The 55,734-nt window shown below is 70.0% G+C and carries 57 protein-coding genes, 1 tRNA gene and 1 riboswitch (2 of these 59 running past the window's edge); of the genes, 39 read left to right on the forward strand and 19 right to left on the reverse strand.

Annotated elements, in window-relative coordinates; all coding sequences use genetic code 11:
• From ACIOEW_RS23565 to ACIOEW_RS23645, 17 genes are all read left to right on the forward strand, one after another.
• Positions 1-1,024, forward strand: partial view of a protein kinase gene (locus tag ACIOEW_RS23565; protein WP_401965687.1) — the 3' portion only. It extends 509 nt beyond the left edge of the window; only the last 1,024 of its 1,533 coding nucleotides appear in the window; the start codon falls outside the window, past its left edge; the stop codon is at positions 1,022-1,024.
• A 40-nt stretch (positions 1,025-1,064) separates the two neighbouring features.
• Positions 1,065-1,514 carry an SUKH-3 domain-containing protein gene (locus ACIOEW_RS23570; RefSeq protein WP_362542779.1) on the forward strand — a complete coding sequence of 150 codons (450 nt, stop codon included), beginning with the start codon at positions 1,065-1,067 and terminating at the stop codon, positions 1,512-1,514.
• A gap of 76 nt (positions 1,515-1,590) precedes the next feature.
• Complete coding sequence (locus ACIOEW_RS23575; protein ID WP_401965690.1) at positions 1,591-1,773, forward strand: hypothetical protein; 183 nt, start codon at positions 1,591-1,593, stop codon at positions 1,771-1,773.
• Positions 1,774-1,927: 154 nt separating this feature from the next.
• Entirely contained in the window at positions 1,928-2,896 is a 969-nt protein-coding gene (locus ACIOEW_RS23580; RefSeq protein WP_362542782.1) for a glycosyltransferase family 2 protein, read from the forward strand.
• The gene (locus ACIOEW_RS23585) at positions 2,893-3,294 is read left to right on the forward strand and encodes a GtrA family protein (RefSeq protein WP_362542785.1); all 402 of its coding nucleotides are present in this window, start codon (positions 2,893-2,895) and stop codon (positions 3,292-3,294) included. The genes ACIOEW_RS23580 and ACIOEW_RS23585 overlap by 4 nt, the downstream gene beginning before the upstream one ends.
• Before the next feature lie 167 nt (positions 3,295-3,461).
• On the forward strand, positions 3,462-3,905 hold the full coding sequence (locus ACIOEW_RS23590) for a hypothetical protein (RefSeq protein WP_401965693.1): 444 nt from the start codon (positions 3,462-3,464) through the stop codon (positions 3,903-3,905).
• A 403-nt stretch (positions 3,906-4,308) separates the two neighbouring features.
• The gene (locus ACIOEW_RS23595) at positions 4,309-4,965 is read left to right on the forward strand and encodes a SurA N-terminal domain-containing protein (protein WP_401965694.1); all 657 of its coding nucleotides are present in this window, start codon (positions 4,309-4,311) and stop codon (positions 4,963-4,965) included.
• Positions 4,966-4,998: 33 nt separating this feature from the next.
• Positions 4,999-5,973 (forward strand): nucleoside triphosphate pyrophosphohydrolase, encoded by a 975-nt coding sequence (locus tag ACIOEW_RS23600; RefSeq protein ID WP_362542794.1) that lies wholly within the window; start codon positions 4,999-5,001, stop codon positions 5,971-5,973.
• 49 nt (positions 5,974-6,022) lie between these two features.
• Positions 6,023-7,336, forward strand: coding sequence for a cytochrome P450 (locus tag ACIOEW_RS23605; protein ID WP_401965696.1), 1,314 nt, complete (start codon positions 6,023-6,025; stop codon positions 7,334-7,336).
• A 105-nt stretch (positions 7,337-7,441) separates the two neighbouring features.
• Positions 7,442-8,395 carry a transglycosylase family protein gene (locus ACIOEW_RS23610; RefSeq protein WP_401965698.1) on the forward strand — a complete coding sequence of 318 codons (954 nt, stop codon included), beginning with the start codon at positions 7,442-7,444 and terminating at the stop codon, positions 8,393-8,395.
• 301 nt (positions 8,396-8,696) lie between these two features.
• Positions 8,697-8,868: riboswitch (cyclic di-AMP (ydaO/yuaA leader) on the forward strand.
• 4 nt (positions 8,869-8,872) lie between these two features.
• Positions 8,873-9,634, forward strand: coding sequence for a transglycosylase family protein (locus ACIOEW_RS23615; RefSeq protein WP_362542803.1), 762 nt, complete (start codon positions 8,873-8,875; stop codon positions 9,632-9,634).
• 286 nt (positions 9,635-9,920) lie between these two features.
• On the forward strand, positions 9,921-11,201 hold the full coding sequence (gene eno, locus ACIOEW_RS23620) for a phosphopyruvate hydratase (protein WP_073738482.1): 1,281 nt from the start codon (positions 9,921-9,923) through the stop codon (positions 11,199-11,201).
• A gap of 118 nt (positions 11,202-11,319) precedes the next feature.
• Positions 11,320-11,790, forward strand: coding sequence for a septum formation initiator family protein (locus tag ACIOEW_RS23625; protein WP_362542806.1), 471 nt, complete (start codon positions 11,320-11,322; stop codon positions 11,788-11,790).
• Positions 11,791-11,858: 68 nt separating this feature from the next.
• Positions 11,859-12,398, forward strand: a complete 540-nt coding sequence (locus ACIOEW_RS23630) for a DUF501 domain-containing protein (protein WP_401965702.1) — start codon at positions 11,859-11,861, stop codon at positions 12,396-12,398.
• 133 nt (positions 12,399-12,531) lie between these two features.
• Entirely contained in the window at positions 12,532-13,476 is a 945-nt protein-coding gene (locus ACIOEW_RS23635) for a Ppx/GppA phosphatase family protein (RefSeq protein ID WP_362542812.1), read from the forward strand.
• 434 nt (positions 13,477-13,910) lie between these two features.
• Positions 13,911-15,296 carry an NAD(P)/FAD-dependent oxidoreductase gene (locus ACIOEW_RS23640; protein ID WP_362542815.1) on the forward strand — a complete coding sequence of 462 codons (1,386 nt, stop codon included), beginning with the start codon at positions 13,911-13,913 and terminating at the stop codon, positions 15,294-15,296.
• 364 nt (positions 15,297-15,660) lie between these two features.
• Complete coding sequence (locus ACIOEW_RS23645) at positions 15,661-16,965, forward strand: class I SAM-dependent methyltransferase (protein ID WP_401965705.1); 1,305 nt, start codon at positions 15,661-15,663, stop codon at positions 16,963-16,965.
• Between the two features lie 82 nt (positions 16,966-17,047).
• On the opposite strand, the gene ACIOEW_RS23650 is transcribed toward ACIOEW_RS23645, so the two are convergent.
• From ACIOEW_RS23650 to ACIOEW_RS23665, 4 genes are all read right to left on the reverse strand, one after another.
• Complete coding sequence (locus tag ACIOEW_RS23650) at positions 17,048-19,576, reverse strand: ABC transporter permease (protein ID WP_401965707.1); 2,529 nt, start codon at positions 19,574-19,576, stop codon at positions 17,048-17,050.
• Between the two features lie 57 nt (positions 19,577-19,633).
• Entirely contained in the window at positions 19,634-20,404 is a 771-nt protein-coding gene (locus tag ACIOEW_RS23655; RefSeq protein ID WP_362542824.1) for an ABC transporter ATP-binding protein, read from the reverse strand.
• 262 nt (positions 20,405-20,666) lie between these two features.
• Positions 20,667-21,500, reverse strand: a complete 834-nt coding sequence (locus ACIOEW_RS23660) for an NAD(P)H-binding protein (RefSeq protein ID WP_401965710.1) — start codon at positions 21,498-21,500, stop codon at positions 20,667-20,669.
• Between the two features lie 130 nt (positions 21,501-21,630).
• The gene (locus ACIOEW_RS23665) at positions 21,631-22,650 is read right to left on the reverse strand and encodes a LacI family DNA-binding transcriptional regulator (RefSeq protein ID WP_362542830.1); all 1,020 of its coding nucleotides are present in this window, start codon (positions 22,648-22,650) and stop codon (positions 21,631-21,633) included.
• A 223-nt stretch (positions 22,651-22,873) separates the two neighbouring features.
• Here ACIOEW_RS23665 and ACIOEW_RS23670 point away from each other — a divergent pair, with 223 nt between their 5' ends.
• The 13 genes from ACIOEW_RS23670 (at position 22,874) to ACIOEW_RS23730 (ending at position 35,566) form a co-directional block, all read left to right on the forward strand.
• A complete protein-coding gene (locus tag ACIOEW_RS23670) occupies positions 22,874-24,610 on the forward strand; it encodes an ABC transporter substrate-binding protein (protein ID WP_401965712.1) in 1,737 nt (578 codons plus the stop codon).
• 186 nt (positions 24,611-24,796) lie between these two features.
• The gene (locus ACIOEW_RS23675) at positions 24,797-25,792 is read left to right on the forward strand and encodes an ABC transporter permease (protein ID WP_350999929.1); all 996 of its coding nucleotides are present in this window, start codon (positions 24,797-24,799) and stop codon (positions 25,790-25,792) included.
• Complete coding sequence (locus tag ACIOEW_RS23680; protein WP_401965715.1) at positions 25,789-26,703, forward strand: ABC transporter permease; 915 nt, start codon at positions 25,789-25,791, stop codon at positions 26,701-26,703. The genes ACIOEW_RS23675 and ACIOEW_RS23680 overlap by 4 nt, the downstream gene beginning before the upstream one ends.
• Before the next feature lie 44 nt (positions 26,704-26,747).
• Positions 26,748-27,689 (forward strand): ABC transporter ATP-binding protein, encoded by a 942-nt coding sequence (locus ACIOEW_RS23685; RefSeq protein WP_401965717.1) that lies wholly within the window; start codon positions 26,748-26,750, stop codon positions 27,687-27,689.
• Positions 27,674-28,582 carry an ATP-binding cassette domain-containing protein gene (locus tag ACIOEW_RS23690; protein WP_362542842.1) on the forward strand — a complete coding sequence of 303 codons (909 nt, stop codon included), beginning with the start codon at positions 27,674-27,676 and terminating at the stop codon, positions 28,580-28,582. The genes ACIOEW_RS23685 and ACIOEW_RS23690 overlap by 16 nt, the downstream gene beginning before the upstream one ends.
• Positions 28,579-30,987: a glycosyl hydrolase 2 galactose-binding domain-containing protein gene (locus tag ACIOEW_RS23695; RefSeq protein ID WP_401965719.1), complete on the forward strand. Its 2,409-nt coding sequence runs from the start codon at positions 28,579-28,581 to the stop codon at positions 30,985-30,987. The genes ACIOEW_RS23690 and ACIOEW_RS23695 overlap by 4 nt, the downstream gene beginning before the upstream one ends.
• A gap of 248 nt (positions 30,988-31,235) precedes the next feature.
• Positions 31,236-31,321, forward strand: a tRNA-Leu gene (locus ACIOEW_RS23700).
• Positions 31,322-31,530: 209 nt separating this feature from the next.
• Entirely contained in the window at positions 31,531-31,719 is a 189-nt protein-coding gene (locus ACIOEW_RS23705) for a superinfection immunity protein (protein WP_362542847.1), read from the forward strand.
• Positions 31,720-32,013: 294 nt separating this feature from the next.
• Positions 32,014-33,570, forward strand: a complete 1,557-nt coding sequence (locus ACIOEW_RS23710) for a hypothetical protein (protein ID WP_401965722.1) — start codon at positions 32,014-32,016, stop codon at positions 33,568-33,570.
• A 25-nt stretch (positions 33,571-33,595) separates the two neighbouring features.
• Positions 33,596-34,186 carry a hypothetical protein gene (locus tag ACIOEW_RS23715; protein ID WP_362542853.1) on the forward strand — a complete coding sequence of 197 codons (591 nt, stop codon included), beginning with the start codon at positions 33,596-33,598 and terminating at the stop codon, positions 34,184-34,186.
• A 36-nt stretch (positions 34,187-34,222) separates the two neighbouring features.
• Positions 34,223-34,678, forward strand: a complete 456-nt coding sequence (locus ACIOEW_RS23720; RefSeq protein WP_362542856.1) for a hypothetical protein — start codon at positions 34,223-34,225, stop codon at positions 34,676-34,678.
• Between the two features lie 10 nt (positions 34,679-34,688).
• Positions 34,689-35,102, forward strand: coding sequence for a DUF3592 domain-containing protein (locus ACIOEW_RS23725; RefSeq protein ID WP_401965725.1), 414 nt, complete (start codon positions 34,689-34,691; stop codon positions 35,100-35,102).
• Between the two features lie 89 nt (positions 35,103-35,191).
• Positions 35,192-35,566, forward strand: a complete 375-nt coding sequence (locus ACIOEW_RS23730) for a DUF4259 domain-containing protein (RefSeq protein WP_401965726.1) — start codon at positions 35,192-35,194, stop codon at positions 35,564-35,566.
• Positions 35,567-35,640: 74 nt separating this feature from the next.
• On the opposite strand, the gene ACIOEW_RS23735 is transcribed toward ACIOEW_RS23730, so the two are convergent.
• From ACIOEW_RS23735 to ACIOEW_RS23765, 7 genes are all read right to left on the reverse strand, one after another.
• Entirely contained in the window at positions 35,641-35,988 is a 348-nt protein-coding gene (locus ACIOEW_RS23735) for a MerR family transcriptional regulator (protein WP_401965729.1), read from the reverse strand.
• 22 nt (positions 35,989-36,010) lie between these two features.
• A complete protein-coding gene (locus ACIOEW_RS23740; protein ID WP_401965731.1) occupies positions 36,011-36,955 on the reverse strand; it encodes an aldo/keto reductase in 945 nt (314 codons plus the stop codon).
• A gap of 64 nt (positions 36,956-37,019) precedes the next feature.
• Positions 37,020-37,229 carry a nuclear transport factor 2 family protein gene (locus tag ACIOEW_RS23745; RefSeq protein ID WP_362542868.1) on the reverse strand — a complete coding sequence of 70 codons (210 nt, stop codon included), beginning with the start codon at positions 37,227-37,229 and terminating at the stop codon, positions 37,020-37,022.
• Positions 37,230-37,377: 148 nt separating this feature from the next.
• A complete protein-coding gene (locus ACIOEW_RS23750) occupies positions 37,378-37,566 on the reverse strand; it encodes a hypothetical protein (RefSeq protein ID WP_362542871.1) in 189 nt (62 codons plus the stop codon).
• Between the two features lie 8 nt (positions 37,567-37,574).
• A complete protein-coding gene (locus ACIOEW_RS23755) occupies positions 37,575-37,736 on the reverse strand; it encodes a hypothetical protein (protein WP_362542874.1) in 162 nt (53 codons plus the stop codon).
• Positions 37,737-37,823: 87 nt separating this feature from the next.
• Positions 37,824-38,660, reverse strand: coding sequence for a helix-turn-helix transcriptional regulator (locus tag ACIOEW_RS23760; protein WP_362542877.1), 837 nt, complete (start codon positions 38,658-38,660; stop codon positions 37,824-37,826).
• Positions 38,661-38,669: 9 nt separating this feature from the next.
• Positions 38,670-39,404 carry a DUF6879 family protein gene (locus tag ACIOEW_RS23765; RefSeq protein ID WP_401965736.1) on the reverse strand — a complete coding sequence of 245 codons (735 nt, stop codon included), beginning with the start codon at positions 39,402-39,404 and terminating at the stop codon, positions 38,670-38,672.
• A 387-nt stretch (positions 39,405-39,791) separates the two neighbouring features.
• Here ACIOEW_RS23765 and ACIOEW_RS23770 point away from each other — a divergent pair, with 387 nt between their 5' ends.
• Together ACIOEW_RS23770 and ACIOEW_RS23775 are read left to right on the forward strand one after the other, a co-directional pair.
• Positions 39,792-40,106: a hypothetical protein gene (locus ACIOEW_RS23770; RefSeq protein ID WP_362542880.1), complete on the forward strand. Its 315-nt coding sequence runs from the start codon at positions 39,792-39,794 to the stop codon at positions 40,104-40,106.
• A 983-nt stretch (positions 40,107-41,089) separates the two neighbouring features.
• Positions 41,090-41,605, forward strand: a complete 516-nt coding sequence (locus ACIOEW_RS23775; protein ID WP_401965739.1) for a hypothetical protein — start codon at positions 41,090-41,092, stop codon at positions 41,603-41,605.
• A 75-nt stretch (positions 41,606-41,680) separates the two neighbouring features.
• On the opposite strand, the gene ACIOEW_RS23780 is transcribed toward ACIOEW_RS23775, so the two are convergent.
• Positions 41,681-42,223 (reverse strand): GNAT family protein, encoded by a 543-nt coding sequence (locus tag ACIOEW_RS23780; RefSeq protein ID WP_362542885.1) that lies wholly within the window; start codon positions 42,221-42,223, stop codon positions 41,681-41,683.
• Positions 42,224-42,354: 131 nt separating this feature from the next.
• On the opposite strand from ACIOEW_RS23780, the gene ACIOEW_RS23785 reads away from it, so the two are divergent.
• Positions 42,355-42,963: a DinB family protein gene (locus tag ACIOEW_RS23785; RefSeq protein WP_362542888.1), complete on the forward strand. Its 609-nt coding sequence runs from the start codon at positions 42,355-42,357 to the stop codon at positions 42,961-42,963.
• A gap of 19 nt (positions 42,964-42,982) precedes the next feature.
• On the opposite strand, the gene ACIOEW_RS23790 is transcribed toward ACIOEW_RS23785, so the two are convergent.
• Complete coding sequence (locus ACIOEW_RS23790) at positions 42,983-44,248, reverse strand: MFS transporter (protein ID WP_401965741.1); 1,266 nt, start codon at positions 44,246-44,248, stop codon at positions 42,983-42,985.
• Between the two features lie 59 nt (positions 44,249-44,307).
• Between ACIOEW_RS23790 and ACIOEW_RS23795 the strand changes: the two genes are divergently transcribed.
• Positions 44,308-45,291, forward strand: a complete 984-nt coding sequence (locus ACIOEW_RS23795; protein WP_362542894.1) for a transcriptional regulator — start codon at positions 44,308-44,310, stop codon at positions 45,289-45,291.
• 60 nt (positions 45,292-45,351) lie between these two features.
• Here ACIOEW_RS23795 and ACIOEW_RS23800 read toward each other — a convergent pair whose 3' ends face one another.
• Positions 45,352-45,492, reverse strand: a complete 141-nt coding sequence (locus ACIOEW_RS23800; RefSeq protein WP_362542897.1) for a hypothetical protein — start codon at positions 45,490-45,492, stop codon at positions 45,352-45,354.
• Positions 45,493-45,729: 237 nt separating this feature from the next.
• On the opposite strand from ACIOEW_RS23800, the gene ACIOEW_RS23805 reads away from it, so the two are divergent.
• Both ACIOEW_RS23805 and ACIOEW_RS23810 read left to right on the forward strand, forming a co-directional pair.
• Positions 45,730-46,617 carry a Bax inhibitor-1/YccA family protein gene (locus ACIOEW_RS23805; protein ID WP_401965744.1) on the forward strand — a complete coding sequence of 296 codons (888 nt, stop codon included), beginning with the start codon at positions 45,730-45,732 and terminating at the stop codon, positions 46,615-46,617.
• A 174-nt stretch (positions 46,618-46,791) separates the two neighbouring features.
• Positions 46,792-47,109 (forward strand): hypothetical protein, encoded by a 318-nt coding sequence (locus ACIOEW_RS23810; RefSeq protein ID WP_362542903.1) that lies wholly within the window; start codon positions 46,792-46,794, stop codon positions 47,107-47,109.
• 247 nt (positions 47,110-47,356) lie between these two features.
• On the opposite strand, the gene ACIOEW_RS23815 is transcribed toward ACIOEW_RS23810, so the two are convergent.
• From ACIOEW_RS23815 to ACIOEW_RS23825, 3 genes are all read right to left on the reverse strand, one after another.
• The gene (locus ACIOEW_RS23815; RefSeq protein WP_362542907.1) at positions 47,357-48,226 is read right to left on the reverse strand and encodes a hypothetical protein; all 870 of its coding nucleotides are present in this window, start codon (positions 48,224-48,226) and stop codon (positions 47,357-47,359) included.
• 397 nt (positions 48,227-48,623) lie between these two features.
• Positions 48,624-49,844 (reverse strand): acetyl-CoA C-acetyltransferase, encoded by a 1,221-nt coding sequence (locus ACIOEW_RS23820; protein ID WP_362542910.1) that lies wholly within the window; start codon positions 49,842-49,844, stop codon positions 48,624-48,626.
• 241 nt (positions 49,845-50,085) lie between these two features.
• On the reverse strand, positions 50,086-51,141 hold the full coding sequence (locus ACIOEW_RS23825) for an SGNH/GDSL hydrolase family protein (protein WP_362542976.1): 1,056 nt from the start codon (positions 51,139-51,141) through the stop codon (positions 50,086-50,088).
• Between the two features lie 210 nt (positions 51,142-51,351).
• On the opposite strand from ACIOEW_RS23825, the gene ACIOEW_RS23830 reads away from it, so the two are divergent.
• Positions 51,352-52,764, forward strand: coding sequence for a cystathionine beta-synthase (locus ACIOEW_RS23830; protein ID WP_362542913.1), 1,413 nt, complete (start codon positions 51,352-51,354; stop codon positions 52,762-52,764).
• 272 nt (positions 52,765-53,036) lie between these two features.
• Here ACIOEW_RS23830 and ACIOEW_RS23835 read toward each other — a convergent pair whose 3' ends face one another.
• Positions 53,037-53,906: a helix-turn-helix transcriptional regulator gene (locus tag ACIOEW_RS23835; RefSeq protein ID WP_401965746.1), complete on the reverse strand. Its 870-nt coding sequence runs from the start codon at positions 53,904-53,906 to the stop codon at positions 53,037-53,039.
• Between the two features lie 147 nt (positions 53,907-54,053).
• On the opposite strand from ACIOEW_RS23835, the gene ACIOEW_RS23840 reads away from it, so the two are divergent.
• On the forward strand, positions 54,054-54,815 hold the full coding sequence (locus ACIOEW_RS23840; RefSeq protein WP_401965747.1) for an SDR family oxidoreductase: 762 nt from the start codon (positions 54,054-54,056) through the stop codon (positions 54,813-54,815).
• 21 nt (positions 54,816-54,836) lie between these two features.
• Here the strand turns inward: ACIOEW_RS23840 and ACIOEW_RS23845 are convergent, their stop codons facing one another.
• Positions 54,837-55,265, reverse strand: a complete 429-nt coding sequence (locus tag ACIOEW_RS23845) for a hypothetical protein (protein ID WP_362542922.1) — start codon at positions 55,263-55,265, stop codon at positions 54,837-54,839.
• A 158-nt stretch (positions 55,266-55,423) separates the two neighbouring features.
• Here ACIOEW_RS23845 and ACIOEW_RS23850 point away from each other — a divergent pair, with 158 nt between their 5' ends.
• Positions 55,424-55,734: the 5' portion of a SigE family RNA polymerase sigma factor gene (locus ACIOEW_RS23850; RefSeq protein WP_362542925.1), read on the forward strand. 217 nt of this gene lie beyond the right edge of the window; the window shows 311 of its 528 coding nt (coding positions 1-311); the start codon lies at positions 55,424-55,426; the stop codon falls past the right edge of the window.

Here is a 55,734-nt window from a genome sequence, read left to right on the forward strand (position 1 = left end):
CCGCCTCACCCACACCGGCTCGCCGATCGGCTCCCCGGCCTACATGGCCCCCGAGCAGGCCATGGGCGGCGCCGTCGGCCCGTACACCGACCTGTACGCCCTCGGCGTGCTCCTGCACGAACTCCTCAGCGGAGACGTGCCGTTCGTCGGATCCACCGCCCTCGGCGTGCTGCACCGCCACCTCTATGAGCCGCCGGTCCCCGTCCGGCAGATCCGCCCCGACATCCCCGAACCGCTCGAAGCGCTCGTCCTGCGCCTGCTCGCCAAGGACCCGCAGCACCGCCCGGCCAGCGCCCAGGAGGTGTACGAACACCTCGCCCCCCTGCTGCCCACCCGGAATTCCGGACACCCCTCGGGCCCGCTCGACCCGACCCGTCCCTTCCTGCGCCCGCACGCCCCGTGGCCCGACCGTGCCACGACCCCGCCCGCCGCTCAGCCCGCGCCGATGCCCGCCCGGCCGGATGTCGCGGCCGCCGTCGACGAGGTCAAGAGGCTGCTGGGCGAAGGCCGGATCACCCAGGCTGTCGACATGCTCGGCGGCATCCTCCCGGCCGCCGCCGAGCAGCACGGCGAGGGCTCCCCGGTCGTCCGCATCCTGCGCAAGCAGTACGCGGCGACACTGATGGACGACGGCCAGTACCGCCGCGCCCTGCCCGAGCTGCGCCGGCTGGCCGACGACCGGGCCGCGGAGGCCGGACCGGCCGACCTGCAGACCCTGCAGTTCCGGTACGACGCCGCACAGTGCCTGGAACAGCTGGGCGAACCCGCCGCCGCACTCGCCGAGTACCGCGCGGTCCTTCCGTACTACGAGAACCAGTACGCGACGAACAACGACCCGGCACGCTCGTACGAGATCCGCCACCGCATCGGCCAACTGCTGCTGGCCCTCGGCGACCACGCGGGCGCGCGCAGCCAGCTCCAGGCACTGCTGTACGACACCGAGCGGATGTACGGGCCGCACCACCCGCTGCCGGTCGAACTGCGCCGGCAACTGGAGCGCCAGCTGAAGGTCAGAGGCGGCTGAACCGCCGCCGGGCTGAGAAATGGGACGAGCGATGAGCGGTATGCCACCGAGTGAAGAGCGCCGGGCCCTCCGGGCGGCACTGGCAGGAGTGGAGAAGGCCGAGTTCGGCGAGGTCGACATCGAGGCAGCCTGCGCGGCCTACGAGAGGGCCGGCTACGAAGTCACCCCTGCACTTCGGGAGTTCCTGGGGAACTACGGCGAGATCGTCGTCGGCTGGACAGCACCGAGAACGGGCGAGGAGCTTGTCCTGACGATCTCCGTCGAGGAGGCGATGGGCGTCTATCCACTGAACGTACGCAGTTACTCCCGTCAGCTCGGAATGCCTGCGGTGCCGATCGGAATCGCCCTGGTGACCGAGGAGAACGTGCTGCTGGCAGAGAACGGCGACATCATCTTCGCCGGTGACGCCGGGATGCAGCGCATCGGAAACGGGTTCGCTGCGGCGGTGGAGGCATTCGTCACCAGCACCTGGGACAAGACCTTCTTCTGAGCAGAGTCCGTGCCCGCCATGAGCCACGCTCGTACGGACACGACCGGCTCGCATCGAAACGGCGTGAGAGGTGACCGTGGCTGTTCTGATCGACCACCTGGAGGCACGTCTGGGCCGACTGGTCGGAGCGTGGTCGGTCAGGGACGGCGCTCCGGAAGGCGCGGCGCAGGTGGGCTACTTCACCGGTGGTGTCTTCGAGGACGTCCAGTCCTGCCGGGAGGACCCCACCCATCCACCGCGGATCGGATTCCAGGGGTGACCGGCCGGGGGCATCCCGGTGGGGGGTGCGCCGAGGCACTTGCCGCTGGTCGTGCGGCCCGAATCGGGGCGCATGAGGGCCAGTTCACCCAATCGTCGCCCCCAGGCCACACCCGCCATCCGCTCCCGACACTTTGACCGGCTGATGTACATTCGTGCTGATCTCGCTGGTGGTGCCCTGCTTCAACGAGGAAGAGATCCTCGAACGCTTCCATGAACGCGTGACGGATGAGCTGACCCGCCTGGGCCATGCCTTCCAGCTCGTGTACGTGGACGACGGGAGTACGGACCGGACCCTGCCGATCCTTCAGGAGCTGGCAGCCGCCGATCCCCGGGCCCGCTACGTCTCCTTCAGCCGCAACTTCGGCAAGGAGGCCGCCATGCTCGCCGGTCTCCAGCATGCCGAGGGTGACGCCCTCGTCATCATGGACGCCGACCTCCAGCACCCGCCGGAGCTCGTCGGCCGCATGCTGCAGGAGCACGCGCAGGGCTACGACCAGGTGATCGCCCGCCGCACCCGCAAGGGCGACCGCGTCACCCGCACCCTCACCGCCCGCGCCTACTACTGGCTGATCAACCGCCTCGTGGACGTGGAACTCGTCGACGGGGTAGGCGACTTCCGGCTCCTTTCGCGGCGGGCGGCCGACGCCGTACTCGAACTCACCGAGTACAACCGCTTCTCCAAGGGCCTCTTCGCCTGGGTCGGATTCCCCACCTCGACGTTCAGCTACGAGAACGCCGTCCGGGAACAGGGGCGCTCCGCCTGGACCTTCGGCAAGCTCCTGAACTACGGCCTCGACGGACTCCTCTCCTTCAACAACAAGCCGCTGCGCGCCGCGCTCTATCTCGGCATGCTCCTGATGTCCGTGGCCCTCGCCTACGCCGCCTGGATCGTCGGCGTCGCCCTGGTGCAGGGCGTCGACACCCCCGGATACGTCACCCTGATCGTGGTGGTCACCGCCCTCGCCGGGGTCCAGATGGTGATGGTCGGGGTGGTCGGGGAGTACGTCGGCCGGATCTACTACGAGGTGAAGCGCCGCCCGCACTTCCTGGTGAAGGCCACCAACACCCAGATCCGCAGGCCGGCCCCGGAGCCGGAACCCCTGGAGTCCGTACGCCGATGACGGTCAAGGCACAGATGGCCCGGTTCGCCCTCGTGGGCGCCGTGAACACCGGCACGTACTACGGCTGTTACCTCGCCCTGCTGCACTGGCTGCCGTACCTGGCCGCGCATGCGCTGGCCTTCGCGCTCAGCATGACCGGCTCGTTCTTCCTCAACTCGTACTTCACCTACCGCACCAGACCCACCTGGCGGAAGTTCCTCCTCTTCCCGCTCACCAACGCGGCCAACTTCGTCATCACCACAGGCGGCGTCTACCTGCTGGTCGACCTGGCCGGGTTCAGCAGCCGGTACGCCCCACTGGTCGCGGCCGCGGCCGCCATCCCCATCACCTTCGTGGTCTCGCGCACGATCATGCTGCGGCCGGACACCCCGCCGAAATCCGTCGAACGGGTCGGCTGAGCCGGGCGGTGCGGAGCCGGTCCTTCCGTATGGCAAGGTATCCCGGTCATAAGCGCTGAGCTGGGCAAAGCCGTCGCGCCATGCAGTCCCGGCGAGGCGCTGCCCCGGCGTGACTCCGCACGGCCGGCTCGACGCACCGTATTCCTTGATCCATTCAGAGGTGTGTTGTGAACGCGAGAAGACGCCGGGCCCTGCTGAAAGCCGTCACGGTCATGCTGGAGCCCGGTGAGCAGGTCGAGGCGACGTCGCTGGTGAACCTCAGCGAGGTCTCCGTCAAGAAGAACATAGCCATGGGCATCGCTGCGGCGGTCCTGAGCGGCGGAACGATGATCGCTGCGGCAGCCCCCCAGCCGATGTATCTCGCGGCCAGCCGCGAACGCCTCTTCCTCTTCCAGGCCAACCCGACCTTCGCGAAGCCGGACCGGCACCTGGCCACCTTCGAGATCAAGGACGTGAAGCGGACCGAGATCAAGCGCGGATTCGTGAAGCACTCGTTCATCCTGATCGACGAGTCCGCGGGGAGCGCCCTGCGCATCTTCTTCCCGTGGTTCGGCGTCAAGGACATGGACGCCGTGGCCGGACTCGTCCCTACGGCGACGGCAACGGTGTAGCGGCCGGAAGGCCCGGGGGCGGGCCTCGCCCCACGAGAGACCCGCCGAAACCCGGCCGAACACGCCGCCCGAGCCGCGCCGCCGGACGCCCACATCCCCAACTCCTCCCGAATCGTGGGTCGAATCAGTGGCCCGGACCAGTTCCACTGCCCGAGAGCATCCGGCACTTGGGGGGCGGCGTCGCGGGTCTGGGCGCGCGCATCTGCGGCGTTGTCGTCGATCAACAACTCCCCCATAGCCCTAAAGACATGGGGGGACCCCCTTCGCGTCGCCTCAATCCTCCGCCTTGCAACTGCACGCACCCAGACCCGCTCCTTTTCCCGCCCCCCCAAGTGCCGGATGCTCTAGCATCGATCACCGCAAGGCTTTGTGCACCGCCGCACAATCTCCTCGGGAGGCTCCTTTGCACCGCCGCCGTCGCACCGCGCTCACCGTCTCCGCCGCACTGCTCGCCGCAGCGCCGCTCCTCGCCGCCTGCGGCAGCCAGGCCCACCCGGGCGCCGCGGCCGTCGTGGGCGGGGACCGGATCACGGTGGCCACCGTGCAGGGCCAGGTGGCGGACGTGCGCCAGGCGCAGGACACCTCGAAGCAGGACGCCCAGATCACCAACCAGTCCGGCCAGCTCGTCCGCGCCAAACTGCACGGCCTGATCCTCGACCGGGTCCTGGACAAGGCATCGGCGGACGCGGGAGTGACCGTCACCCGCGCCGAGATCCAGCAGATGCGGCAGTCGGCCGTCGCCCAGTACAAGGGGGAGGCCGGGCTGCGCGCCGCGGTGCTCCAGGAGCGCTGGATCGCCCCGGACCAGATCGACGCCTTCCTGCGCGAGCAGATCCAGCTGACCAAGCTCGGCCAGGCGCTCGGCGCCGACCCGACGACCCCGGCCGGCACGAAGGTCCTCGGCGACGCGCTGACGAAGGCGTCCAAGGCGTTGAAGGTCGACGTCAACCCGCGCTTCGGCACCTGGAACAACCAGCAGATCCAGCTTGCGGAGTTCAAGGCCCCCTGGATCACCCAGGTCACCAAGCCGGCCCAGTCGGCCGCGGAGGCCGGGGCCTGAGGACTGTCCGACGGCCGGGGTAGATTCGGCGGTGTGAACGCTGAAGACCCCGGCCGCATCGTCCTGCTCACCGCCAGCCACCGCGTCGCGCCCGGACTGCTGTCCTGGCCCGCCTGGCAGACACTGCACGCCGCCGGCCGGGTGCACTGCGGGGAACAGGACCAGCCGCAACTGCCGTATCTGCGCGAGGCGGGCATCACCGTCACGCCCGGTGTGCCCGACGCGCAGGACCTCGTGGACGCGTGCGCCGGCGGCCGGACCGTCGTCGTCCTCACGGGCGGAGAGGGCAACCAGCCGCTGACCGACGGACTGGCCCGGCTGGCCGGCTCGGGACGGGTGCAGATGCCGAACCTGGAGCTGCTGCCCGGTTCGTACGATCTTCCCGGCGCCCGGCTCCTCGATCTCGTCCAGGTCATGGACCGGATCCGGATCGAATGCCCCTGGACCTCGCAGAAGACCCACAAGGGCCTCGCCAAGTACGCCATCGAGGAGGCGTACGAACTCGTCGAGGCGATCGAGGACGGCAACCGCGAGGAACTGCGTGAGGAGCTCGGGGACGTACTGCTCCAGGTCGTCTTCCATGCGCGCATCGCGGAAGAGGATGAGGACGAGCCGTTCTCCGTCGACGACGTCGCGGCCACGCTCGTCGAGAAGCTGATCCACCGCCACCCGCACGTCTTCGGCGACGAGACCGCCGAGACGCCGGAGGACGTCCACGCGCACTGGCTGCGGACGAAGGCGATCGAGAAGCAGCGTGAGTCCGTCACCGACGGGGTGCCGCTCGGCCAGCCCGGCCTGGCGCTCGCCGCGAAGCTGGCAAGCCGGGTCCGTACCGCCGGACTCGACGTGGCGCTCCCAGGGAGCGGGAGTGAGGGCGACGACATCGGCTACCGGCTCCTCGCGCTTGCCGTACGCGCCCAGGAGGACGGCATCGACCCGGAGGCGGCTCTGCGGGCCGCGGGGCGTGCGTACCGGGACGCGATCCGGGCGGCGGAGGGCATCGCGTAGCGGTGGAGGGCCTCGGGCAGGGTCGCAGGGCAGCGGATAACGTCGGGGGGTGAACGACAGCTCCGACCGCATCCCCGCCGGCTGCCCCGCCCACGCGGCCTCCACCGCGCCCGAACTCTTCACGTGGGAGTTCGCCACCGATCCCTACCCCGCCTACGCCTGGCTGCGCGAGCACAGCCCCGTGCACCGCACCACGCTGCCCAGCGGGGTCGAGGCCTGGCTGGTGACGCGGTACGCGGACGCCAGGGCGGCTCTCGCCGACAGCAGGCTGTCCAAGAACCCGGCGCACCACGCCGAGTCCGCGCACGCCAAGGGGAAGACGGGGATCCCGGGTGAGCGCAAGGCGGAGTTGATGACGCATCTGCTGAACATCGACCCGCCCGACCACACCCGGCTGCGCCGCCTCGTGTCCAAGGCGTTCACCCCGCGTCGCATCGCGGAGTTCGCCCCGCGTGTGCAGGAGCTGACCGACCGGCTCATCGACGGTTTCATCGAGAAGGGGGAAGCGGACCTCATCCACGAGTTCGCCTTCCCGCTCCCCATCTACGCGATCTGTGACCTGCTGGGCGTTCCGAGCGAGGACCAGGACGACTTCCGGGACTGGGCGGGGATGATGATCCGCCACGGCGGCGGCCCGCGCGGCGGGGTGGCCCGCTCCGTGAAGAAGATGCGGGGCTATCTCCTCGAACTGATCCACCGCAAGCGCGAGAACCCGGGGGACGACCTGATCTCGGGGCTGATCCGGGCGAGCGACCACGGTGAGCACCTGACGGAGAACGAGGCCGCAGCGATGGCCTTTATCATCCTATTTGCCGGATTTGAGACCACGGTGAATTTGATCGGCAACGGTGTCCACACCCTGTTGGGTCACCCCGAGCAACGTGCGCAGCTCCAGCGTTCCCTGGCCGCGGGGGAGACAGGGCTGTTGGCCACGGGTGTCGAGGAACTGCTGCGGTACGACGGTCCGGTGGAGATGGCGACCTGGCGGTACGCCACCGAGCCGCTGACGATCGGCGGACAGCGGGTGGCCGAGGGCGACCCGGTACTCGTCGTGCTGGCGGCCGCCGACCGGGACCCGGAACGCTTCGGCGGACCGGACACGCTGGACCTCTCACGGCGTGACAATCAGCACCTCGGTTACGGTCACGGGATCCACTACTGCCTGGGAGCGCCGCTCGCCCGGCTGGAGGGGCAGGCCGCCCTCGCCACGCTCCTGAAACGCCTTCCGGACCTGCGACTTGCGGGAGAACCTGCCGATTTGCGGTGGCGTGGTGGGCTCATCATGCGTGGACTGCGCACGCTGCCGGTGGAGTTCACCCCGGGGCCGGTGTCCGGTGAAGGTGACACTCTGTCAACTCTGTGACTTTCACGTGATCTCTGCTGCATCGACTTGTGACACACGTTCGAGTCCCGCTAGGTTCACCGTTCGACTCACCAGTCACTCGTCAGTCACACGGAAGGCATCCCCATGGGCTCCGCGAACGGCAGACACCGTCGCCCTCGGCAGGCACCCGCGATCATCGTCGCCGCAGGCGTGACCGGCTCGGCCATCGCCATCCCGCTGCTCGGTGCGGCAGGTGCGCACGCCGCCGACGCCTCGACCTGGGACCGGGTGGCCGAGTGCGAGAGCGGCGGCATGTGGAGCGCCGACCTCGGCAACGGCTACTACGGCGGCCTGCAGTTCTCGCAGGAGGTCTGGAAGTCGTACGGCGGTGACTCGTACGCGGAGCGCGCGGACCTCGCCAGCCGCTCGCAGCAGATCGCCGTGGCGGAGAAGGTCCTGGAGGACCAGGGCCCGAAGGCATGGCCCAGCTGTGCGGTCATCTCGGGCCTCGTCGTGGACAGTGGCCTGCCGGGTGTCGACCCGGGCAGCGCCGCGTCCGACGACCCCGCCGGCAGCACGGACCCGTCCGAGGGCGGCGACCCCTCCGGGGACACCACCGCGTCGGACGACGCGTCCTCGGACGCGACGACGCCGGCGGACGGGGCCACGGACGACGCGGAGGGCGGGAGCGGGAAGCCGGACGCGTCCGCATCGCCGTCGGCCACGCCCTCCGCCACACCCTCCACGTCGCCCTCGGGTGCTGCCTCCGGCGCCGGGGAGGGCACCTCCGGGGGGCAGGAGAAGGCCGGCAAGCACCGGGGTGCTCCGGCCCCCGAGGGGACCCGGAGCGGCGGCAGCGACCGGGATGCGGGACGGCACGCCTCGCGAGGTGACGGTGACGCACGCGACACCGGTGCCCCGGCATCTGACGGCACGTACACCGTCCGTGCCGGCGACAACCTCTGGTCGATTGCTGATGCACAGAAGCTGCCCGGTGGCTGGACCGGGCTGTATGAGGCCAACAAGGCGGAGGTGGGCTCCGATCCGGACCTCATCCTGCCTGGCCAGAGCCTTGATCTCGGCGTGAAGGCCGAGTGAGAGCGGTCTGATGATCAGCTGAAAACACCCCAAAAGTTAGGGTAGTTAAGAGGCCTATGTCCCACTTTTGACCAAGTGAGACATGGGTCTCTTCGTGTGAACTGGCGTGTCTTGTCCGGGAGGTCCCGCCGCATCCGTTCCCACCTGCGCAAACGGTGCTTCTTCGGATGCAAGGAAGGGCTGTTTCTCCGGTATGTCCATCTTTGGATATGAGGGGTGGGTGTGTTTACGGTCGGAACCGCTCGCACCGCGGGCCCCGTCGACCGTCACGCCGAATCCTGCCGTCGGTCGAAGGGAACAGACGCGTAAAGCGCCGTAGGCAGGAGCGGGGGACCCAGGTAAGCGCCGGGCCCGATCGTCGCAAGACGCATCAGGACCGGCTTGGGGTGAAGTCGTGCGCTAGGACGTGCGACCGGGCAACTCACTTGGCCCGAACCCGACAGCTCACCTCGCAGGCGTCGGTGAGGAGAAGTCTCGATGCTGCTCAACAGCAAGGGCAACAAGCACCGTCGCCCGTCCAAGGCCGTCCGTATCGCCACGCTCGCCGGTGTCGCCGGTGCAGCCATCGCCGTGCCCCTGATGGGTGCCACCGGCGCCTCCGCCGCCTCCGTGTCCACGTGGGACGCCGTCGCCCAGTGCGAGTCCGGTGGCAACTGGTCCATCAACACCGGCAACGGCTACTACGGCGGCCTGCAGTTCTCGCAGTCCAGCTGGGCCGCCGCCGGCGGTACCCAGTACGCGGCCCGCGCCGACCTGGCCACCAAGGCCCAGCAGATCGCCGTCGCCGAGAAGCTCCTCGACCTGCAGGGTCCGGGTGCCTGGGCCTGCGCCGGCGCCGGCAACCTGAGCAACGACGGTGTCGACCCGGGTGTCGACACCGGCTCCTCCGCCACCAAGACCGAGACCGCCCCCAAGGCCGAAGCCGCCCCGAAGCAGGAGTCGGCGCCGGTCCAGCAGGCCGAGCCGAAGAAGGCCGAGCGCACCGAGGCCCCCTCCACCAACCGTTCGGACCGCTCGGCCGCCCCCAAGGCCAAGTCGAAGACCGTCACCACCCCGACCGGCAAGAAGGTCGAGAAGGGTGACGGCGAGTACAAGGTCGTCACCGGTGACTCCCTGAGCAAGATCGCCGCCGACCACAAGGTCAAGGGCGGCTGGGAGCAGCTCTTCAAGCTGAACAAGGACATCGTCACGGACGCCGACCTGATCTACCCGGGTCAGCAGCTCCACCTGACGAAGTAGTCGCGATCTCTCCTCGCTGAATCACTCCGGCCGCCCCGGCCCGGTGCGCATCTTCCCCCCGTGCGTGCCGGGCCGGGGTCGGCCGGTTTCGGCGTGATCGTTCAACTGTTGTAGTTACTCGTCAGTAAAATTCTGGCCCTTTGTCCCGCTGTGCTCGCTCTTGAGTCCTTTTTCGTCCCAGGGGACGGGCGGTCGGCCGGTTGAGGCGGCCCGGCCGGTTAGGCTCTTGTCGCAAGGCCAAAGCGACCCTGCACCACCAGCGTCATATCCCAGAAGGAGATGCCTCGTGCCGTCCATCGACGTCGTCGTAGCCAGGGAAATCCTCGACTCCCGCGGAAACCCCACGGTCGAGGTCGAGGTCGGCCTCGACGACGGCAGCACGGGCCGTGCTGCTGTTCCGTCCGGCGCCTCCACCGGTGCGTTCGAGGCCATTGAGCTTCGTGACGGAGACCCCAACCGCTACCACGGCAAGGGCGTCGAGAAGGCCGTCCTCGCCGTGATCGAGCAGATCGGCCCGGAGCTCGTCGGTTACGACGCGACCGAGCAGCGGCTGATCGACCAGGCGATGTTCGACCTGGACGCCACGGAGAACAAGGGCTCGCTCGGCGCCAACGCCATCCTCGGCGTCTCGCTCGCCGTGGCCCACGCCGCTTCCGAGGCATCGGACCTGCCGCTGTTCCGCTACCTCGGTGGCCCGAACGCGCACCTGCTGCCCGTCCCGATGATGAACATCCTCAACGGTGGGTCGCACGCCGACTCCAACGTGGACATCCAGGAGTTCATGATCGCCCCGATCGGCGCGGAGTCCTTCTCCGAGGCCCTGCGCTGGGGCGCCGAGGTCTACCACACGCTGAAGAAGGTCCTGAAGACCAAGGGCCTGTCCACCGGTCTCGGTGACGAGGGCGGCTTCGCGCCGAACCTGGAGTCGAACCGCGCCGCGCTCGACCTCATCGTCGAGGCCATCAAGGAAGCCGGCTACGCCCCGGGCAAGGACATCGCGCTCGCGCTCGACGTCGCCGCCTCGGAGTTCTACAAGGACGGCAAGTACGAGTTCGAGGGCAAGTCCCGCTCGGCCGCCGAGATGACCGAGTACTACGAGGAGCTCGTCTCCGCGTACCCGCTGGTCTCCATCGAGGACCCGCTGTACGAGGACGACTGGGCCGGCTGGAAGGTCATCACCGACAAGATCGGCGCCAAGGTGCAGATCGTCGGCGACGACCTCTTCGTCACCAACCCGGAGCGCCTGGCCCGCGGCATCGAGGAGGGCTCCGCCAACGCCCTGCTCGTCAAGGTCAACCAGATCGGTTCGCTGACCGAGACCCTGGACGCCGTCGAGCTGGCCCAGCGCAACGGCTTCAAGTGCATGATGTCGCACCGTTCCGGCGAGACCGAGGACGTCACCATCGCCGACCTCGCGGTCGCGGTGAACTGCGGTCAGATCAAGACCGGCGCCCCGGCCCGCTCGGACCGTGTCGCCAAGTACAACCAGCTGCTGCGCATCGAGGAGATCCTCGACGACGCCGCGGTGTACGCCGGCCGCTCGGCGTTCCCGCGCTTCAAGGGCTGACACGTACAGCAAGGGCCGGTAAAGCCCGGCGGGGTCAAGTGCCCCGGCCTCCGTCCGTCCCCGCACTCGGTCCCGTACCGTGTGCGGGGACGGACGTGCGTAATGGGGAGGCGGAGACATGGCCGCGAAGGACCGGGACCGGTTCTCCACCGCGACCCGGCTGCGATTGCTCGGCGAGCAGACCGCGGCCCGCGTCTACCGGTCCCAGAACCGTCGTCAGGCCCGCCGCTCCCGGCTCACCGGCCGGGCCGCCTTCCTGGCCCTGATCGTCTGCTCACTGGTCGTCGCCCTCGCGTACCCGATGCGGCAGTACGTGTCGCAGCGTGACGAGATCGCCGACCAGGAGCGGCTGGCGCAGGAGGCCGAGGTCCGTACCGAGGAGCTGCGCGACGAGAAGGCGCGGCTCCAGGACGATGCCTACATCAAGCGGCTGGCCCGTGAGCACCTGCACTACCTTCTTCCCGGGGAGACCGGCTACACCGTGGTCGACCCCGACGCGGTCAAGGAGCGCAACGGGCAGCCGGCGGAGACCGGCCGGCCGTGGCACTCCAACCTGTGGGACGGCGTCGACAGCGCCGACCGCGGCTGAGCCGCCGTATTCCTTTCACATCTGCAGAACCGCAGTTCGAGCAGTCCGATCAGAACCCCTAGGCAGGCATGGAAACGCCCCCTCCCCAGACCGAGTCCACCGCGCCCACCGACGCGGACATCGCCGCGTTCCAGCAGCAGCTGGGGCGCCCGCCGCGGGGGCTGCGCGCGATCGCGCACCGCTGCCCGTGCGGCAACCCGGACGTGGTCGAGACGCAGCCCCGGCTGGAGGACGGTACGCCGTTCCCGACGACGTTCTATCTGACGTGCCCGCGTGCGGCGTCCGCGATCGGCACGCTGGAGGCGAACGGGGTCATGAAGGAGATGACCGAGCGCCTCGGTACCGACCCCGAGCTGGCTGCGGCGTACCGTGCCGCGCACGAGGACTACATCGCGCGGCGTGACGCCGTCGAGGTGCTGGAGGGCTTCCCGAGTGCGGGCGGCATGCCGGACCGGGTGAAGTGCCTGCACGTGCTCGTCGGGCACTCGCTGGCCGCGGGGCCGGGTGTGAACCCGCTCGGGGACGAGGCGGTCGCGATGCTGCCGGAGTGGTGGCGCAAGGGGCCGTGCGTGTCGCCCTGCGGCGCGCCTGACGGGGACGAGGGCTGAGGTTCCCTCCTCGGGGGCTCCGCCCCCGGACCCCCGCTCCTCAATCGCCGGATGGGCTTGAGGACATGTGCCGGAGGGGCTTGGGGGCATGTGCCGGATGGGTTTGAAGACATGTGCCGGAGAGGCTGAAGACATGACACGCGTGGCCGCCATCGACTGCGGAACCAACTCGATCCGTCTGCTGGTCGCGGACGCCGACCCCGCCACCGGGGAGCTCGTCGAGCTCGACCGGCGGATGGAGATCGTCCGGCTGGGGCAGGGCGTCGACCGGACCGGCCGGCTCGCCCCCGAGGCGCTGGAGCGGACCTTCGCCGCCTGCCGGCAGTACGCGGCGGTGATCAAGGAGCTCGGAGCGGAGAAGGTCCGCTTCGTCGCCACCTCCGCCTCCCGGGACGCGGAGAACAGGGACGACTTCGTCCGCGGGGTGCTGGACATCCTGGGCGTCGAGCCCGAGGTGATCACGGGCGACCAGGAGGCCGAGTTCTCGTTCGACGGGGCCACCAAGGAGCTCGTCGGGCGCGACGACCTGGCGAAGCCGTACCTCGTCGTGGACATCGGCGGTGGCTCCACCGAGTTCGTCGTCGGCGACGACCGGGTGCGGGCGGCCCGGTCCGTGGACATCGGCTGCGTCCGGATGACCGAGCGCCACCTCGTGCGGGACGGTGTCGTCGGCGACCCGCCCGCGCCGGCCGCTTTCGACGCGATCCGGGCCGATGTCGAGGCCGCCCTGGACCTTGCCGAGGAGACCGTCCCGCTCACCTCGGCGGCCACGCTCGTCGGTCTCGCCGGAACGGTCACCACGATGGCCGCCATCGCGCTGGGGCTCGACGCGTACGACCCCGAGGCGATCCACCACTCCCGTATCTCTCTGGAGCAGGTCCGGGAGATCACCGGGCGGCTCCTCGCCTCGACCCACGCCGAGCGTGCGGCGATCGGCGCGATGCACCCGGGGCGGGTCGATGTGATCACCTCGGGGGCGCTGATCCTGCTGGCCGTGATGGAGCGGACCGGGGCGCACGAGGTCGTCGTCAGCGAACACGACATTCTCGACGGCATCGCCTTCTACGCGGCCCGCTGAGACCGGTCCAGCGACCGGCCACGAGCGCCGCTCATCAGCACCCCGGCCTGCACTTTTGAGCCGCTGGAGCCCCTCTGCGGGCACCTTCGGAGACGCGGCGCGACGAAGTTCGTGAACTTCTTCACAAGGAATTCGGCCCCTTGGTGCGGACTTCTGCTCCGAACGGGCCTGCGGGAGGGTGTGCGGGGTCGCTCGCGCCTCGTACGGGACGGTTCCGGGCGCGTTGCGGGAGTGTGAATCAGGGGGGTGGTTCACCCCGCTCGGCGGCTCAAGGGCCAGCTCACAAGCGGTGAACAACGTTCGCCAGAGTGTCGTGGTTCCCCGGCCGGGCCATGACCTGGGTCACGTGGGCGGCGAAGTGTAGCAGAGGGTGGGCCATACCTTGTGAAGGGGCTCACGAGCGTGCCCCCCGAGGGGGGTGGATACTCGATGGCATGAGCACCACGGAGCGTCCCAGGATCCTCGTAGTAGGCGGTGGGTACGTAGGCCTGTACGCAGCTCGGCGCATCCTGAAGAAGATGCGCTACGGCGAGGCGACCGTCACGGTCGTCGACCCCCGGTCGTACATGACCTACCAGCCCTTCCTCCCCGAAGCTGCTGCCGGCAGCATCTCGCCTCGGCATGTCGTCGTCCCGCTGCGACGCGTGCTGCCCAAGGCCGAGGTCCTCACCGGCCGCGTCACGACCATCGACCAGGACCGCAAGGTCGCCACGGTTGCGCCGCTCGTCGGCGAGGCCTACGAGCTGCCCTTCGACTACCTGGTCATCGCGATGGGCGCCGTCTCCCGTACCTTCCCGATCCCCGGCCTGGCCGAACAGGGCATCGGTATGAAGGGCATCGAGGAGGCCATCGGCCTGCGCAACCACGTCCTCGAGCAGCTGGACAAGGCTGACTCGACGACCGACGAGGACGTCCGCCGCAGGGCGCTGACGTTCGTCTTCGTGGGCGGCGGTTTCGCCGGTGCGGAGACCATCGGCGAGGTCGAGGACATGGCCCGCGATGCGGCGAAGTACTACACGAACGTGAAGCGCGAGGACATGCGCTTCATCCTCGTCGACGCCGCCGACAAGATCCTTCCCGAGGTCGGCCCGAAGCTGGGCACCTGGGGCCGGGAGCACCTGGAGTCCCGCGGTGTCGAGGTCTTCCTCTCGACCTCCATGGACTCCTGCGTCGACGGTCACGTGGTGCTGAAGAACGGCCTGGAGGTCGACTCCAACACCATCGTGTGGACCGCCGGTGTGAAGCCGAACCCGGCGCTGGCCCGCTTCGGTCTGCCGCTCGGCCCGCGCGGCCACGTCGACACCTCCGAGAAGCTCCAGGTGCAGGGCACCGACTACATCTGGGCCGCGGGCGACAACGCCCAGGTTCCGGACCTGGTCGGCCGCAAGGCCGGCAACCCGAACGCCTGGTGCCCGCCGAACGCCCAGCACGCGCTGCGTCAGGCCAAGGTCCTCGGTGACAACGTCATCTCCGGGATGCGCGGCTTCCCGCAGGGTGACTACAGCCACGCCAACAAGGGTGCGGTCGCCGGTCTGGGCCTGCACAAGGGCGTCGCGATGATCGTCATGGGCAAGGTGAAGATCAAGCTCAAGGGCCGTCTCGCCTGGTACATGCACCGTGGCTACCACGGCATGGCGATGCCGACCTGGAACCGCAAGATCCGGATCTTCGCCGACTGGACCCTGGCGATGTTCCTCAAGCGCGAGGTCGTCTCGCTCGGCGCCATGGAGACTCCGCGCGAGGAGTTCTACGAGGCCGCCAAGCCGGCGCCGGCCCCCGCCGCCGCCAAGCCCGTGGGCGAGAAGGCCAAGGCCTCCTAGTTCCCGCACCCGGACGGGAGGGCCCCGGCCCTCCGGTCCGGTCCGCGGATCTCCGCATCCGCGACAGACAGTCGCACGACGCCCGAAGGGGCCGTCCGCCATCCGTGGTGCGGGCGGCCCCTTCGGCGTATCGGCGTAGGCCGGCGCGGCAGCCGCCGGAGGAGCACGGGGGCCAGTAGCCCGGCGGATGCGTGTGCGGTACAGGTATTTTGCCGTTCCATTGCGCAGTAGCGGGATGGCCCGGCCGCCGGAAACTGTTGAGGGGGTGTACCTCGCCGTGGCGCCAAGGGTGCCGGGGCGTGGTCCGAGACATGTGTGGGCATGTCTGGGCACGTTGGGAAACACCATCACGGAGGTGTGCGCCATGGCAGACGCCGCGTTGCGGCTGACCGCTCTCGCCCAGGAGTTGCTGGGAGAACCCCTACCGGTCCGCATCCGGGCCTGGGACGGCAGTGAGTCCGGACCCCCCGGTGCCCCTGTCCTCGTCATCAGGAACCGCCGTGCCCTGCGCCGCCTGCTGTGGAAACCGGGCGAACTGGGCCTGGCCCGCGCCTGGGTGGCCGGCGAGCTCGACATCGAAGGCGATCTGTACGCGGCCCTGGACCTGATGGCCGGGCTGCTCTGGGAACGCGGCGGCGAAGCGAAGGACAGCGTCCACCCGGTCCGCGACCCGAAGCTGCGTGCCGCCGCCAAGGGACTGCTGCAACTGGCCGGCCCCTGGCCTCCGCCCCCGCCGCCGCCCGAGGAGGTACGCCGCCGCTCCGGCACGCTGCACACCAAGCGCCGCGACAAGGAGGCCATCAGCCACCACTACGACGTGGGCAATGACTTCTACGAACTGGTCCTCGGCCCGTCCATGGTCTACTCCTGCGCCTACTGGGAGGACGGCGGGAACCTCGAGGACGCCCAGCGCGACAAGCTCGACCTGGTCTGCCGCAAGCTCGCACTGAAGGAGGGCGACCGCCTCCTGGACGTCGGCTGCGGCTGGGGCTCCATGGCCATCCACGCCGCCCGTGAGTACGGCGCCCACGTCACCGGAGTGACCCTCTCCGTCGAACAGGCCGCCTTCGCCAGGAAGCGCATCGCCGAAGAGGGCCTGACCGACCGCATCGAGATCCGGGTCCAGGACTACCGGGACGTCAGGGACGGCCCCTACGACGCCATCTCCTCGATCGGCATGGCCGAACACGTCGGCTCGGTCCGCTACCGCGAGTACGCCGACGACCTCTACGCACTCCTCAAGCCCGGCGGGCGACTCCTCAACCACCAGATCGCCCGCCGCCCGGAGAAGGACGAGTCCGCGTACCACGTGGACGAGTTCATCGACGCCTATGTCTTCCCGGACGGCGAACTGGCCCCGGTGGGCCGGACCGTCGCGACGCTCGAAGAGGCCGGTTTCGAGACGCGCGACGTCGAGTCGCTCCGCGAGCACTACGCCCTGACCCTGCGCAGCTGGGTCGCCAACCTGGAGCGGGACTGGGACAGCGCGGTGCGGATGACCACACCCGGCCGGGCCAGGGTCTGGCGCCTCTACATGGCCGCCTCCGCGCTCTCCTTCGAGCACAACAAGATCGGCGTGAACCAGATTCTCGCGGTCCGCCCGGCCGAGGGCGGGGGCGCCCGCATGCCGCTGCGCGCCCGCGACTGGAAGGCGTCCGCGACCGGCTGATCCCGGGACACGGACGTGACGGAGGGCCGGTACCCGCTGGATGCGGGTACCGGCCCTCCGTCAGTTCTGTTGCGTACGCGTACTACTCCGTCTTGATCGCCGTCAGCATGTTCAGCTTCGCGGCGCTGCGGGCCGGCCACATCGCGGCCAGCACCCCGACCAGTCCGGCCAGCAGCAGGAAGACCGCGATCCGGCCCCACGGCACGACCAGGACGTACTGCGGGATCTCGGCCGACACGGTCCGGCCGATCGCCCAGCCGAGGAACAGCCCGAGCCCGATGCCGACCACCGCGCCGAACAGCGAGATGACGACGGCCTCCAGCCGGATCATCCGCTTGACCTTGCGCCGGTCCAGGCCGATCGCCCGCAGCATGCCGATCTCCTGCTGCCGTTCGAAGACCGACATGGCCAGGGTGTTGACGACCCCGAGCACCGCGATGATCAGGGCCATCGCCAGCAGGCCGTACATGATGTTCATCGCGAGGTTGATGGAGCCGCCGAACATGTCGCGGATGTCGTTGCGGTCCATGACGCTCATGCCGGGGTTGTCACCCAGCGCGTCCACCAGCGCCTGCTCGTTGGCCGTGCTCGCGCCGCCGTCCGTCTTCACCCAGATCTCGCGGATGTCCGCACGGCCCTCGTGCGGGGCCACGACATCGCGGGGGATCAGGACGGGCGACAGGAACTCGTTGTCCTTGTAGAGCGCGCCGATCCGCAGGCTGTCCTTCTTGTCGTCGTCGTACGTGACCGGAACGCTGTCCCCGGTCTTCCAGCCCTGTGACTTCGCGGTCTTCTCCGAGACGGCGATCTCGCCCTTGCCGAGGGAGTCCAGCGAGCCCGAGAGGGTGTCGATGGAGAGGACCTTCTGCACATCACCGGGGGTGACACCGGACGCCGAGAGCGAGGTGTCGCCGATGTCCAGCCAGACGGACTGCTGGGGCGAGACGGCGGTGACGCCGTCGGCCTTCTCCAGCGCGGTGAGCGCCGACTCGTCGAGCGCGTCGCCACTCGCCATCGAGACCATGTAGTCGGCCTTGATGTTGTCCGTCGTCATCTTGTCGACCGCCTGGCCGAGGGTGACGCCGAGCACCGAGATGCCGGTGACGAGGGTGAGCCCGATCGCCAGCGCGGAGGCGGTGGCGCCGGTACGCCGGGGGTTGCGGACCGCGTTCTGCGCGGCCAGCTTGCCGGAGACCCCGAACAGCCGCCGCAGCAGCGGGCGCACCAGGGCGATCGCCGGGCGGGACAGCAGCGGGATCAGGATGATGATGCCGATCAGCGCCAGGAAGGCGCCGGCCGCGATGGCGACCTGAGCATTCGTTCCGGACTGTGCCGCACCGGCCACGACCGCCGCCCCGCCGAGCAGGGTGATGACCGCACCGAGCGAGTTGCGGAGCACCAGGGACTTCACCGTGGCCGCCGCGTACAGGCTGTTCATCGCCGCGACCGGCGGGATCCTCGCGGCCCGGCGGGCGGGCAGCCAGGCGGCGAGCACGGTGATCAGGACACCGACGCCGAAGGCGGCGACGACGGTGAGCGGCGCGACCACGAGCGGTCCGGCCGGGATCTTCCCGCCGATCAGACTCATCGCGGAGCGCAGCCCGGTCGCGAGGCCGAGGCCCAGGGCGAAGCCGATGACGGACGCGATCAGGCCGACCACGGCCGCTTCGAGCAGCACCGAGCGCTTGACCTGGCGGCGCGAGGCGCCGACGGCGCGCAGCAGCGCCAGCTCCTTGGTGCGCTGGGCGACCAGCATGGTGAAGGTGTTGGCGATCAGGAAGATGCCGACGAAGAGAGCGATGCCCGCGAAGGCGAGCAGCAGCTTGTTGAGGCTGCTCAGGCCGGACTCGATCTGCTCGGCCTGCTCGTCGGCGAGCGCCTTGCCGGTCTTGGCCTCGGCGTCCTCGGGCAGCAGGGGCTTCACCGCGGTCAGGAGCTGCTGGTCGGAGGCGCCCGGCGCGGCGGTGACGGAGACGTTCCGGAACTCGCCGGGGCGCAGGAAGAGCTGCTGGGCGACGGGGGTGTCGAAGAGGACCAGGCTGCCGCCGGCGTTGACCGCACCGTCCTCGGTGGTGAAGACCCCGGACAGGGTGTACTCCTTCACCGGCCCGTTGGTGGCGACGCGCACCTTGTCGCCGACCTTGTACTCGCCCTTCTTCGCGGTGTCCTTGTCCAGGGCGACGCTGCCCGCCGCGGTGGGCCCGGTGCCGTCGGTGAAGGCGTACTGGGAGTCCTTGCCGTCCTTGCCGGGGGCGAAGTTGGCGCCGGTGTTGGACCAGCCGTTGCCGATCAGCTTGCCGTCGGGGTCGGCGACCCCGGCGAAGCCGTCGACGCGGCCGGCGGCGGTGCCGACACCGTCCAGCGCCTCGATCTTCTTCAGGGTGGCGGCGTCGATGCCGCGGGACTTCGGGTCGCGCTGGTCGGCATAGGTGGTGACCGCGACGGCGACGTCGTCGTAGTTCTTCGCCGACTGGTTGCGGAAGGCGTTGCCGAGGGTGTCGGTGAAGACCAGGGTGCCGGAGACGAAGGCCACGCCGAGCATCACGGCGAGGACGGTCATCAGCAGCCTGGCCTTGTGCGAGAGCACATTGCGCAGGGCGGTACGGAACATGTCTGTCAGTCCTGGGGGAGGGGGGCCGGAAGGGGGGGGCGCGGGAGGAGCCAGGGCTCAGCTGGTGCGGCCCTTGGCGTCGAACGCCTTCATCCGGTCCAGCACCCCGTCCGCGGTGGGGTGCATCATCTGGTCGACGATCGCCCCGTCCGCGAGGAAGATCACCCGGTCCGCGTAGGAGGCGGCGGCCGGGTCGTGGGTCACCATCACCACGGTCTGGCCGAGCTCGCGCACCGAGTTGCGCAGGAAGCCGAGGACCTCGGCGCCGGAGCGGGAGTCCAGGTTTCCGGTGGGCTCGTCACCGAAGATGATCTCGGGCTGCGAGGCCAGGGCGCGGGCCACCGCGACGCGCTGCTGCTGCCCGCCGGAGAGTTCGGTGGGCCGGTGCTTCAGCCGGTCGGCGAGGCCGACCATGTCGATGACCTTGTGCAGCCAGTCCTGGTCGGGCTTGCGGCCCGCGATGTCCATCGGCAGCGTGATGTTCTCCAGCGCCGTCAGCGTCGGCAGCAGGTTGAACGCCTGGAAGATGAAGCCGATCTTGTCCCGGCGCAGCTGGGTGAGCTGCTTGTCCTTGAGGGACCCCAGCTCCGTCTCGCCGATGCGCACCGAACCGCTGCTGAAGCTGTCGAGACCGGCCACGCAGTGCATCAGCGTGGACTTGCCGGATCCCGACGGGCCCATGATCGCCGTGAACTCGCCCTGCGGGAAGTCGACGGTGACCCGGTCCAGGGCGGTCACCTTGGTCTCGCCCTCTCCGTAGACCTTGGAGAGTTCCGTGGCGCGGGCGGCCACCGCGGTGGCGCGGTGAGCGGTGGACATGGTGGTCACGGGAGACTCCAGGGTCGGGTTCGTACGGGACGGGCCCTCGCCGCCCGACGGCCCCGCCGAACGGCGAGGGCCCGGGGGAGGGGCACATCTCCATCGTCTCCGCCGATCGGCCGCCGGGCGTCACTCCCGGTGCCCGTTCCGGGGGCCGCCTTGAGTCGCACCACAGGCTCTCGGCGTACTCCTGCGGTATGACACCTACCGCGCGACACCCGTTCATCCGGCCTACCGACGTACACCTGCGTGCGCGCGGGGGCCGGGCGGTTCAGCGGAACGCGGCGGCGTTCTCCGCGACCCACTGCCGGAACGGTCTGGCAGGGGAGCCGGTGACCTGTGAAACCGTGTCGCGCACCGTCAGTATCGCGTCGTTGACGTCCCCGCCCGTGATGTCGAGCACTGCGTCCGCGGCTTCGTCCCCGAAGACCGCGGCCATCCGGGCGTGGGCCTCCTGCCGGCTGATCCCGGCGAACGGCACCTGCCGCTCCAGTACCGCGGCGATGGCCTCGGCCTGCTGCCGGGCCGTCACGCGCTCCGGACCGGTCAGGGCATACGTACGCCCGTGGTGGCCGGGCTCGGTCAGCGCCACCCGGGCCACCGACGCGATGTCCGAGGGGTGGACCGTGGGGAGTCCGGTGTCCGCATAGGGTGCGCGGACCGTCTCGTGTGCACGGATCGACGCCGCCCACATCAAGGAGTTCGAAGCGAATTGCGTCGGCCGCAGGATCGTCCACTCCATGCCGCTGTCCTTGAGGAGCTGCTCGACCGCCAGGTTCTCGGCCGCGGGGCCGAGGTGCGGATGGGTCTGGACCGTAATGGACGACACGAGCACCACGTGCTCCACACCCGCCTGCCGGGCGGCCTCGAGGATGTCGGCGTCCGAGCCCAGACGCGACACGAGGAACAGCGAGCGCACCCCGTCCAACGCGCGCTCCAGCGAATCCGTGTCCGCGAAGTCGCCCTCGACGGCCTCTGCCCCTTCGGGGAACACGGCCCTCGCGGCGTCACGGGTGAGTCCTCTCAACGGCCCGGCACCGTACGCGTGCAGCTCTTCGAGCAGTGCGCTTCCGATGTTCCCGGTGGCTCCCGTTACGAGAATCATGAGTACCAACTCCTGTCGTCGGACGGTCAACTGGAGGAGACGCTAGGAGCTCAATCACGCTTCAGGTCAAGGCCGTTCCGGTCCCTCCGGCGACCACCTCGGTGACCTGTCCGCAGGACGGCTCCGCCCGCTACCGCGGCGGGGCCGTCGACCCGCGCGGGACCAGCCGGGCCGCCGCGTCCTCGAAGCCCTCCGCCGTGCCGTCGGTGACCAGGGACAGCAGGGTGCGCGCGGCATGACCTCCGTACGCCGGGATGTCGCGGCTCAGCGCGGTCAGCGGCGGGCGGACGACCCGGGAGAGCTGGGAGTCGTCCCAGGCGACGAGGGAGAGGTCGTCCGGCACGTCGAGCCCCATCTCCTGGGCGACCGAAAGGCCGGCCACGGCCATGATGTCGTTGTCGTAGATGACGGCGGTGGGGCGTTGCGGGGAGCTGATCAGCCGCCGGGTCGCATGTGCGCCGTCCTGTCCCGAGTAGTCCGTGTGGACGATGACCGGTTCGCCGAGGCCGAGTTCGGCGCAGATCTCGCGCTGGGCCCGGTCGCGCAGCTGTGTGTGGTTGAGGCCGGGCAGTCCCGCGACGCGGCCGACCGACCGGTGGCCCAGTGCGGTCAGATACGTGAGGGTGTCCCGGAGCGCCGCGTGCTCGTCCGACCATACGGAGGGGAGCGGGCCGGCCGCCGAGGGGTGGCCGATCACCACGGCCGGCAGCCCCATGCCGACGACGCCGTCGATCCGCGGGTCCGGACCGCGCAGGTCGGCGAGGAACACGCCGTCCACTCGGCCCTCGCCCCACCAGCGGCGACAGACCTCCAGCTCCTGCGCCGGATCGGTGACGACCTGGAGGAGCAGGGCGCAGCCACGCGGCGAGAGTTCGCTCTCGATCCCGCTGATCAGCTCCATGAAGAACGGCTCCATGCCGAGCAGCCGGGCAGGCCTGCACAGGGCGAGGCCGACCGCGTCGGCCCGGGCGCGGGTGAGGGCGCGGGCGGCGCTGTTGGGCTGCCAGCCGATCTCCTGCGCGATGGCCTTGATGGTGGCGCGGGTCGTGGGGGAGACGCCCGGCCGGTCGTTCAGGGCGTAGGACACCGCGACCTTGGAGACCCCGGCGCGGCGCGCTATGTCGGCGATCGTGGGTCGGTGTCTGGGCAATGCGACCTCGCTTAACCGGTTCGTATGAAATGAACGCCCTAGTCGCCGGTCCCTCTCGCGTGCGGCTTCTCTCCAGGAAGGATGATCGCTCAACTGCCCCTGAAAATAAAGAGATGGGAGCGCTCCCGCTCTCTTGACATGCCCTCCCGGCGGCCTTAACTTCACGGCACTTACCCGGTTCAGTAACTCCGCTCGGCAGGGACGGCGGGGAGAAGGAGGGACGATGGGCTCGGGATTCCGGGGACGGACCGCGGCCACGCTCGCCGTGATCGCACTCGCCGCCACCGCGTGCACGGGGGGCGGCTCCTCGGCGGGCGGCTCGGGCGGTTCCGGCGGCGGGAGCGGCGGTGCGCTTCCGCGCAACGAGACGCTCTACACCACCGGTACGCAATGGGGGCCGCCGGCCAACTACAACCCGCTGCACAACTGGGACCACGCGACCGGCACCAAGGGGCTGGTCTACGAGACGCTGTTCCACTTCGACCCCAACGCGGGCAAGCTGACGCCCTGGCTGGCGGAGTCGGGCAGCTGGACCGGCGACAAGACGTACGAGGTGAAGCTCCGTCCGGGCATCACCTGGTCGGACGGGAAGCCGCTGACCGCCAAGGACGTGGCGTACTCCTACGGGCTCGGCAAGATCGAGGCCTCGTCCTTCCACACCCTGTGGAGCTGGCTGTCGGACGCGAAGGCGGTGGACGCCACGACGGTCCGCTTCACCTTCAAGGAGGCCCGCTACCAGGAGTGGGACTTCACGCTCTACGGGCAGCCGGTCGTCCCGGAGCACATCTGGAGCAAGCGCGCCGAGAAGGAGATCCTCGACGGCGTCAACGACAAGCCGGTCGGCACCGGCGCGTACACGCTCAAGAGCCACTCCCAGGACCGGGTCGTGTGGCAGCGGCGCGACGACTGGTGGGGCGTCAAGGCGCTCGACATGAAGCCCGCGCCCCGGTACATCGTCGACGTCTCCAACCCCAGCAACGAGGTCGTCATCGGCCAGCTGGGCCAGGGCCAGCTGGACCTCAGCAACAACTTCCTGCCCGGGGCCTCCTCGCTGATCAAGAGCAAGAAGGTCGTGTCGTACTACGACAAGCCGCCCTACATGCTCTCCGCCAACACGGCCTGGCTGGTGCCGAACACCACGAAGAAGCCGATGAACGACGCGGCCTTCCGCAGGGCGCTCGCCGCCTCGGTCGACACCGGGAAGATCGTCAAGGGCGTGTACGGGGAGCTGGTCAAGCCCGCCAACCCGACCGGTCTGCTCCCGCAGTGGGACAAGTTCGTCGACCAGGACCTGGTGGCCCGCGAGGGCTTCTCCTTCGACACCGGCAAGGCCAAGCAGATCCTCGCGGACGCCGGGTACAAGGACACCGACGGCGACGGCCTCGTGGAGAACAAGGACGGCTCCAAGATCAGTCTCAAGCTGGCCGTGCCCACCGGCTGGACCGACTGGATGGAGGCCGCCAAGGTCATCGCCTCGTCCGCCAAGGACGCGGGCATCAGCATCACCACCGAGTTCCCCGACGCGAACGCCCTCAACGAGACGCGCGGCAAGGGCAACTTCGACCTGGTCGTCAACAACGAGCGCCAGCTGTCCAACACCCCGTGGACGTACTACGAGTACATGTTCCAGCTGCCCGTCCAGAAGCAGCAGAACACGGTCAACTTCGGCCGGTACGAGAACGAGGAGGCCTGGAAGCTCGTCCAGGAGCTCGGCGGGGTGAAGACGGACGACACCGAGGGCATGAAGAAGGTCATCTCGAAGATCCAGGAGATCCAGCTCAAGGAGATGCCGGTCATTCCGCTCTGGTACAACGGCCTCTGGGCCCAGTCCACCACCGGGAGCTGGACGAACTGGCCGTCGGATGCCGCGGGTGCGCCCAAGTACGCACCGGCGCTGTGGCGCAACTGGCTGGAGATGGGCGGCTTTGAAGCCCTCACCCAGATCAAGCCCGTCAAGTGACACGGCTGTTCTGAGAGAGCGGCCGGCCCCGTGCCGGCCGTTCCGAGAGGGCGGCCGACTCCGCGCCGGCCGTTCCGGGAGGGCGGCCGGCCCCGTGCCGGTCGCTCTCGATTCCATGACCGCCCCGCCGTGCGCCTGCCGCCCTGACCGCCGCCCGTACGGCGGGGCTCTCTCCGGGGAGCTCCCTTGCGCCGCTACTTCGCCCGCAAACTTCTGATCTACGCACTGACCTTCGTCGTCGCCGTCACCGTCAACTGGATGATCCCGCGCTTCATGCCCGGTGACCCCGTCGCCGCCATGGTGGCCAGGGCCCGGGTCTCGCAGCCCGAGGCCGTCGAGGCCATGCGCGCCTACTACAACAACCTCTTCGGCTTCGACGAGCCCGTCTGGCAGCAGTACCTGCACTTCTGGGGAGCCCTGCTGCAGGGCGACTTCGGGCTGTCCATCTGGGTCTTCCCCAAGCCGGTCGCCGACGTGCTGCTCGACGCACTCCCGTACACGCTGGGGCTGATGATCCCGTCCGTCCTGCTCAGCTGGTTCGTCGGCAACTGGGCCGGGGCGCTCGCCGCCCGCCGCAAGGTGCTCGACAACACCGTGCTGCCGGCCGGGTACCTGCTGACCGCGATGCCGTACATGTGGATCGCCGTCATCCTCGCCTGGGCGCTCGGCTCCAAGGCGGGCTGGTTCCCGCTCTCGGGCGGCTACAGCCTCGACATACAGCCGAACTGGTCCACCGCCTTCGCCGTGGACCTGCTCCAGCACTGGGTGCTGCCGTTCCTCTCGCTCTTCCTGGTCGCGCTCGGGGGCTGGGCCATCGGCATGCGCAACATGATCATTTACGAGCTGGAGTCCGACTACTCCTCGTATCTGTCGGCCCTCGGCGCACCGCAGCGGCTCATCCGCCGCTACGCCTTCCGCAACGCGGTCCTGCCCCAGATCACCGGACTCGCCCTCCAGCTGGGCGTCCTGGTGGCCGGGGCCCTCGTCACCGAGATCGTGTTCGCCTATCCGGGGCTCGGCTCGCTGATCCTGGCCGCTATCCAGAACCAGGACTTCTTCCTGCTCCAGGGCGCGTTCCTGTTCATCGTCATCGGCGTACTGATCGCCAACTTCCTCATCGACATCGTGTACGTCGTCGTCGACCCCCGGACCCGTACCGGCATGGCAGGAGGCCAGTCATGAGCACCGTGCCCGAACCGGCCACAGACACCGGCCCCGCTGCCGGACCCGCGGCCGCCGCGGCCAAGCCGGGCCGCGAGACGCTCCACTACGCCGTGCGCAACCCCAAACTCATCATCGGGTTCACCGTCGTCGTGCTGCTCCTGCTCACCGGCATCATCGGCCCGCCGCTGCTCGACAACGCCGACCCCAACGAGTACGTGGGCCCGCAGGCCGCGCCGCCCGACGGCACGTACTGGATGGGCACCACCACCTTCGGCCAGGACGTGTACGCCCAGTTCGTGCACGGGCTGCGCGCCACCTTCCTGGTCGGCGTCGTCGGCGGGGCCATCGCCGCCGCCATCGCCATGCTCGTCGGCTTCCTGGCCGGCTACCGGGGCGGAGCGGTCGACGAGATCCTCAACATGATCACCAACGTGGTCCTGGTGCTGCCCGCCCTCGCCGTGCTGCTGATCATCAACGCCTACCTCGGGGTCCGGTCGGTCGCCGTGCAGGGCCTGTTCATCGGGCTCACCTCATGGCCCTGGGCGGCGCGCGCCATCCGGGCGCAGACGTTCTCGCTGCGCACCCGGGAGTTCGTGGACCTGGCCCGGCTCAGCGGCAGCGGCACCTGGCGGATCGTCTTCCGCGAGATCGCGCCCAACATGAGCTCGTACCTCTTCATGATGTTCATCCTGCTCTTCGGCGGATCCGTCCTGATCGCCTCCTCCCTCGACTTCATCGGGCTCGGCCCCACCGAGGGCGTCTCGCTCGGGATGATGCTGCAGAGCGCCCAGCAGTGGAGCGCGCTCCAACTCGGCATGTGGTGGTGGTTCGTCCCGCCGGGCGCCGGGATCACCGCGATCGTCGGCGCGCTCTACGTCGCCAACGTCGGACTCGACGAGGTCTTCAACCCGAAGCTCCGGGAGGCCTGAGACATGACTTCCACCGTGACCGATCCCGGAGAGGCCCTGAGCACATGACCCTGACCGTGACCGACCTCCGGGTCCACTACCGCACCCTGCGCGGCGAGGTCCGGGCCCTGGACGGCGTCTCCTTCGACCTGGCCGACGGGGAGATCCTGGGCCTGGCGGGCGAGTCCGGCTGCGGCAAGACGACGCTCGGCAAGTCGCTGATCCGCCTCGACGGCCGGATGCGGCACGCGGGCGGCACCGTCACCCTGGACGGCGACGACGTCCCGGTCGCCGACGACCGGGCGATGAACGCCTTCCGCTTCCACCGGATCTCGCTCGTCCCGCAGTACTCCATGAGCGCCCTCAACCCGACCCGCCGCATCGGGCGCATGATCCGCGAACTGCTCGCCTCGCGCGGGGTCAGCGTGGACACCGCCGAACTGCACCGCCGCCTCGACCTGGTGGGCCTGGACCACGACGTCCTGAACCGCTACCCGATCGAGCTCTCCGGCGGCATGAAACAGCGCACCGTCATGGTGATCTCCACCCTCCTCGACCCGTCCGTCCTCATCGCGGACGAGGTCACCTCCGCCCTCGACGTCTCCACCCAGCGGGCCGTCGTCGGCGCGCTCACCGGGCTGCGCGACAAGGGCCTGGTCACCAGCATGATCTTCGTGACGCACGACCTCGGCCTCACCTCGCACATCGCCGACTCGATCATGGTGATGTACGCGGGCAAGCTCGCCGAGAAGGCGCCCACGAAGGTCCTGACGACCGCGCCCCGCCACCCGTACACCAAGCTCCTGCTCGGCTCGCTCCCCGAGGTCGGCGCCCGGTACGCCGACAAGCCGCTCAAGGGCATCGCGGGCTCCCCGCCCTCCCTCCTCGACCCCCCGGCCGGCTGCCGCTTCCGCGACCGCTGCCCCATCGCCGACGACGGGTGCGCCGAGGAACCCCCGGTCGTGGAGATCGCCCCCCGTCACTCCGTCGCATGCTGGAAGGCCTGATGCTGACCCTCGACCACGTCACCAAGACCTACCGCGCCGGAGCGTTCGGCGGCGGCTCCGTCACCGCCGTGGACCGGGTGTCCTTCACCGCCGCGCCCGGCGAGGTCGTCTCCCTCATCGGCGAGAGCGGCAGCGGGAAGTCCACCATCGGCCGGATGATCCTCGGGCTGACCGGCGTCAGCTCCGGCAGTCTCACCCTGGACGGCCGGCCGGTCCGCCCCGGAAAGGACTTCTACCGCCGCGTCCAGGGCGTCTTCCAGGACCCCTTCTCCTGCTACAACCCGGTCTTCCGGGCCGACCGCGTCTTCGACATGATCCGCCGCGCCTACCACCCGGGCGTGCCCGACAGGGAGTGGGCCGACCGCGTCGAGAAGGCCGTACGGGACGTGCGCCTGGACCCCGGACAGGTGCTGGGCCGCTACCCGCACCAGCTCAGCGGCGGCCAGCTGCAACGCCTCCTCATCGCCCGCGCCCTCCTGCTCGACCTGAGCTTCCTGGTCGCCGACGAGATCACCAGCATGCTCGACGCCTCCACCCGTATCGACGTCCTCAACCTCCTGGCCGTCCTCAAGGAACGCGGCCTCGGCGTCCTCTACATCACCCACGACCTCGCGCTCGGAACCTACCTCGCCGAGAAGACCGTGGTGCTGCGCCGAGGAAGAGTCGTCGAACGCGGCGACACCCAGAAGGTGTTCGGCAACCCGCTCCACCCCTACACCCGCACCCTGCTGGCCGCCGTGCCCCGGCTCAACACCCCGTGGGACCCGCCGGAGCCCCTGGAGAACTGCGCCTTCCACGAGGCGGGTTCGCCGGACACCGACCTCTACGAGACCGAGCCGGACCACTTCGTCGCCTGCGCCCAGCTCCCCGACTGCGGAAGGACCTCCGCGTGACCCTTCGCCACCTGCCCCTGCACGACGGCTGGACGCTCACCGCGGACGGTCCAGTGCCCGTGGGGCTCCCCACAGGGGGCGTGCCCGTCACCGTGCCCGGCTGTGTCCACACGGACCTGCTCGCGGCGGGCCTGATCGACGACCCGTACCTGGACGACAACGAGAACCGGCTGACCTGGATAGGCCGCACCGACTGGACGTACCGCACCACGTTCGACTGGACGCCGGACGGGCACGACCACGCCGACCTGTGCTTCGACGGCCTCGACACCGTCGCCACCGTCCTGCTCAACGGCATCGAGGTGGGCCGCGCCGCCAACCAGCACCGCAGCTACCGCTTCCCCGTCCGCGCCCTGCTGGCCGAGGGCGCCAACACCCTCGACGTACGGTTCACCGCCCCGTACACCTACGCCGAGGAGCTGCGCGACCGGCTCGGCGACCGGCCCGGCGCCTATGCGGAGCCGTACGCCTTCATCCGCAAGATGGCGTGCAACTTCGGCTGGGACTGGGGGCCGACGCTCGTCACCTCCGGCATCTGGCGGCCGGTCGCCCTGGAGACGTGGAGCGGTCCGCGGATCGCGGCCGTGAAGCTGCTGCCGGACCTGGACGCGGAGGGCGTGCCGCGCCTGACCGTCGAACTGGAGGTGGAGCACGACGGCCTTGCACCGCTGTCGGGCGAGGTCGGGGTGATCGGCGCGGCTGCTGTCTTCGTCGCCACGGAGGACGAGCAGCGGGTCACGGTCACCCTCTCCGTCCCCCAGGCCGAGGTCTGGTGGCCGCACAGCCACGGCGAACAGCCGCTGTACGAAGTGACGGTCCGCCTCGGCGAAGACGTCCGGCAGTTCAGGACCGGCTTCCGCGCCGTCACGCTCGAGCGCGAGGCGTTCCGCTTCGTCATCAACGGCGAGCCCGTCTTCGTACGCGGCGTCAACTGGATCCCCGAGGACTGCTTCCCCGCCCGCCTCACCCGGCAGCGGATCTCCGACCGGCTCGACCAGGCGGTCGCCGCCGGGGTCAACCTGGTCAGGATCTGGGGCGGCGGCCTCTACGAGAGCGACGACTTCTACGAACTGGCCGACGAGAAGGGCCTGCTGGTCTGGCAGGACTTCCCCTTCGCCTGCGCCGCCTATCCGGAGGAGCAGCCGCTGTGGGACGAGGTGGCGGCCGAGGCCCGGGAGAACGTCACCCGCCTCGCCCCGCATCCCTCCCTCGTCCTGTGGTGCGGCAACAACGAGAACCTGGAGGGCCACGCCGACTGGGGCTGGCAGAAGGACCTGGGCGACCGGACCTGGGGCCACGGCTACTACCACGAGCTGCTCCCCGCGATCGTCGCCGAGACGGACCCGACCCGCCCCTACTGGCCCGGCTCGCCCTACTCCGGCACCGAGGACATCCACCCGCAGGACCCGGCACACGGCACGATCCACATCTGGGACGTGTGGAACCGGGCCGACTACCGCGCCTACGCGGACCGGGTGCCGCGCTTCGTCGCCGAGTTCGGCTTCCAGGGCCCGCCCGCGTACGCCACCCTGCGCCGCGCCGTCAGCGGTCCCCTCACCCCCGACGCCCCGCTCCTGGCCCACCACCAGAAGGCCGAGGACGGCAACGCCAAGCTGCTGCGGGGCCTGGGCGACCACCTGCCGCAGCCGGGCGCGGACTTCGACGACTGGCACTGGCTCACCCAGCTCAACCAGGCCCGGGCCTTGGCGTTCGGCATCCGCCACTTCCGCTCCCACAGCCCGTACTGCATGGGCACCATCGTGTGGCAGCTCAACGACTGCTGGCCGGTCGTCTCCTGGTCGGCCGTCGACGGCGACGGTCGCCGCAAGCCCCTCTGGTACGCCCTGCGGGCCGTGTACGCGGACCGTCTGATCGCTGTACGCGACGGAGCCGTGCACCTCGTCAACGACGCCTCCACGCCCTGGGCCGGCACGCTGCGGCTGACCCGGCACGGCCTGGACGGGGCGGTGCTGGCCGAGGAGGAGGTGGTGGTGAGCACGGCCGCGCGCTCGGTCGGCCGGGTCCCGCTGCCGCCGTCGGTGGCCGAACCGGCCGACCGGACCCGCGAGGTCCTGGTCGCGCGGATCGGCGAGACCAGGGCGGTGGAGTTCTACGAGGAGGACACCCGCCTCGCGCTGCCGCCGGCCCGGTACGACGTCACGGTGACGGAGAGCGGGAGCGAGGCGCCCGGCTACCGCGTGGAGGTGACCGCCCGCACCCTTCTGCGGGACCTCGCGCTCTTCCCCGACCGGCTGGACCCGACGGCAGAGGTGGACGAGATGCTCGTCACGCTGCTGCCCGGGGAGAGCACGGTGTTCATGATCACAGGGGCGGTCCTGGCGGACCCGCAGGCCCTGGGCGCGCACCCGGTCCTGCGCTGCGTGAACGACTCCGTCAACCGGTAGGGGTGGCGCGGCCCTGGCGATCCATGGCGCGCGCCTGGCGAATCGGCTGTGTGGGTGCGGCGACTTTCCGTCAATTCGAATACGGTGCCGCCGCACCCGCCATCCCGCCCAGGCGTGTGACTATGCCGTCTGCCTGTGCTGACGGGCACTCAAGAGATCAATAAAATAGGACAACATCGAGCCACTGTCCGTCTGGTCGGGGCAAGCCCCCGGATAGGGTCATGTGCCAACGCGGAGCCGCGCGCCAAGCCCGGATGGTGGAATGCAGACACGGCGAGCTTAAACCTCGCTGCCCCTCGGGGGCGTGCCGGTTCGAGTCCGGCTCCGGGCACCATTGCGCGCACGGGGGCGCATGTGCAAGAGGGGCCCGCACGGTGCCTGACGGAGGCCTGGGCGGAGCCGACCGGCTGCCACCTCGGCACACATCCGGTCACCGTCAGGTGATCATGGTTCAACGCGCTGTGGACATCCGTGGCCGGGTATGGAGAATGAATCCTCCTGTCCGGTCGTTGCGGGGGTCATATGAACGTCAACCTGTTAGTTGTGGCGGTAGGGCTGATAGTTGGCCTGCTGGCCTACTTCGTGCCGACGGTGGTCGCCTTCTCGCGAGGTGTGCCGAACAAGGGCTCCGTACTCGTGGTGAACCTGTTCCTCGGGTGGACCCTGGTGGGCTGGGTCGTGGCGATGGCGATGGCGGCGCGCAGCGCGCAGCCGCAGGGGCCCCGCTACTGAGGTGCCCGGCCCGGCCGTGCCGTGAGCGCCCGCGCCGGCCCTTCGGGGACCGTGTCCGGCAGTTGGGGCCGGGCCCGGATGCCCCCGTGCCCCACCACACCTGATCCGCGGTCCGCCGTGCGCTGGGCCCTCCGCCGACGGAGTGGGCCCTGCCGGGCGGTCGTGCGCGGCTGTCTTTGGGACCTGGATTGGGCCCACGGGCCCGTGCCCGAACATACGCACCCCTCGTAACCTCCGACCCCTAAGGCCATCGGGGAGGACACAAACATGCCACGGACGAGGTGTCGGGGGGCCATGTCCTCGCGCGGTGCATGGGACGACCGGGGTGGAACCGCCCTGGAGTACGTCGGCATGGTCCTGGTCGCCGTGGCCATCGTGGGCGCCCTGTTGGTGACCGGCCTCGCCGGGCAGATCAGTGAGCGGTTCTCGTGCGCCATCTCCTCCGTCACGGGCGGCGGCGGATGCACCGGCGGTGGCGGGAACGAGGCGGGCGGCGATCCCAACGCCGAGTTCGAGCCCCTCACCTGCGCCACGGTGACCAAGTCCGGAACCCAGGGCGGCAAGTTCGGGGTCTCGTTCGAGACGCTCGGCGTCGAGTTCGGCGGCGAGTTCGGTTTCGAGGAGACGACGACCAAGGCGAAGACGGACGTCAACAAAGACGGCAAGATCGACGACAACGACGAGCAGGTCTCGCTCACCTTCACCGACGCCGGCTCGATCAAGGGCACGGAGAAGCCCAAGGGCCGTATCAAGATCGGCGACGTGGGCAAGGACAAGGTGGAGATCGCCGCCGGTCTCACCGTCACCACGGGCGACACCTGGGTCTTCGACAGCCAGGAGGAGGCGGACCAGTTCCGCAAGGACCTCCAGGAGTACAAGAAGCTCAGCCGGCTGAACAAGCTCTCCAACCTCAGCCCGATCGTGGGCGGTTCCACCGAGATAGCCAGCTGGTTCGGCAAGGGGCCCAAGGCCGAGGAGAGCCGCCTCAAGCAGAACATCGAGGACAAGCTCGGCAACAAGCACATCACCACGCAGAAGATCAGCCTCGAAGTCGCCGCCCAGGCCGGGTTCCAGTTCGGCGCGGGCATGAACGCCCCCGACACGACGAACGCCGACGGCACGACCACCCCGGCTCCCAAGCCCGGCGCCACCGTCGAGGCCGGCCTCAAGATCTCCGAGGCCCAGGAAGTCACGCTGACGCAGAACCACATCAACAACACCGATGCGTACACCTACCAGGCCAAGGCCACCGGCGGTGCGTACGCGAAGGGCGAGGCCGGTCCGGCCAAGGCGGGGGCGGAGGCCGCCGGTTCGGCGGCCGGTGCCATCACCGTCACGGTCGACAGCAAGACCGGCAAGGTGAAGAGCATCACGATGACGCGGACCCTGGAGGGCAAGGCTGAGGCCGGCGCAGGCCTCAAGGGCGACGTCAACGGCAACGCGAAGGGCGGCGGGACCACCACCCAGGTCATCACCACCACCGTCCCCCTGGACGACAAGAACATGTCCAAGGCCGAGTCCGACGCCATCAAGGCCCAGATGTTCTCCGGCCAGGGCATGAACAGCGCCTTCAACTACCTGTTCACGGGAACACCGGTGCCGACCTCGGACCCCGGTCCGGGCGACCCGTTCGGCCACTACGCGTTCAACCACGGCCAGGTCAGCAAGCAGGAGTACGACGGTTCGTCCTCGTCCGAGGAGATCGGCCTCGACGTCAACCTGGAAATCGCCGGCATCAACGGCGCCTACACCAGCTCCGAGTCGCAGAAGAGCCTGACGAAGGCCGAATTCCTGGGGGCTCCCTCAGGTGGCCAGCGCTCGTTCTTCCCGTACAGCTACTGTGCCAAATGATCCACAGGTACAAGGAGACGTGATCATGACCAAGCTTTCCGTCCGGCGGACGGTGCGGGCTGTCGCCGTCACCACCGCTGTACTCACCGCCGGTCTGATGCTCACCGCGTGCGGCGGCGAGGAGGGCTCGGACAAGGCCGCGCCCGCCACGCCGAGCGGCTGGAAGAAGCTCGCAGGACCGACGGTGTCCCTCGTCTACCCGGCCGGCCTCACCGAGCAGAGCAAGGCGGAGCGCGGCAAGCTCAACGACGCCGCGGCCCTGCAGAGCGAGGGGGACCGCCCGACGGTGAAGGTATCCATCCAGAGCGGCTTCGCCGAAGCCTCGACCGGGGACGACGCGGCCTCGGTCGGCAGGGCCCTCCTCATGGCGAGCACCGAGGTGAAGAGCACGAAGGACGCGGACATCAAGGGTGCGAAGGATGCCAAGCGCATCGACTTCACCTACACCGGTACGGGTGTGCCGCAGTCGCCGCCGAAGGGCGCGACGGTCGACGGCGTGGTCATCACGGGCGTCGACTCCGAGGGAAAGATCTACTCCGTCCGCATCGACGCCCAGGAGGGCAAGCTCAGCGACGCGGACCGGACGAAGATCGTCGACAGCATCCAGGTGAAGTAGCGCCCGAACGCCGGGCGACGACGAAGAGGCAGCCGAATGTCCCGATACGACGTCCACCGCGGGTACGCCCCCGCCCACGCGCCCGTCCACGACCGGCCGCGGCTGCTGAACTTCATGCTGCCCTGGGCCGCGGGCATCGTGGTGATGCTGGCGACGCAACTGGCCCTCGCCATCCTCGTCTGGGACATCATCACGGGCGACGACGTCTCGACCATGGACTCGCCGGTCCGCACCGTCCTGCTGCTCCACCTGCCGTCCGCGGCCTGCGTCGCTCTGGGCACCTGGGCCGCGGCGGCGATGCACCAGGGGGCGTCCCGGGAGTCGCGGATACGGCACTACGTCGCGGCGTTCGCCCCGGCCGTCGGGCTGCAGCTGGTGATCTTCTTCTCGCAGGGGGGCGACCTCACCGTCCTCACGTTCCTGGTGCAGCTGGTCGTCCTGGTGGTTGGCTGTGCGGTGGGTTTCCTCGTCGACAGGCTGCGCAACGATTAGAAGGTCCTCCATGGATACGTCGCTCGTCATCACCGGTGTGGTCGCGCTGGCGGCGCTCAGATCTCTGGGCCGGACGGCACTTCAGCTGCGCGGCGCCCGCTCCGGCGTGACCGCGCCGGCGCGCTGCGTCCGGGTGTACGAGCGGGACTCGGCGACGGGCTCGACGGGCGACCGTCGGGCCTGGTACGTCTTCGCGTTCACCGCACAGAGCGGGGAGTGGGTGGAGTTCCGGAACGGTGGCAACAAGCGCTTCCCCGAGGGGGCGCGGGTCACGGTCCGCTACGACCCCGCCGACCCGGGCAGGACGGCCACCCTGGCAGGCAGCCCACGTGCCGCGCTGGCAGAGGGGGCTGTCTCCCTGCTGCTGATGGGGCTGGTGCTGCTGATGTTCCTCACGGACTTCCCGGAGAACCTGTTCGACTGACCGGCCGTTCCGCCGGTTGTCAGTGCCCTCTGCTGTGATGACGTACGGAAGCGACGACGGGCGACGACGCACAGCGCGGAGGCGGAACAGTGGGCACGTGGGGCGCGGGCAACTTCGACAGCGACACGGCGGCGGATCATCTCGGGGACCTGGTCGGCCGGTTGGTGGCCGAGGTGACCGAGGCGATGGCCGGTGATCCGGTGGAGCTCGAACCGGACGAGTACGGGGGCGTGACCGTCCCCTGCAACCTGGAGCTGCTGCTGGTCCTGGACCGGCAGGGCTGGGTGGGGGTGACCCTTCCGGCGCCGGAGGTGATCCGGTCGTGGCAGAAGACGTTCCTTGCGGTGTGGGAGGCGACGATCGACGGCCTGGAGCCGGACGCGGCATACAAGGAAGAGCGTCGGAAGGTGCTCAACGAGACGTTCGAGCGCCTGGCCGAGGCGTCGGCGGAGGCAGCGGCGTAGCGCCCGCCGGGCGCGGGCGGTGCGCCGCCCCTCCGCAACGCCGCTGACAACACCGCGGGGGAGTGCACCCGGGCTCAGCTGTAGTAGGCGATCTTGTCGTCGAGGACCTTCATGGCCCGGTGCAGCGCTGTCACCCGCTGTTCCAGCGCGCTACGGCGCTCGCGCAGGAAGGCGACCCGCTCCTGCGGGGGGTGTTCGGCGCGCAGGATGGCGACGAAGCCCCGCAGGTCCGCGATGCCGAGCCCGGCATCGCGGAAGCACGTGACGAGACCGATCCAGAAGACGTCGTCCGCGGTGTACTCCCTGCGTCCGCCTCCTGAGCGCCGGATCGGGCCGATGAGCCCTTCACGCTCGTAGTACCGCAGTGTGTCGATGGAGACACCGGTGCGGTCGGCGGCAGCCGCCGGGGTGAGGGTCGTCATGGGGCTCCTTCCGTCACTGGCACTACCGCGCTTCTGCGAGGCGCGCCACTTGCTCGGCACCGAGCCGCACACGGCGTGCGGCGAGGGCCTCCTCGATCTGCTCCACCCGGCTCGCGCCGACGATGGGGTCGATCCCCTGCAGCATCAGCCATGCGAGGACGACCTGGTTCCTCGTGGCCGCGAGCTCGTCGGCGACGTCGTCCAGGACCGCGAGTACCCGAGTGGTTCCGGGGTGATCGTAGGTCGACGGAAGCGGCTTGTCCGCGCGCACGTAGGACCCCCACATCAGGGAGCTGTACGACCACACAGTGAGCCCCTCCGCCCGCGCGAGGTCGAGATCATCGGCGGTGAGCAAGCGGTGGCCGCCCTCCGCGACGGGGGTGAGCGGGCGCGGCTGGACGAGCGAGTGGCGCAGCTGCAGGCACGTCCACGGTTCCACGCCCTGCTCCCGCGCCAGTGACCGGGCGCGCTCGACGCGCCAGGCGGCATGGTTCGCCGCCCCGACCCTCAGGGTCACTCCCTTCGCGACCAGTTCGCCGAAGGCACCGACCGTCTCCTCCAGCGGAACGTCACGGTCCTCCGCGTGGGCCCAGAGCAGATCGACGTGATCGACTCCGAGCCGTCCCAGGCTCTCTTCCACACCGGCGTGAACGGCGCGCGCGGAGAGCCCCTCGGCGCTCTCCGGCGAGTGCGGCACGAGCGGGTTGTGGCGGACCTTCGTCGCGATCCGTACGGTGTCGCGCGCGCCCGGGCGGGCCTGGAGCCACGCGCCGATGACACGCTCGCTGGCGCCGCCGACACCGGCGGGGTCGGTCCAGAAGGAGTAGCAGTTCGCGGTGTCGAGCCAGACCCCGCCGCCGGCGACGAAGGAATCGAGGATCGCGAAGGCCCGGTCCGGGGCGACGCGGGTGCCGAAGTCCATCGTTCCGAGGACGATCCGGGGTTCTTTGGTATCCATGCCACCCATCCTCGGATCTGGAGCGCGCTCCAGGTCAAGCGATGGTGACGAACAGGCCCGGACCCGGCCTCGTTCACGCCCCGGTCGGTGACGGCCTGGCCTCGGCCAATTGGTCCAGCCGCCTGCGCAGTTCACGCTTCCTGGGGTCGGGTGGCCGGCATGGGGTGGACCGCGGTGGGTGCACGTAGGCGTCCGGGCGGGCCCCGGACATCGAGTCGCCGGGGGCGGCGATTATGTACGGGCCGTTGATGGTGAGGTCGCAGTCGACGCAGATCATGAGCATCGAGCCTTCCTCCACGCCCGGCCGAGCCGGACGGCAGCCATGCACGGGGCGCCGGCGCGGCATGTCATACAGGTGAAGGTGTGCCTCACCAGGTCGCGGTACGCCTGCTCGCCGAGGCTGGTACGAAGCGGATTCACGCGTACGGATGTCACCTCGGCTCCTTCGGGCAGGTGCGGCAGCGGCGGGGGAAGAGGAAGACGGAGGAGCCCTCCCGCTCGGGACGGGCACCGAGGTCCACGGCTGTGGTGGTGGTCAGCGCGGCGGCGCACCACACGCAGGCGGCTCCGCGGCGTTGCGGCGGAGAGAGGGAGCCGAGCGTGGGCAGGCGGTGATTCATCGGGGTGTTCAACGGAACGCCCTTGTGGGGAGACGACGGTCCCCACGCGGCCCGGACGCGTCGCTCGGCCGGGCGAGCTCGTCGGCTGCCCATGCGCGGCGTACCTGCCCAGAGGCGGGGGCGTAGCCGGACAGCCAGTCCGTGCCCGTATTGGGTGTCAGTGTGGCCATGACCAGCAGGTTAGGAAGATGAGGCGGCCAGAGCCCACGGTGATTCGCGAATATTCTCGTCTTGGTCGGCGCGATTCCCGGTGATGCTCAGGCGAGGTCGAGGTGCGCCCGAGCGCGGCCGATCAGGCGGTGCGCGTGTGAACCGTAGACCGCCGAACTGCTCAAGGCATCCCACACGCGGCGGTAGACGGTGAGACTGTCCCGGTCGTCGAGCCACAGTTCGGCATGCCAGTCCTCGACGATGGTCAGTCTGTCGTCGTACAGCCAGAATCCATTCGCGGGAGGAACGGCCACAGCAGCACCGAACGGAATGATGCCGACGCGTACCGTGTCGAGGCCGATCACTCCTACGAGTCGGTCGAGTTGGGCGCAGAGCACGGAGGGTGGGCAGACCCCGGCGTACAGGGCGGCTTCCCACATCAGGATGTGGAACGTCCGGCCGGGCTGGTACAGCATGTCCTGGCGCCGCATGCGTGCCCGTACGGCGTCCTCGATGTCGCGCGGCGACTGGTGGAGTTCGGCGTACCGGGTGAAGATCGCGCGGGCGTAGTCGGGAGTCTGGAGCAGGCCCACGATCATGGCCCCTTCCCACGCCCGCAGGTCCGTGGACCGTAGGTACTCGGCAGTGAGGGCGTCCTGCACCGGCCGGTGACCGGCGCGGAGCTGGCGACGCCACGACCGTGAGTGGGACTCCAGGCCCTGGAGTCGGGCAACGAGCTCGTCGCCCGCCGCTGGATCTCCTGTCGCCTCGGCCCAGGCCTTGAGATCCGCAGCCGTAGCGGTCTGCCTGCCGGTCTCAAGCTTGGACACCTTCGACTGTGTCCAGCCGAGTCGCAGGGCCAGGTCGCGGCCGGTGACCTCGGCGCGCAGCTCTCGCAGGCGCGCGCCGAGGGATGCTCGGGCTTGCTGAAAGTCCGTGCTCACACTGTGAAGTTACCGCTGTGGCTGGTCGGGCAGGGTGGCAAAGTGCCAGGCAGCCTCACGGACCTGCGCGTATCGGATGACATCGACCGGGTTGGTGATGAGCTCGACGCGGGTCATTCGGTCGTCCGAGTCGAAGTGGAGAAGTGCCACGACACGCGAGTCGAAGATCCAGAAATCCTCTTCGGGCACCTGGTGTTCCTCGGCCAGCGCTCGCGGCATGACGCGAATTTCCTCTCCTACGGCCGCGTTCCGGCGCCCGTTGTCGAGGAGGTACAGCTGGCCCTCGGTGGGCGGTTCGTCCAGAACCCGTACGCGCTCGAATCGCTTGCCCAGAGCCACCTGTCGGCGTCGCTCGACACACCACGGATCGTCGAGGTCCCATGTGACCGTCTCTCCGCGGGCGAACTGTCCGTAGGTGCCGGTGCTTTCGTCGGACGCATACCGGCGACGTGTTTCCAGCCGCCAAGCGGAATGCCTGAAGGAGCTGAACATTCCGTCGAACTCGTCGAAGTCGATCCATTGGGCCACGTGCACAGGCTCCTTGGGCCCGAAGTTGGCCAGGAGCTCGCGCGGGACGGTGACGGCCTCCTCTTCGGAAGTGAGGTCGTCGAGCTGGGCCAGATCGGCCGGGTCGGTGACGCGATTGCCCTGCACCACGTAGTCGCCCGTCGCCGGGTGCTCATACAGAGTGGGGCAGCCGTTGTTGCCGGAGTTGGTTCCGACCTTGCGTAGGTGCCTGGCCATGCTGGCCTCCTTGAGCGGTGACATGCGGCGCACCGTAGCCGTATGGGCGGGGTGCGCGACATGGGGCAGATCCGGCGCCCCTGCGGGCCCGATGGCGGGGTGGCTTCGTCGGACTGGAAGCGGGTGGGAGGATGCTGAACGGTCGGTTGCCTGCCTCTGCCAGGTGTCCGACCGGTCCGGTCTCACGTGTATCCAGAGGCCGGGGGCGGGTTCTTTCCGGTGTGTGAACTCCGGGTGGTGCCACGTTGAAGAGCCCCGGCGTCGTGTGCAATCACGCGGCCGGGGCTTCGTGTTGAGCGGGAGGGCGTGCTCACATTGACCACCGTATAGGGGCCCTATACGGTGGTCAAGTCGGGCAGCCTCCCCTGTCTCCGGAAGGGAGCGGCTGTGTCCGAACGACCACAGGGATCGCAGGACGAGGAGGTGCAGAGGGTTTTGGACGCACTGACGAAGGCGGTCGATGCGCTGGCCGCTCTGGACGACCCTGCGGATCGTGCGCGGGGTGCCGGTCTGCTCCTGAACAGCTGGCCCGATCAGAACGCTCGCCTGCGGGCGCTGAGGCAAGAAGCCGTGAGAGCAATGCGCAGCCAGAAGATCAGCTATCGGAATATCGCGAAGTCCCTGGGGATCTCTCTTGCCCGCGTGCAGCAGATCGAGGCGGGTGAGACAGGCAAGGAAGGCAGGACGCCGGCCAAGGAATAGGACGGTCAGCGAAACGGCCGAGCGGTGTGGAGACCGCCCGGCCGAGAACCAGCGGATTGCAGTCCGCTGATTGGAGACCCGTCTCGACGAGGAGAGAGCTCGCCATGGATCGTACGACCGCCGAGGCCGCGGTTGCCAGCGCGCCCGACGTAGCGCCGCCCGTGCCCGGCCGTCTGTCCGGTGCCACGGGCCGGAACGCCCCGGCCGAGTGACCCGGGCCCACCCCCTGACATAGCCCCGCTCTGCCCGCTCCACGGGGACATAGCCCCGCTCTGCCCACCCCACGGGCCCCGGCCGCTGCGCCGCGCCCCGCCACTCCTCCGGGATCTTGATGCGCCACTTCATCGGCGCGGCTTCGTGCTGCGCTTCTTCGGCCTGCCCGCATGCCGGTTGGGCCCCCGTTCCGCGTCCGCGGCAGGAGATCGCGACGACATCCTCGCGGCGGGCCTGCCCGCGCGCCTGGCTGGCCGCCGTCGCAGGTCTGGTCGACGCCGGTCTGCACCCCGGGGCAGGTGCGACGACTCTTCGTGTCGCCCGGGATCTGGCCCGTCGCATGGACTACCTGGACGGGACCGTGCTGTACGACCTCGAAGGCACTGCCGTGCGGTGCGAGTTGTCCGTCGCCACGGTGAAACGGCATGTCGCCGTGCTCCGGGCGCTCGGCGCGCTCGTGTGGGTCCGGCACGGGAAGCGGACCAATCTGCGTTTGCCCGGACGGAAGTACGCCGGTACCGCGACCATCTACGCCGCCGTGATCCCGGCCGTCTGGGACGCGGTCCAGGGCCACCTGCTCGACGGGGCCGGGTACGGTGCGCGTGTCGTCGGGGTGAGTGAGGCGGGCCGACGCCGGGCGGTGGACGCGGCTGCCGACGGGCGGCTGTGGAGGTCCAACTCGGCCACGGGGCAAGCGACTCGGCTGCCCCGTGAGCCCCAATCTCCTGGGCGCCCCCCCCTCTGCGCGGAAGTTTCGTACGAGGGGGAGGTTGAAAGACACCTCGCGTGGGCGAGCGTCGCGCTCGGCGCGCCGCCCTCACCAGGTCGCCCGGGACGTCGCCATCGCCCGTCAGGTACGGCCGCTCGTCCCCTGGACCCAGCGCGAGGGCCTTCGACGCCTGGCGTACGCGCTGCGTCCCCTCGTCGACCGAGGGCTCGACAGCCACGCCATCGCCGCCGAACTGCTCGGGCTCGCCCCGGGGTGGCGGCCGCAGCGGCCCGCCGCGTTCATCGCTGCCGCCCTCGCGGGGGAGACCGGTTCTGACGCGGCCCCGCACCCGGCCGTCGAGCCCGTGCGCAGCGAGGCGTGGCAGGAGTGGCTCACGTCCCGGGGGCCCCGGGCGGAGCCCGTACGGACCGATGGAGACCGTCGGCACGCCCGGCTGTACGGCTGGGACCGGTGGCGGGAGATCGCCGCGCACTACGACGACGATCCGGACGACGCGCTGGACCTGTACGGCACGAGGCTGTGCGCGTACTCCGTCGGGCGTGACGCGCGAGCGTAGGACCTGCCGCTCCCGGCCGTACGGGCCTTGCGGATGATCGGCGGAGGCACTGGCTGTACGGTCCCCGCCGGTCGTCTACGCCTTCGCGTCCGGCTTCCAGCCGGCGGCGAGGAGCCCGAGCAGCACCTCGTCCAGGAACTCGCCCATCACCCAGGCCGAGGAGCGCAGTACGCCCTCGCGGACGAAGCCGTTGCGCTCGGCGGAGCGCAGCATCGCGGCGTTGTCCGACAGCGTCTCGATCTGCAGCCGTTGCAGGCCGCGCACGACGAAACCGTAATGGCACAACACCGCGACCACGTCGGTGCCGTAGCCCTTGCCGCGGCAGGACGGCAGCAGCCCCAGCCCGATGTGCGCGGACCGGTTGTGAGTATCGATGCCCCACAGGTTCGCGGTGCCGATCAGCGTGCCGCCGTCCAGTTCCACGACGGAGAACGGGACGTGTCCCTGCTCCTTGTCGTCCACCACGAGCCGAGGGTCCTTCGAATCCGGTGCGATCGGCCGCCACGGCCCGCCTTCGGCCCGCGAGGCGTTGACCACGTCGTTGTAGAGCTCGTTCCTCAGGATCGGGATGTCGTCCTCGTGCCGGGCCCTGAGCCCGACCTTGTTACCGCTAAGCATGCGAGCTTCCTATCCGACCGGGTCGGCGGGCGGCAAACCAATAAGGCACATCAACGCTCAACCTTCACTGCGCGAGGTCGCCCGGAGGGAAAGCCGTTGGGCGCGGATCCGATGTCCGGCACAGTGACTTCATGACTGGGACAGGCCAAGAGGCCGACTGCAAGAAGGACCTGCACGTGTACCTGCAGGATGCCCGTGACGCTTTCCTGTGGAAGCTGGAGGGGTTGTCGGAGTACGACATCCGGCGGCCCATGACCCCCACCGGTACCAATCTGCTGGGCCTGGTCAAACACGTCACCGGAGCCGAGGGCTTCTACTTCGGCGACGTCTTCGGGCGGCCGGTCGACGCGCCGGATCTCTGGATCGCCGGTGACGCCGAGCCGAACGCGGATCTGTGGGCGACGGCCGACGAGTCGCGTGACGAGATCGTCGCGCAGTACAAGCGGGTGTGGGCCCACTCCGACGCGACGATCGGAGCGCTGGACCTCGACGCGACCGGTCTGCTCCCCGGGGGAGAGGGGAACGAGCTGACGCTCCACCGGGCTCTCGTCCACGTGGTCGCCGAGACCCAGCGGCATGCCGGTCACGCCGACATCGTCCGGGAACTGATCGACGGGACCACGGGCCAGCGGATCGGGGGCGAGAACATGGCGCCCGGCGACTCGGCATGGTGGGGGAGCCATCGGGGCCGGGTGGAGCGCGCGGCTCGGGAGGCTTCGGGCGGGTCCGGGAACGCGTAGGGGCGGCGACCGGGCCGGCTCATGCCGCGGGGGACGGGTCGGGGGCAGGCGGGGTGGGCTCGGGTCGCGGGGGCCCGGCGTGAGGCAGCCGGCGTACGGAGCGGGTGGCCAGAGGGAGGACGGCCGCGGCGGCGGAGAGGATGCCGGCCCCTGTGGCGACGTGGAAGGCCCCGTACGTCTGGGCGAGCGGGCCGACGGACAGCTGGCCGACCGGGATCGCGACGTACGACAGCAGGTCGTCGTACGAAGCGACGCGGGAGAGCGCGTGGGGCGGGACGTGCTCCTGCAGAGAGGTGTCCCAGGCGACGGCGGTCACAGCGGAGCCGAGGCCGGCGGCGAACGCGGCGGCGAGCAGCCACGGGGCGTGCAGATGCGCGCCGAGCGCGAGCAGGGGGAGTGCGGCGAGCGCGTTCGTCAGTTGCCCGAGCCGCAACAGGTGCCGGACCACCAGGCGGTACATCAGCAGGCTCGACATCAGCAGGCCGATGCCGCGCGCGCTGAGCACGAATCCCCACGTTGCCTGGCCGCTGATCTGACGGGTGAGCTGGGGGCCCAGGATCTGCCAGGTGCCGGTCTGGGCCAGATTCATCAGGCAGAAGGACAGTGTGCCGACCCAGACCCAGCGGATCGCGCGAAACTCCGTCCACCCGTAGCGGATGTCGGTCAGGAGGGTGGTCGGCCGGTACGACGCCGCGTTCGTATCCTGAGTGAACGTGAGCCGCGCGAGGAAGCCTGCCGCGAGCAGGTAGCTGAACGCGTCGACGGCGATGGCGGGGCCGCTGCCGACCACCGAAACGAGCACGCCCGCCAGGCTCGGCCCGAGGATCTTCGTGGCGTTGCGTGCCGTTCCCAACAGCGCGTTCGCTTGCTGGAGCCGGGCCTTGTCGACGAGTTGCGGTACGACTCCGCGCAGGGCCGGGGTGGTGAACGCGGCGAGTGCGCCGTTGAGGAACTCCAGTACGGCCACCGGCATCAGTGAGTAGTGGCCGGTCAGCAGGAGCGCCGCGACGGCGCCCTGGGTGAGCGCCGAGCCCAGGTGGGCGGCCACCAGCACGTTCCGGCGTGAGGAGCGGTCGGCGACGGCCCCGCCCACCAGGAGCAGTGCCAGCAGCGGCAGCATGTGGACGGCCAGGACGACACCGAGGTCCTGAGTGCTGCCGGAGGCGTCCAGGACAGCGAATGCCAGCGCCACCGGAGCCATCGAACTGCCGAGCAGCGACACCAGACGTCCGGCGTAGAACGTACGGAACCGCGGTTGCTTGAGGAGAGGAGGAAGGGAATACACCGGCCGGATTCTGCGGAGACCCTCCTTGTGCGCGCTAACGTTTCGGCAGGAGGCGAAAGATGGTGCTGTTGCGGCTCAGCTCGATGGCCCTGTCCCGGTCCAGGTTCGCGCTGTCGCCGCTGGCCGAGACCCTGGGGTCGATGAGCGTACTGACCAAGCCGTGCTCCGATCCGTGGCTCACTCCCTGGTACACCCGCCACCACGACGCCTTCCATGCCGTTCTCGACGCCGACCCCTTCGCCAAGGGGCTGGTCGAGCTGATCTGCTCGACCAAGTACCTGCCCGGTTACGTGACTCTTCCGCCGTCCGGCGGGATGCGCACCGCCCTCGCCGATGAGCTGAAGCCGGTAGCGGCCGCACCGGACGAGGCCGTACGCGCCGATCTGGAGGCCGCGGTGGCACACAGCTGGGAGCGGCGCGACCTGCGGTGGCTGACCGGGCACGGCTGGGGGGCCCGGACGGCCGACCTGTTCCGGTACACGTGGGAGGAGCACGTCCTTCCGGACTGGACGCGTCGCCGGGCGTTGCTGGAACGAGACATCAGCTACCGGGCAGGGCTGCTGGCCGCCTACGGCTGGCCCCGCGCCCTGCAGCAGATGAACCGCCGCAGCGCCTGGGTCGGCGCGGACGCGATCCGCTTCAGCCACCGGCCCGGCCCGGACCGTGTCGTCGGTGAGGACGGAATGCTGTTCGTGCCGATCTGCGTGACGACGGGCACCTGGCTGTCCGAGGCGCCGCCCGCCCGGTACGCACTGGTCTACCCGGCTCGCGGGTCCGCCGCTGACCCCACCGGGCAGCGGGGACCCGCCCGCGCCCTGGAACGGCTGATCGGCGCCGGTCGAGCCGCCCTCCTCCACGAGCTGGAACGCCCCGCCACCAGCACCGAACTCGCCATCCACCTCGGCCAGTCGCTCGGCACCATCGGGGGCCACCTGGCTGTCCTGCGCAACGCCGACCTGATCGTGGGTACGAGAGTCGGCCGGCGCGTCGTCTACCGGCGCACCGAGACCGGCGATCTCCTCGCGGCGCGGCACGCGATCTGACCGCGCGACCTGATCAGGGGGCACCCCGGCCGTGGCCGGGGTGGCGCGTCCCAGGCCTCCTCACCGCCCCGGCCCCGGCAGCCCGTCGCCGAGGATGCCGGCGCCCAGGAGGAGCAGGACCATCGCCATGATCACCGTGCTGTTGCTGACCATGAACTGCCGTACGCCGTCCAGGAACGTCGCCGCCCGCCGCCCGCCCACGCGGTGGACGACGACCGCGCCGAGGACCGTGCAGGAGAAGCAACGGACGCTCCTTGCCTGCCGGTGCCGGCCGGCCCGGGTGTTCCTCCGAACGTAAAGCGCTGCCTGCCCCCCCCGGCATCCTCGGACGGGCCGCATTTCGATCGCGGAAAGATCCTCCCCTGGCACTAGGGAGATTGTTTTGCCTACCCATTACTCTTGTGGGAAGGCCACGCTGGGTGGCCATGGAGGAGTGAGATGAGGAGCAGCAACCCGGTCTTCTCGCGACGGGGCTTCAGCCGCGACAACGGTCACGCGGGCTTCAACGCGTCACCGCAGGCCGGGGCCCCCGTAGCGGGTGCCAACCCGTACGCGCAGGGCACCGCCCCGAACCCGTACGCCACGAACCCCTACGCCCAGCAGGACACCCAGTACGGCGCCCCGCAGGCGCCGGCGCGCTCCGGTGTGATGACGATCGACGATGTCGTCACCCGCACGGCTCTGACGCTGGGCACGGTCGTGCTCGGCGCCACGGCCGCCTGGGCCCTGCTGCCGGTCGACGAGGCCAACCTGGGCAAGTCGTACGGCATCGCCATCGGCGCCGCGATCATCGCCTTCGTGCTGTCGCTCGTCCAGTCCTTCAAGCGCAAGCCCGTTCCCGCGCTGATCATCTCGTACGCGGCCTTCGAGGGCGTGTTCCTGGGGGTCATCTCCAGCGCGGTCAGCACCTACATCGGACCGGGCGTCGTGATGCAGGCGGTGATGGGCACCATGTGTGTCTTCGCCGGTGTGCTGCTCGCGTACAAGATGCGCTGGATCCGTGTCACCCGCCGGTTCTACGGCTTCGTGATGGCCGCCGCCATGGGCTTCATGCTCCTGATGATGGTCAACCTGCTGTTCGCCGTGTTCGGTGGCGGGGACGGTCTGGGCTTCCGCAGCGGCGGCCTCGGCATCCTCTTCGGTGTCATCGGCATCGTCCTCGGCGCGTGCTTCCTGGCTCTGGACTTCAAGCAGGTCGAGGACGGCATCGCCTACGGCGCTCCGCGCGAGGAGTCCTGGCTGGCGGCCTTCGGCCTCACCATGACCCTGGTGTGGATCTACCTGGAGATGCTGCGCCTGCTCTCCATCCTCAGCGGCGACGACTAGTCACCACGCTGACACCTGATCGCGGGAACGGCCCGCAGGCTCCGGATGACGGAGCCTGCGGGCCGTTTCTCGTTGAACGGGGCTGGGGCAGCGGATGGCGAGGGGGCTCTTCGGGGAAGACGTGGGGCATCGGCTCGTTGGCAACCGTCCGGGAGGGGCGCGTAGGGTCGCGGGGTGCTTGATACGACGCCCCTGATCACCGCCGTGGACCGATTCGCCGACCGGCTGCGCGCCGCCCCGCAGAGCAGGCTGCAGCGGGGTGTGGCGGCCGAGGGGCTGGCCGTGGCCCGGGAACTGGCGGTGCGGGCCCAGCGCGTCGAGACGCCGGGGCGGGAGCCGCGGATCTTGCCGGACGCCGGGATCTTCGCCATCGGCGACCAGATCGCCGTTGCCGGGCGGGATCTGGCCGTGGCATTGGAAATGGCCCCGTCCGTGGAGCTGGACGAGGCCGTGCAGTTCGTCGAGGAAGCGGCCGTGCGGGCGTTCGCTTAGGTGGTGTACGCGGGCGTCCGCCGGGAGTGGTGCGTGCGCGCGTTCGCGTAAGTGATGTGTGCGGGCGTCCGCCGGGAGTGGTGTGTGCGGGCGTTCGCCGGGCGTGGTGCGTGCGGATGGTCGCTTCGAAGGGGCGCGAGGGTGTTCGCCTCAGGTGGTGCGCGCCGGGTGACCGCGCGCGCTGGGCTGCGGCAGCGGCCGGCGAGGGCCGCTGTACCCGGAATGGGGCCGGAGACCGGTCCGCGGGCTAGAAGCTCGCGATGACGCGGTCGGCCAGTATGTAGACGTTGTCCTTGCCGCACGAGAACGTCAGCGCGTACGCGCCGGAGACACCGGAACCGCCCAGGAGCACCGGGTGCTCGCCGGCCCGCAGCGACGCGGCCAGCTGCTCGGCCGTCTCGCGGTGGCCGGGGGTCATACAGAGCGTGGTGCCGTCGGCGAAGACGTACACGTCGAGTGTGCCGAGCGGGCCGGGTCGCACGTCGGAGAGCTCCGTCCGGCTGTCGGCCAGCTCCTCCAGGCGGTTCACCGTGCGCTCGTGATCGGTGACGACGGGTGTCTGCACCGGCACGAAGTCCGGGTGCGAGGGGTGGCGGCGGCGCGCCGCGGCCAGCTCGGGGGAGTCCTCGGCGAACTCGGCCGTCTCCGGGAGCTCGGCCATGTCGGCCAGTTCCGTCAGCTCGGCCAGTTCCGTCAGTTCCTCGAACGCCTCGGTGGCGTCGAGGTCCATCGACTCCAGGCCGGCGAAGTCGGTCTGGCGCGGGACGAAGAACGGGGCGTCGTCGCCCAGCCCGGCCAGACCGCCCAGCAGTGAGGGGGCGTCGGCGGCGTCGCGGGCCTCCTGCGTGGCCCAGAAGGCACGGGCCTCGGCGAGCTCGCGCTCCCGCTCCTCGGCCAGCGCCTCGGCGACCGCCGCGCGTATTTCCGCGGCAGGGGTGGCTTCGTTACGGCTCTGAGCGGGTACGGCTGCACTGTGGGCGCGGCCGTCGGCCAGCTCTCTGCGCAGGGCGGATACCTGCTGACGCAGCCCGTGAGCGGCGTGCAGAGCGGCGGTGCCCACGGCCGTGGCAGCGGCGGTGGTCAGCAACAGGGCAAGAGGCATGGCGCTCACTGACATACTCCCGGTTTCAATCGATCCCCCGACTTCCTACATCAGCTTGTCCTGTACCGACACCATGTGTCAGTGCATTACGTCACGAATTGGACAGGTCTTTGGGCCTGGGGTTTAACCCTGATGCGGGTGTGACCTGCGGGAATGAGTCTCCCCCAGGAGATAGGTCACATCCTGGGGGAGATTCGGTCACGGTCGGGGCTCGGAACCGGCCACTTCGTCCGGCCGAAGGGCCTGCAGGGCGGTGTGGGCCCGGCGGGCGCCTATGGCCGGTGATCCGGTGGATCCGGAGCGTCACGGAAAAAGTGGCGGTCGAAGGGGCGGGCCGAGGCACCGACCTGCCCCCACCCACCCCCCGCGCCGACGCGGGCTCAGCTCAGCCGCCCGGGCCCTTCGGCAGGGCTCAGCTCAGACGCTCGATGACCATCGCCATGCCCTGGCCGCCGCCCACGCACATGGTCTCCAGGCCGAACTGCTTGTCGTGGAACTGCAGGCTGTTGATCAGCGTGCCGGTGATCCGCGCGCCGGTCATGCCGAAGGGGTGCCCGACCGCGATGGCGCCGCCGTTGACGTTGACCTTGTCCAGCGGCAGGCCCAGGTCGCGGTAGGACGGGATCACCTGGGCGGCGAACGCCTCGTTGATCTCGGCCAGGTCGATGTCGTCGACCGTCAGCCCGGCCCGCTTCAGCGCCTGCTTGCTCGCCTCGACCGGTCCGTAGCCCATGATCTCGGGGGAGAGGCCCGAGACGCCGGTGGAGACGATCCGCGCCAGCGGGGTCAGGCCCAGCTCGCGCGCCTTGGTGTCGGACATGATCACGAGCGCCGCGGCACCGTCGTTGAGCGGGCAGCAGTTGGCGGCCGTGACCAGACCGTCGGGGCGGAAGACCGGCTTCAGGCCCTGCACGCCCTCCAGGGAGACGCCCGCGCGCGGGCCGTCGTCCTTGGAGACCACCGTGCCGTCCGGGGTCGTCACCGGGGTGATCTCGCGCTCCCAGAAGCCGTTCTTCAGGGCTTCCTCGGCGAGGTTCTGCGAGCGGACGCCGAACTCGTCCATGTCCTGACGGGTGACGCCCTTGGTCCGGGCCAGGTTCTCCGCCGTCTGCCCCATCGAGATGTACGCGTCCGGGACCAGGCCGTCCTCGCGCGGGTCGTGCCAGCTCGCACCCGACTCCGCGGCGCGGGCCTCGGTGCGGGCCTCGGCGTCGGCGAAGAACGGGTTGTGGGTGTCCGGCCAGCTGTCGGAGTTGCCCTTCGCGAAGCGGGACACCATCTCGACACCGGCGGAGATGAAGACGTCGCCCTCGCCCGCCTTGATGGCGTGCAGCGCCATACGGCTCGTCTGCAGCGAGGACGAGCAGTAGCGCGTGACCGTACAGCCGGGAAGGTGGTCCATCCCCATCTGTACGGCGATGATGCGGCCCAGGTTGTTGCCCTGCTCGCCGCCGGGGAGGCCGCAGCCGAGCATCAGGTCGTCGATGTCCCGCGGGTCCAGCTCCGGGACCTTGGCGAGGGCGGTCTGGATGATCGTGGCGGTCAGGTCGTCCGCGCGCAGGTCCTTCAGCGAACCCTTGAAGGCCCGGCCGATGGGCGAACGGGCAGCAGAGACGATCACGGCTTCGGGCATCACGCGGCTCCATGAGGGCTGGAAGGCTGGCTGGCAGGACTGCTCTGGAAGTTACCCGGACGTACTGCTGAGGTCACCTGACCGGGCATGTGATGCGGGCCTCTTTTCTAAGCAACCGCTCAGTCCGCCGGCGATGCGGCCGGTGATGCGGCCGGGGCCCGCCGTCGCGGGACTGCGGCTTCGGCTGGTCCTCGGCAGGCCTTCGGCGGGGGCTTCGCCGGCGCGGAGCCCCCCGGCTCCCTCAGGCATGCCGGGACGACGTGCCCGTGTCGGTGCCCGGACGCGGCTCCACCCGGGTGGAGCCGCCCGCCTCTCCGTGCATCTCCGGATGCGGGTGCGGCTCCGTGGCCGCGGGCAGACGCCGCCGCCTGCGGTGCTTGAGGAGTGCCCAGGGCGCCCGGGCCCCGGTGACCTCCGTACCGGCCTCCTTGGCCGCCTGGGAGGCCGCCTTGGCCACCGGCAGCATGTCCTCGCGCCGGGCCCCGTCCAGCCGGTCGGTCTCCGGCCACAGACCGAGCACCGCGCAGAGCGTCGGCAGGACCGCCATCGCCGCCGTCGCGTAGCCCTCCGCCGACGGGTGGTAGTTGTCCGGGCCGAACAGCTCCCGCGGGTTCGCCTCGAACTCCGGCCCCAGCAGGTCGCCCAGCGACACCGTGCGCCCGCCCTGCTCCACCGAACCGATCGTCTGCGCCGCCGCCAGCTGCCGGCTCACCCGCCGGGCCACCCACCGCAGCGGCTGGTAGACCGGCTCGATCGTGCCCAGGTCCGGGCAGGTGCCCACGACGACCTCGGCCCCCGCCGTACGCAGCCTGCGCACCGCCGTCGTCAGACAGCGCACCGACTGGGTGGCGGGCATCCGGTGCGTCACGTCGTTCGCCCCGATCATGATCACGCAGACGTCCGGTGTGCGGGACGGATCCGCGAGCAACAGCGAGACCTGCCGCTCCAGATCGTCCGACCGGGCGCCCGGCTGCGCGACGTTGCGCAGATCCACCGGCCGCTCCGACACCGCCGCCAGCCCCGAGGCGAGCAGCGCCCCCGGGGTCTGCCCGGCCCGGCGCACCCCCTGCCCGGCCGCCGTGGAGTCCCCGAGCAGCCCGAACCGCAGCGGGTCCGCAGGGCCGGCGAACGCCACCCCGTACCGCCCGTCCGCGCTCGGCGGGACCGGTGCGGTGCCGCCTCCCACCTGCCGCTTCGCCAGCTGGACCTCCGTCAGCAGGACGCCCACCGCCGCGGCGCCCAGCAGTCCGACGCTGCCACCGCCGTAGGCCGCGCCCGCTGCGATCCGCCGTGCCACCCTTGCCCTCGACACAGTCCGGTCCACCTCCTCGTTGCCTTACGGCCTCACCCGCGATCGCCGGCGGAGTCCGTCGTGATCGAGGGTGAGGCCGTCACCGCCGTACACAGAGCTAACTGCCCCCAAGGGGCCGTCGTTCAATCGCTTCGCCCAATCTCGTGCCCGTACGCATACTCTTGCGGCACCATCTCGGAGACCCCGGAGTACACGGTGCAATTCCACGATTCGATGATCAGCCTCGTAGGCAATACCCCGCTGGTGAGGCTGCGCAGTGTCACGGCAGGCATCCAGGCGACGGTCCTGGCCAAGGTCGAGTACTTCAACCCCGGCGGATCGGTCAAGGACCGGATCGCCCTGCGGATGATCGAGGCCGCCGAACAGAGCGGCGAGCTGCAGCCCGGCGGCACCATCGTCGAGCCGACGAGCGGCAACACGGGCGTCGGTCTGGCGATCGTCGCGCAGCAGAAGGGCTACAAGTGCATCTTCGTCTGCCCGGACAAGGTGTCCACGGACAAGATCAATGTGCTGCGCGCCTACGGAGCCGAGGTCGTCGTCTGTCCGACGGCGGTCGACCCCGAGCACCCGGACTCGTACTACAACGTCTCCGACCGGCTGGTCCGTGAGACGCCGGGAGCCTGGAAGCCCGACCAGTACTCCAACCCGAACAACCCGCGCTCCCACTACGAGACCACCGGTCCCGAGCTGTGGGAGCAGACGGACGGGAAGATCACCCACTTCGTGGCGGGGGTCGGCACCGGCGGCACGATCAGTGGCACCGGCCGCTATCTGAAGGAGGCCAGCGGCGGCGCCGTCAAGGTCATCGGCGCGGACCCGGAGGGCTCGGTCTACTCCGGCGGCTCCGGGCGGCCGTATCTGGTCGAGGGCGTCGGCGAGGACTTCTGGCCGTCGGCGTACGACCGGACGGTCACCGACGAGATCGTCGCCGTGTCCGACAAGGACTCCTTCCAGATGACCCGACGCCTCGCCAAGGAGGAGGGGCTGCTGGTCGGCGGTTCCTGCGGCATGGCGGTCGTCGGAGCCCTGGAGGTCGCGAAGCGGCTCGGGCCCGACGACGTGGTCGTCGTCCTGCTGCCCGACAGCGGCCGCGGCTACCTGAGCAAGATCTTCAACGACGAGTGGATGGCCGACTACGGCTTCCTGGAGGACACCGGCCCGTCCGCCCGCGTCGCCGACGTCCTCGACTACAAGGCGGGCCCGATCCCGACGCTCGTCCACATGCACCCGGAGGAGACCGTCGGCGAGGCGATCGACGTGCTGCGCGAGTACGGCGTCTCGCAGATGCCGATCGTGAAGCCCGGCGCCGGTCACCCGGACGTGATGGCCGCCGAGGTCATCGGCTCGGTCGTCGAGCGGGAGCTGCTGAACGCGCTCTTCGCCCAGCAGGCCTCGCTCACCGACCCGCTGGAGAAGCACATGTCGCCGCCGCTGCCGCAGGTCGGCTCCGGCGAGGCGGTCGAGGAGCTGATGGCGGTGCTCGGCGGTACGGGCGCTGCGGACGCCGCGATCGTGCTGGTGGAGGGCAAGCCGAAGGGCGTGGTCAGCCGGCAGGACCTGCTGGCGTTCCTCGCCAAGGACGCGACGGCCACGCCCGCCAAGCCGTAGGCCGTCGGTCCGGCCGGAGCGCGGGCTTCGTGAAAACGGTACGAGCGCGACACGTGGCCGCAGCACCGGCTTAACACGGCTCAGGCAGATTAGTGGGTGTCGGCAGGGAAACCCGCCGGCACCGATACGGCGACACGGACTACGGAGCGGCTCCCGGACCTCCACCGTCGCCCGGATGCGAGACCGGCCCTGACCCGGAACGCGTCCTTCGCGGGGACCGCCGTCGTCCCGCCCCCTGGGAAACCGGGGGTGCGGCGGTCCCCGCGACACATCTATGCGCGGAGACCACGCGCCTCCTCCCCGTCACCGTCCTGTGCTCGCGGCGCGGCTGCCCAGCTCGCCAGCAGCGCGATGCGTTCCGCCGTCTGCGAACCGGGCTCCGGGGTGTAGACCACCAGGGACTGGTCGGGATCGCCGGGCACGCCGAGCGTCTCGTAAGGGAGCGTCAGCCCGCCCACGACCGGGTGGTCGATCCGCTTCACGCCGTACGTCTTCGCCTTCACCTGGTGGTCCGCCCACAGCCGGCGGAAGTCCTCGCTCTTCAGCGACAACTCGCCGACCAGGGTGGCGAGCTGCTTGTCATCGGGGTGCAGCCCCGCGTCCAGCCGCAGATACGCGACCGTCTCCGCCGCGACGGCCGGCCAGTCCGGGTACAGCTCGCGTGCCGCCGGCTCGAGGAACGTCTGGCGCGGCATGTTGCGTGCGGCGGCGGGCATCCGGGAGAAGCCGACGACCGCGTCACCGAGCGCGTTCCACGCCAGCACGTCCATCCGGCGGCCCAGGATGAAGGCGGGTGCCCGGTCGAGCGTGTCCAGCAGCAGCCGCAGCCCCGGGCGTACCCGTTGCCTGACAACCGGCGTCGCCGTGCGTGGCCCGGGGCGGGCCACCGTGCGCAGGTAGGCGTGTTCCGTCCCGTCCAGCCTGAGCACCCGGGCTATCGCGTCGAGCACGGCGTCCGAGACGCTGGGGCCGCGCCCCTGTTCCAGCCGGATGTAGTAGTCGACGCTCACCCCGGCGAGCTGGGCGACCTCCTCGCGCCGGAGCCCGGGGACGCGCCTTCTGCCGTAGGAGTTCAGCCCCACGTCCTCGGGCTGAATGCGGGCACGTCGTGAGCGGAGGAAGTCTCCGAGGTCGCCGTCCATGCCGCCGATCGTAGAAGACCGGCCGTCTCCCAGCCTGGTACTGCCGGACCCAGGAAAGACGCATCCCTGGGTAGGCGCCGCGCGCCGTCACAGAGTGGGGACCAGCCGGGGAGACGCCCCGGCGGGATCACCCCAAGGAGTACGGACATGTCGTACACGACGCTCGCAGGCCGCACCGCCGTCATCACCGGAGCCGCCAGCGGCATGGGGAACGCGACCGCGCGGCTGCTCGCCGCCCAGGGGGTCCGGGTGGCACTGCTGGCCCGCCGCGCGGAGCGGCTGGACGAGCTCGCCGCCAGGATCACCGCCGACGGCGGCCAGGCGCTCGCCGTGGCCGCCGACGTCACCGACCAGGCATCCGTGGACGCCGCCGCCGAGCGGGTGCACGCGGAGTTCGGCCGGGTGGACCTGGTGGTCAACGCGGCCGGAGTGATGCTGCCGAACCCGGTCGACGCGGGCCGCACCGACGAGTGGCAGCGGATGCTCGACACCAACGTGACGGGCGTCCTGCGCATCATCCGGGCCTTCACGGCCGACCTGGTCGCGGCCGCCGCCGAGGGCCGCACCGCCGACCTCGTCAACATCTCGTCGATCGGCGCGCACATCACGTTCCCCAACTACGCGGTGTACGGCGCCACGAAGGCCGCGCTCACCTACCTGTCGGCCTCGCTGCGCACCGAACTCGGGCCGCGCGACGTCCGCGTCACGAACATCGAGCCCGGCCTCACCGACTCCGAACTGGCCGGCCACGTCGACAACGCGGAGCTCAGCGGACAGCTCGACGGCATGTTCGACGCGCTCGGCGGGCTGTCGAGCGACGAGATCGCCGACCTGATCGCCTACACGACCAGCCGGGCCCGCCACATCAACCTGCGCCAGCTGGTCGTGCTGCCGACCCGCCAGGCGTGACGACGTCGCGGGAGCGCGCGCTCAGTCCTCCCAGTCGGACGCCGTCCGCCGCTCGTTCTCCCGGCGCCTGAACAGCCGTCCGCCGTGGGCCGCCTGGAAGGCGTTGACGCCGACGATGCCGAGCCAGGCCACGACGAGCCCCTTGATCCCCGCGTTCGCGACACCGATGGCGGACAGCGGGATCGCCAGGACCAGCGAGATGATCCCGAACCCGTAGCGCTCACCGAAGTGCCCCAGCTGCGGCTCCGGAGCGCGCGCTCCTCGGGCGACGACGATCTGCTGCTCCGCGAGATGCCGCCGGACCCGCCGGTCGAGCGTGCCGTCGAGCCGCTGCTCGACCTTCTCCAGAAACGACTCGACGAGCGCGGACTCGTACTCGGCCCCCAGCTCGCTGCGGGCCTGCAGGGTGGCCTTGAGCTCCTTCTTGAGCTCGGTGTCGGGTGCGTCCATGGTTCCACGGTACGAAGCGGGGGCGCCCGGGTCAGTGGGGCTAACCCCCCTGTTTCCCACCGGGCCGCCCGGAAAGTGGTGCGTAACATCCGGCCCCGCCGGCGCGTGTACAGAGAAGAAGCAGTTCTCGTGAGTACGCGAAGAGACGGACGGGGGCCATGACAGCAGGATCCGAGGATGCGGACGCGTTCGACGCGTTCTACGCGGCGACCGCCAAGCGCCTGATCGCGACGGTCTATGCGGTGACGGGGGACCTGGGTGAGGCGGAGGACGCGGTACAGGAGGCGTTCGTGCGGGCGTGGCAGCGCTGGGACAAGGTGACCGCGGAGGGCGACCCGCTGCCCTGGGTGCGGACGGTGGCCGTACGACTGGGGATCAGTACCTGGCGCAGGACGCGCAGCCGGGTGCGGGCGCACTTCCGGCACGGTGCGGCCACCGATGTGCCGGGGCTCTCGGAGGACCGGGTGGC

This window comes from Streptomyces sp. NPDC087901 (assembly GCF_044742205.1).
Classification (GTDB): Bacteria; Actinomycetota; Actinomycetes; order Streptomycetales; family Streptomycetaceae; genus Streptomyces.

Excerpts from the sequence above, each read along its gene's own strand:
- ACIOEW_RS23765 (WP_401965736.1), bottom strand. The coding sequence starts at position 39,404 with ATGGCCAGGCACCTACGCAAGGTCGGAACCAACTCCGGCAACAACGGC.
- ACIOEW_RS23735 (WP_401965729.1), bottom strand. The coding sequence starts at position 35,988 with ATGACGACCCTCACCCCGGCGGCTGCCGCCGACCGCACCGGTGTCTCC.
- ACIOEW_RS23835 (WP_401965746.1), bottom strand. The coding sequence starts at position 53,906 with ATGGACGGCGACCTCGGAGACTTCCTCCGCTCACGACGTGCCCGCATT.
- ACIOEW_RS23745 (WP_362542868.1), bottom strand. The coding sequence starts at position 37,229 with ATGCTCATGATCTGCGTCGACTGCGACCTCACCATCAACGGCCCGTAC.
- ACIOEW_RS23645 (WP_401965705.1), top strand. The coding sequence starts at position 15,661 with ATGGCAGACGCCGCGTTGCGGCTGACCGCTCTCGCCCAGGAGTTGCTG.
- ACIOEW_RS23650 (WP_401965707.1), bottom strand. The coding sequence starts at position 19,576 with ATGTTCCGTACCGCCCTGCGCAATGTGCTCTCGCACAAGGCCAGGCTG.
- ACIOEW_RS23690 (WP_362542842.1), top strand. The coding sequence starts at position 27,674 with ATGCTGGAAGGCCTGATGCTGACCCTCGACCACGTCACCAAGACCTAC.
- ACIOEW_RS23820 (WP_362542910.1), bottom strand. The coding sequence starts at position 49,844 with ATGCCCGAAGCCGTGATCGTCTCTGCTGCCCGTTCGCCCATCGGCCGG.
- ACIOEW_RS23685 (WP_401965717.1), top strand. The coding sequence starts at position 26,748 with ATGACCCTGACCGTGACCGACCTCCGGGTCCACTACCGCACCCTGCGC.
- ACIOEW_RS23615 (WP_362542803.1), top strand. The coding sequence starts at position 8,873 with ATGCTGCTCAACAGCAAGGGCAACAAGCACCGTCGCCCGTCCAAGGCC.
- ACIOEW_RS23670 (WP_401965712.1), top strand. The coding sequence starts at position 22,874 with ATGGGCTCGGGATTCCGGGGACGGACCGCGGCCACGCTCGCCGTGATC.
- ACIOEW_RS23680 (WP_401965715.1), top strand. The coding sequence starts at position 25,789 with ATGAGCACCGTGCCCGAACCGGCCACAGACACCGGCCCCGCTGCCGGA.
- ACIOEW_RS23840 (WP_401965747.1), top strand. The coding sequence starts at position 54,054 with ATGTCGTACACGACGCTCGCAGGCCGCACCGCCGTCATCACCGGAGCC.
- ACIOEW_RS23585 (WP_362542785.1), top strand. The coding sequence starts at position 2,893 with ATGACGGTCAAGGCACAGATGGCCCGGTTCGCCCTCGTGGGCGCCGTG.
- ACIOEW_RS23715 (WP_362542853.1), top strand. The coding sequence starts at position 33,596 with ATGACCAAGCTTTCCGTCCGGCGGACGGTGCGGGCTGTCGCCGTCACC.
- ACIOEW_RS23725 (WP_401965725.1), top strand. The coding sequence starts at position 34,689 with ATGGATACGTCGCTCGTCATCACCGGTGTGGTCGCGCTGGCGGCGCTC.
- ACIOEW_RS23640 (WP_362542815.1), top strand. The coding sequence starts at position 13,911 with ATGAGCACCACGGAGCGTCCCAGGATCCTCGTAGTAGGCGGTGGGTAC.
- ACIOEW_RS23795 (WP_362542894.1), top strand. The coding sequence starts at position 44,308 with ATGGTGCTGTTGCGGCTCAGCTCGATGGCCCTGTCCCGGTCCAGGTTC.
- ACIOEW_RS23805 (WP_401965744.1), top strand. The coding sequence starts at position 45,730 with ATGAGGAGCAGCAACCCGGTCTTCTCGCGACGGGGCTTCAGCCGCGAC.
- ACIOEW_RS23630 (WP_401965702.1), top strand. The coding sequence starts at position 11,859 with ATGGAAACGCCCCCTCCCCAGACCGAGTCCACCGCGCCCACCGACGCG.
- ACIOEW_RS23660 (WP_401965710.1), bottom strand. The coding sequence starts at position 21,500 with ATGATTCTCGTAACGGGAGCCACCGGGAACATCGGAAGCGCACTGCTC.
- ACIOEW_RS23625 (WP_362542806.1), top strand. The coding sequence starts at position 11,320 with ATGGCCGCGAAGGACCGGGACCGGTTCTCCACCGCGACCCGGCTGCGA.
- ACIOEW_RS23740 (WP_401965731.1), bottom strand. The coding sequence starts at position 36,955 with ATGGGTGGCATGGATACCAAAGAACCCCGGATCGTCCTCGGAACGATG.
- ACIOEW_RS23610 (WP_401965698.1), top strand. The coding sequence starts at position 7,442 with ATGGGCTCCGCGAACGGCAGACACCGTCGCCCTCGGCAGGCACCCGCG.
- ACIOEW_RS23570 (WP_362542779.1), top strand. The coding sequence starts at position 1,065 with ATGCCACCGAGTGAAGAGCGCCGGGCCCTCCGGGCGGCACTGGCAGGA.
- ACIOEW_RS23710 (WP_401965722.1), top strand. The coding sequence starts at position 32,014 with ATGTCCTCGCGCGGTGCATGGGACGACCGGGGTGGAACCGCCCTGGAG.
- ACIOEW_RS23785 (WP_362542888.1), top strand. The coding sequence starts at position 42,355 with ATGACTGGGACAGGCCAAGAGGCCGACTGCAAGAAGGACCTGCACGTG.
- ACIOEW_RS23845 (WP_362542922.1), bottom strand. The coding sequence starts at position 55,265 with ATGGACGCACCCGACACCGAGCTCAAGAAGGAGCTCAAGGCCACCCTG.
- ACIOEW_RS23635 (WP_362542812.1), top strand. The coding sequence starts at position 12,532 with ATGACACGCGTGGCCGCCATCGACTGCGGAACCAACTCGATCCGTCTG.
- ACIOEW_RS23780 (WP_362542885.1), bottom strand. The coding sequence starts at position 42,223 with ATGCTTAGCGGTAACAAGGTCGGGCTCAGGGCCCGGCACGAGGACGAC.
- ACIOEW_RS23755 (WP_362542874.1), bottom strand. The coding sequence starts at position 37,736 with ATGGCCACACTGACACCCAATACGGGCACGGACTGGCTGTCCGGCTAC.
- ACIOEW_RS23750 (WP_362542871.1), bottom strand. The coding sequence starts at position 37,566 with ATGAATCACCGCCTGCCCACGCTCGGCTCCCTCTCTCCGCCGCAACGC.
- ACIOEW_RS23720 (WP_362542856.1), top strand. The coding sequence starts at position 34,223 with ATGTCCCGATACGACGTCCACCGCGGGTACGCCCCCGCCCACGCGCCC.
- ACIOEW_RS23815 (WP_362542907.1), bottom strand. The coding sequence starts at position 48,226 with ATGTCAGTGAGCGCCATGCCTCTTGCCCTGTTGCTGACCACCGCCGCT.